Annotated in this window: 49 protein-coding genes, 1 tRNA gene and 1 riboswitch; of the genes, 33 read left to right on the top strand and 17 right to left on the bottom strand. The window is 73.6% G+C overall.

Annotated features, from left to right (window positions below):
* Nucleotides 1-55 precede the first annotated feature (55 nt).
* The 3 genes from rph (at nucleotide 56) to rdgB (ending at nucleotide 1,942) form a co-directional block, all read left to right on the top strand.
* Nucleotides 56-787, top strand: coding sequence for a ribonuclease PH (gene rph / locus ACFWEG_RS11430; protein WP_387212339.1), 732 nt, complete (start codon nucleotides 56-58; stop codon nucleotides 785-787).
* A 122-nt stretch (nucleotides 788-909) separates the two neighbouring features.
* Nucleotides 910-1,317: a hypothetical protein gene (locus ACFWEG_RS11425; RefSeq protein ID WP_387212336.1), complete on the top strand. Its 408-nt coding sequence runs from the start codon at nucleotides 910-912 to the stop codon at nucleotides 1,315-1,317.
* 22 nt (nucleotides 1,318-1,339) lie between these two features.
* Nucleotides 1,340-1,942: an RdgB/HAM1 family non-canonical purine NTP pyrophosphatase gene (gene rdgB / locus ACFWEG_RS11420; protein ID WP_387212333.1), complete on the top strand. Its 603-nt coding sequence runs from the start codon at nucleotides 1,340-1,342 to the stop codon at nucleotides 1,940-1,942.
* 58 nt (nucleotides 1,943-2,000) lie between these two features.
* On the opposite strand, the gene ACFWEG_RS11415 is transcribed toward rdgB, so the two are convergent.
* From ACFWEG_RS11415 to bcp, 5 genes are all read right to left on the bottom strand, one after another.
* A tRNA-Leu gene (locus ACFWEG_RS11415) sits at nucleotides 2,001-2,073 on the bottom strand.
* A gap of 28 nt (nucleotides 2,074-2,101) precedes the next feature.
* The gene (locus ACFWEG_RS11410; RefSeq protein WP_387212330.1) at nucleotides 2,102-2,758 is read right to left on the bottom strand and encodes an HNH endonuclease signature motif containing protein; all 657 of its coding nucleotides are present in this window, start codon (nucleotides 2,756-2,758) and stop codon (nucleotides 2,102-2,104) included.
* The gene (locus ACFWEG_RS11405; protein WP_387212327.1) at nucleotides 2,755-3,378 is read right to left on the bottom strand and encodes an HNH endonuclease; all 624 of its coding nucleotides are present in this window, start codon (nucleotides 3,376-3,378) and stop codon (nucleotides 2,755-2,757) included. Before ACFWEG_RS11405 ends, ACFWEG_RS11410 begins: the two co-directional genes overlap by 4 nt.
* Before the next feature lie 135 nt (nucleotides 3,379-3,513).
* The gene (gene proP / locus ACFWEG_RS11400; protein WP_387212324.1) at nucleotides 3,514-5,022 is read right to left on the bottom strand and encodes a glycine betaine/L-proline transporter ProP; all 1,509 of its coding nucleotides are present in this window, start codon (nucleotides 5,020-5,022) and stop codon (nucleotides 3,514-3,516) included.
* A gap of 118 nt (nucleotides 5,023-5,140) precedes the next feature.
* On the bottom strand, nucleotides 5,141-5,608 hold the full coding sequence (gene bcp, locus ACFWEG_RS11395; protein WP_387212321.1) for a thioredoxin-dependent thiol peroxidase: 468 nt from the start codon (nucleotides 5,606-5,608) through the stop codon (nucleotides 5,141-5,143).
* Between the two features lie 141 nt (nucleotides 5,609-5,749).
* Between bcp and ACFWEG_RS11390 the strand changes: the two genes are divergently transcribed.
* The 3 genes from ACFWEG_RS11390 (at nucleotide 5,750) to ACFWEG_RS11380 (ending at nucleotide 6,969) form a co-directional block, all read left to right on the top strand.
* Nucleotides 5,750-6,067 (top strand): DUF3618 domain-containing protein, encoded by a 318-nt coding sequence (locus ACFWEG_RS11390; protein WP_387212318.1) that lies wholly within the window; start codon nucleotides 5,750-5,752, stop codon nucleotides 6,065-6,067.
* Nucleotides 6,068-6,168: 101 nt separating this feature from the next.
* Nucleotides 6,169-6,501 (top strand): GroES family chaperonin, encoded by a 333-nt coding sequence (locus tag ACFWEG_RS11385; protein WP_387212315.1) that lies wholly within the window; start codon nucleotides 6,169-6,171, stop codon nucleotides 6,499-6,501.
* A 40-nt stretch (nucleotides 6,502-6,541) separates the two neighbouring features.
* Nucleotides 6,542-6,614: riboswitch (guanidine-III (ykkC-III) riboswitch) on the top strand.
* Nucleotides 6,615-6,648: 34 nt separating this feature from the next.
* Nucleotides 6,649-6,969: a DMT family transporter gene (locus ACFWEG_RS11380; protein ID WP_387212312.1), complete on the top strand. Its 321-nt coding sequence runs from the start codon at nucleotides 6,649-6,651 to the stop codon at nucleotides 6,967-6,969.
* Between the two features lie 65 nt (nucleotides 6,970-7,034).
* Here ACFWEG_RS11380 and ACFWEG_RS11375 read toward each other — a convergent pair whose 3' ends face one another.
* Nucleotides 7,035-9,380 (bottom strand): transglycosylase domain-containing protein, encoded by a 2,346-nt coding sequence (locus ACFWEG_RS11375; RefSeq protein WP_387212310.1) that lies wholly within the window; start codon nucleotides 9,378-9,380, stop codon nucleotides 7,035-7,037.
* A gap of 250 nt (nucleotides 9,381-9,630) precedes the next feature.
* Here ACFWEG_RS11375 and ACFWEG_RS11370 point away from each other — a divergent pair, with 250 nt between their 5' ends.
* The 4 genes from ACFWEG_RS11370 (at nucleotide 9,631) to ACFWEG_RS11355 (ending at nucleotide 12,938) form a co-directional block, all read left to right on the top strand.
* Complete coding sequence (locus ACFWEG_RS11370; protein ID WP_387212307.1) at nucleotides 9,631-10,431, top strand: ABC transporter permease; 801 nt, start codon at nucleotides 9,631-9,633, stop codon at nucleotides 10,429-10,431.
* Nucleotides 10,432-10,504: 73 nt separating this feature from the next.
* On the top strand, nucleotides 10,505-11,293 hold the full coding sequence (locus ACFWEG_RS11365) for an ABC transporter permease (RefSeq protein WP_387212345.1): 789 nt from the start codon (nucleotides 10,505-10,507) through the stop codon (nucleotides 11,291-11,293).
* A gap of 7 nt (nucleotides 11,294-11,300) precedes the next feature.
* A complete protein-coding gene (locus tag ACFWEG_RS11360; protein ID WP_387212304.1) occupies nucleotides 11,301-12,293 on the top strand; it encodes an ATP-binding cassette domain-containing protein in 993 nt (330 codons plus the stop codon).
* Nucleotides 12,294-12,302: 9 nt separating this feature from the next.
* Nucleotides 12,303-12,938 carry a DUF1707 domain-containing protein gene (locus ACFWEG_RS11355; protein WP_387212301.1) on the top strand — a complete coding sequence of 212 codons (636 nt, stop codon included), beginning with the start codon at nucleotides 12,303-12,305 and terminating at the stop codon, nucleotides 12,936-12,938.
* 82 nt (nucleotides 12,939-13,020) lie between these two features.
* Here the strand turns inward: ACFWEG_RS11355 and ACFWEG_RS11350 are convergent, their stop codons facing one another.
* The gene (locus ACFWEG_RS11350; RefSeq protein WP_387212298.1) at nucleotides 13,021-14,376 is read right to left on the bottom strand and encodes an SGNH/GDSL hydrolase family protein; all 1,356 of its coding nucleotides are present in this window, start codon (nucleotides 14,374-14,376) and stop codon (nucleotides 13,021-13,023) included.
* 229 nt (nucleotides 14,377-14,605) lie between these two features.
* Between ACFWEG_RS11350 and ACFWEG_RS11345 the strand changes: the two genes are divergently transcribed.
* The 6 genes from ACFWEG_RS11345 to ACFWEG_RS11320 all read left to right on the top strand — a co-directional run bounded on the left by ACFWEG_RS11345 (nucleotide 14,606) and on the right by ACFWEG_RS11320 (nucleotide 22,004).
* On the top strand, nucleotides 14,606-15,934 hold the full coding sequence (locus ACFWEG_RS11345; RefSeq protein ID WP_387212295.1) for a DUF445 domain-containing protein: 1,329 nt from the start codon (nucleotides 14,606-14,608) through the stop codon (nucleotides 15,932-15,934).
* 331 nt (nucleotides 15,935-16,265) lie between these two features.
* Nucleotides 16,266-17,738, top strand: coding sequence for an MFS transporter (locus tag ACFWEG_RS11340; protein WP_387212292.1), 1,473 nt, complete (start codon nucleotides 16,266-16,268; stop codon nucleotides 17,736-17,738).
* Nucleotides 17,739-17,791: 53 nt separating this feature from the next.
* On the top strand, nucleotides 17,792-20,080 hold the full coding sequence (locus ACFWEG_RS11335) for an MFS transporter (protein WP_387212289.1): 2,289 nt from the start codon (nucleotides 17,792-17,794) through the stop codon (nucleotides 20,078-20,080).
* A gap of 105 nt (nucleotides 20,081-20,185) precedes the next feature.
* On the top strand, nucleotides 20,186-20,863 hold the full coding sequence (locus tag ACFWEG_RS11330; RefSeq protein WP_387212286.1) for a DUF998 domain-containing protein: 678 nt from the start codon (nucleotides 20,186-20,188) through the stop codon (nucleotides 20,861-20,863).
* Between the two features lie 47 nt (nucleotides 20,864-20,910).
* Nucleotides 20,911-21,123, top strand: coding sequence for a DUF4287 domain-containing protein (locus ACFWEG_RS11325; protein ID WP_387212283.1), 213 nt, complete (start codon nucleotides 20,911-20,913; stop codon nucleotides 21,121-21,123).
* A 14-nt stretch (nucleotides 21,124-21,137) separates the two neighbouring features.
* Entirely contained in the window at nucleotides 21,138-22,004 is an 867-nt protein-coding gene (locus ACFWEG_RS11320; protein WP_387212342.1) for an alpha/beta fold hydrolase, read from the top strand.
* Nucleotides 22,005-22,157: 153 nt separating this feature from the next.
* Here ACFWEG_RS11320 and ACFWEG_RS11315 read toward each other — a convergent pair whose 3' ends face one another.
* On the bottom strand, nucleotides 22,158-22,712 hold the full coding sequence (locus ACFWEG_RS11315; protein WP_387212280.1) for a GNAT family N-acetyltransferase: 555 nt from the start codon (nucleotides 22,710-22,712) through the stop codon (nucleotides 22,158-22,160).
* Between the two features lie 107 nt (nucleotides 22,713-22,819).
* Between ACFWEG_RS11315 and ACFWEG_RS11310 the strand changes: the two genes are divergently transcribed.
* Together ACFWEG_RS11310 and ACFWEG_RS11305 are read left to right on the top strand one after the other, a co-directional pair.
* Nucleotides 22,820-23,563, top strand: coding sequence for a hypothetical protein (locus tag ACFWEG_RS11310; RefSeq protein WP_387212277.1), 744 nt, complete (start codon nucleotides 22,820-22,822; stop codon nucleotides 23,561-23,563).
* A 725-nt stretch (nucleotides 23,564-24,288) separates the two neighbouring features.
* Nucleotides 24,289-24,594 (top strand): cupin domain-containing protein, encoded by a 306-nt coding sequence (locus tag ACFWEG_RS11305; protein ID WP_387212274.1) that lies wholly within the window; start codon nucleotides 24,289-24,291, stop codon nucleotides 24,592-24,594.
* Between the two features lie 553 nt (nucleotides 24,595-25,147).
* On the opposite strand, the gene ACFWEG_RS11300 is transcribed toward ACFWEG_RS11305, so the two are convergent.
* From ACFWEG_RS11300 to ACFWEG_RS11285, 4 genes are all read right to left on the bottom strand, one after another.
* Nucleotides 25,148-25,888 (bottom strand): HNH endonuclease, encoded by a 741-nt coding sequence (locus ACFWEG_RS11300; protein WP_387212271.1) that lies wholly within the window; start codon nucleotides 25,886-25,888, stop codon nucleotides 25,148-25,150.
* Between the two features lie 364 nt (nucleotides 25,889-26,252).
* Nucleotides 26,253-26,681 (bottom strand): very short patch repair endonuclease, encoded by a 429-nt coding sequence (locus ACFWEG_RS11295; RefSeq protein WP_387212268.1) that lies wholly within the window; start codon nucleotides 26,679-26,681, stop codon nucleotides 26,253-26,255.
* A 290-nt stretch (nucleotides 26,682-26,971) separates the two neighbouring features.
* Entirely contained in the window at nucleotides 26,972-28,204 is a 1,233-nt protein-coding gene (locus tag ACFWEG_RS11290) for a hypothetical protein (protein ID WP_387212265.1), read from the bottom strand.
* 411 nt (nucleotides 28,205-28,615) lie between these two features.
* On the bottom strand, nucleotides 28,616-29,188 hold the full coding sequence (locus ACFWEG_RS11285) for a GNAT family N-acetyltransferase (protein ID WP_387212262.1): 573 nt from the start codon (nucleotides 29,186-29,188) through the stop codon (nucleotides 28,616-28,618).
* Nucleotides 29,189-29,327: 139 nt separating this feature from the next.
* Here ACFWEG_RS11285 and ACFWEG_RS11280 point away from each other — a divergent pair, with 139 nt between their 5' ends.
* Nucleotides 29,328-29,789: a pyridoxamine 5'-phosphate oxidase family protein gene (locus ACFWEG_RS11280; RefSeq protein WP_387212259.1), complete on the top strand. Its 462-nt coding sequence runs from the start codon at nucleotides 29,328-29,330 to the stop codon at nucleotides 29,787-29,789.
* A 117-nt stretch (nucleotides 29,790-29,906) separates the two neighbouring features.
* Here ACFWEG_RS11280 and ACFWEG_RS11275 read toward each other — a convergent pair whose 3' ends face one another.
* The gene (locus ACFWEG_RS11275; RefSeq protein WP_387212256.1) at nucleotides 29,907-31,199 is read right to left on the bottom strand and encodes a GNAT family N-acetyltransferase; all 1,293 of its coding nucleotides are present in this window, start codon (nucleotides 31,197-31,199) and stop codon (nucleotides 29,907-29,909) included.
* A gap of 54 nt (nucleotides 31,200-31,253) precedes the next feature.
* On the bottom strand, nucleotides 31,254-32,249 hold the full coding sequence (locus ACFWEG_RS11270) for an SEC-C metal-binding domain-containing protein (RefSeq protein ID WP_387212253.1): 996 nt from the start codon (nucleotides 32,247-32,249) through the stop codon (nucleotides 31,254-31,256).
* A gap of 163 nt (nucleotides 32,250-32,412) precedes the next feature.
* On the opposite strand from ACFWEG_RS11270, the gene ACFWEG_RS11265 reads away from it, so the two are divergent.
* The 8 genes from ACFWEG_RS11265 (at nucleotide 32,413) to ACFWEG_RS11230 (ending at nucleotide 37,071) form a co-directional block, all read left to right on the top strand.
* Entirely contained in the window at nucleotides 32,413-32,577 is a 165-nt protein-coding gene (locus ACFWEG_RS11265; protein WP_387212250.1) for a hypothetical protein, read from the top strand.
* Nucleotides 32,578-32,636: 59 nt separating this feature from the next.
* Entirely contained in the window at nucleotides 32,637-32,825 is a 189-nt protein-coding gene (locus ACFWEG_RS11260; RefSeq protein ID WP_387212247.1) for a PIN domain-containing protein, read from the top strand.
* Between the two features lie 36 nt (nucleotides 32,826-32,861).
* The gene (locus ACFWEG_RS11255; RefSeq protein WP_387212244.1) at nucleotides 32,862-33,155 is read left to right on the top strand and encodes a hypothetical protein; all 294 of its coding nucleotides are present in this window, start codon (nucleotides 32,862-32,864) and stop codon (nucleotides 33,153-33,155) included.
* A complete protein-coding gene (locus ACFWEG_RS11250) occupies nucleotides 33,152-33,466 on the top strand; it encodes a DUF6412 domain-containing protein (RefSeq protein WP_387212241.1) in 315 nt (104 codons plus the stop codon). Before ACFWEG_RS11255 ends, ACFWEG_RS11250 begins: the two co-directional genes overlap by 4 nt.
* A gap of 246 nt (nucleotides 33,467-33,712) precedes the next feature.
* Nucleotides 33,713-34,459, top strand: a complete 747-nt coding sequence (locus tag ACFWEG_RS11245) for a YidC/Oxa1 family membrane protein insertase (RefSeq protein WP_387212238.1) — start codon at nucleotides 33,713-33,715, stop codon at nucleotides 34,457-34,459.
* Between the two features lie 119 nt (nucleotides 34,460-34,578).
* The gene (locus ACFWEG_RS11240) at nucleotides 34,579-35,085 is read left to right on the top strand and encodes a YfbM family protein (protein ID WP_387212236.1); all 507 of its coding nucleotides are present in this window, start codon (nucleotides 34,579-34,581) and stop codon (nucleotides 35,083-35,085) included.
* A gap of 133 nt (nucleotides 35,086-35,218) precedes the next feature.
* Complete coding sequence (locus ACFWEG_RS11235; RefSeq protein ID WP_387212233.1) at nucleotides 35,219-36,076, top strand: fumarylacetoacetate hydrolase family protein; 858 nt, start codon at nucleotides 35,219-35,221, stop codon at nucleotides 36,074-36,076.
* Between the two features lie 539 nt (nucleotides 36,077-36,615).
* Complete coding sequence (locus ACFWEG_RS11230; RefSeq protein ID WP_387212230.1) at nucleotides 36,616-37,071, top strand: GNAT family N-acetyltransferase; 456 nt, start codon at nucleotides 36,616-36,618, stop codon at nucleotides 37,069-37,071.
* Between the two features lie 81 nt (nucleotides 37,072-37,152).
* Here ACFWEG_RS11230 and ACFWEG_RS11225 read toward each other — a convergent pair whose 3' ends face one another.
* Genes ACFWEG_RS11225 through ACFWEG_RS11215 form a run of 3 tightly spaced genes read right to left on the bottom strand, consistent with a single transcriptional unit; the run spans nucleotide 37,153 to nucleotide 39,200 of the window.
* Nucleotides 37,153-37,599 (bottom strand): GNAT family N-acetyltransferase, encoded by a 447-nt coding sequence (locus ACFWEG_RS11225; RefSeq protein WP_387212227.1) that lies wholly within the window; start codon nucleotides 37,597-37,599, stop codon nucleotides 37,153-37,155.
* Nucleotides 37,600-37,626: 27 nt separating this feature from the next.
* A complete protein-coding gene (locus ACFWEG_RS11220) occupies nucleotides 37,627-38,106 on the bottom strand; it encodes a heme-degrading domain-containing protein (protein ID WP_387212225.1) in 480 nt (159 codons plus the stop codon).
* The gene (locus tag ACFWEG_RS11215) at nucleotides 38,103-39,200 is read right to left on the bottom strand and encodes a Gfo/Idh/MocA family oxidoreductase (RefSeq protein ID WP_387212222.1); all 1,098 of its coding nucleotides are present in this window, start codon (nucleotides 39,198-39,200) and stop codon (nucleotides 38,103-38,105) included. Before ACFWEG_RS11215 ends, ACFWEG_RS11220 begins: the two co-directional genes overlap by 4 nt.
* A gap of 48 nt (nucleotides 39,201-39,248) precedes the next feature.
* Here ACFWEG_RS11215 and ACFWEG_RS11210 point away from each other — a divergent pair, with 48 nt between their 5' ends.
* The 6 genes from ACFWEG_RS11210 to ACFWEG_RS11185 all read left to right on the top strand — a co-directional run bounded on the left by ACFWEG_RS11210 (nucleotide 39,249) and on the right by ACFWEG_RS11185 (nucleotide 45,439).
* Nucleotides 39,249-40,535 carry an ROK family protein gene (locus ACFWEG_RS11210; protein WP_387212219.1) on the top strand — a complete coding sequence of 429 codons (1,287 nt, stop codon included), beginning with the start codon at nucleotides 39,249-39,251 and terminating at the stop codon, nucleotides 40,533-40,535.
* A 140-nt stretch (nucleotides 40,536-40,675) separates the two neighbouring features.
* Nucleotides 40,676-41,512 (top strand): hypothetical protein, encoded by an 837-nt coding sequence (locus ACFWEG_RS11205; protein WP_387212216.1) that lies wholly within the window; start codon nucleotides 40,676-40,678, stop codon nucleotides 41,510-41,512.
* A 288-nt stretch (nucleotides 41,513-41,800) separates the two neighbouring features.
* On the top strand, nucleotides 41,801-42,580 hold the full coding sequence (locus ACFWEG_RS11200; RefSeq protein ID WP_387212213.1) for an HAD-IIA family hydrolase: 780 nt from the start codon (nucleotides 41,801-41,803) through the stop codon (nucleotides 42,578-42,580).
* Nucleotides 42,581-42,682: 102 nt separating this feature from the next.
* Entirely contained in the window at nucleotides 42,683-43,276 is a 594-nt protein-coding gene (locus ACFWEG_RS11195) for a hypothetical protein (protein WP_387212210.1), read from the top strand.
* A 41-nt stretch (nucleotides 43,277-43,317) separates the two neighbouring features.
* Complete coding sequence (locus tag ACFWEG_RS11190) at nucleotides 43,318-43,950, top strand: class F sortase (protein ID WP_387212207.1); 633 nt, start codon at nucleotides 43,318-43,320, stop codon at nucleotides 43,948-43,950.
* 445 nt (nucleotides 43,951-44,395) lie between these two features.
* Nucleotides 44,396-45,439, top strand: a complete 1,044-nt coding sequence (locus ACFWEG_RS11185; RefSeq protein WP_387212204.1) for a glycoside hydrolase family 6 protein — start codon at nucleotides 44,396-44,398, stop codon at nucleotides 45,437-45,439.
* Nucleotides 45,440-45,489: the final 50 nt, after the last annotated feature.

The raw sequence follows: 45,489 nt of genomic DNA, 5'->3' as shown, positions 1-45,489 counted from the left end.
GGGGCGGGCCCTTCGCGTGCGCGGGGCGGCGCGCCCGGGCGCTAGGGTCGTCCCCATGTCACGTATCGACGGCCGCACGCCCGACCAGCTCCGCCCTGTCACCATCGAGCGCGGGTGGAGCAAGCACGCCGAGGGGTCTGTCCTCGTCTCCTTCGGCGACACGAAGGTCTTCTGCACCGCCTCGGTGACGGAGGGCGTCCCGCGCTGGCGAAAGGGCAGCGGGGAGGGGTGGGTGACGGGCGAGTACGCGATGCTGCCGCGCGCCACGAACACCCGCGGGGACCGCGAGTCGGTGCGCGGGAAGATCGGGGGGCGCACGCACGAGATCTCGCGCCTCATCGGCCGCTCGCTGCGCGCCGTCGTCGACACCAAGCAGCTCGGCGAGACCACGATCGTCCTCGACTGCGACGTCCTCCAGGCCGACGGCGGCACCCGCACCGCCGCGATCACCGGCGCCTACGTCGCCCTCGCCGACGCGGTCGCCTGGGGACAGGCCAACAAGCTCATCCGCCCCAACCGCAAGCCGCTCACCGGCACCGTCGGCGCGGTCAGCGTCGGCATCGTCGACGGCGTCCCGCTGCTCGACCTCTGCTACGAGGAGGACGTGCGGGCCGAGACCGACATGAACGTCGTCTGCACCGGCGACGGCCGCTTCGTCGAGGTCCAGGGCACCGCCGAGTCCGAACCGTTCGACCGCAAGGAGCTCAACGCCCTCCTCGACCTCGCCACCGGCGGCTGCGCGGAACTCGCCGCGATCCAGCGGGCGGCGCTCGAGCGGACCCTCTGAGCCGTACGGCGTGACGCGCGGCCCCCGCGCCCGGGCAACCGGGGCGGGGGCCGCCGGCGTCTGTCGGGGTGAGAGGCGGCGCCCCGGGCGCGCGCCCTCGGACCACGGGAGGACTCCGTACCATGCCCACGATCCCCGCGACCGTGACCGTACGCCGCCGCCTCGCGCTCGGCCTCGGTGCGGCCGCGCTGACCGCGACCGCGCTGACCGGGTGCTCCGCCGTCGACACCGCGCTCGACTGCGTGGCCACCGCGGACGCCGTCGCCACCAGCATCTCCGAGCTCCAGCAGGCCGTGGACACCGCCTCCGGCGACCCCACCCAGCTGGAGGAGTCGCTCGCGTCCATCGACCGCAACCTGACCTCGCTGGGGGACAAGACCGACAACGTCGACGTCTCCAAGGCCGTCGACGATCTCGCCGACGCGGTCGCCGGGGTGCGGGAGGCGTCCGAGGGCGGGGACGCGACGCCCGACCTGTCCGGGGTCACCTCCGCGGCCGGCGAGCTGACCAAGGTCTGCACGCCGGGCTGAGCGGGCGCGGGATAATCGGGGGATGACGCGCCTCATCCTCGCCACGCGCAACGCGGGCAAGCTGACCGAACTGCACGCGATCCTCGCCGACGCGGGTCTGTCCTACGACCTCGTCGGCGCGGACGTGTATCCGGAGGTGCCGGACACCAAGGAGACCGGGGTCACCTTCGCGGAGAACGCGCTGCTCAAGGCGCACGCGCTGGCGCAGGCGACGGGGCACCCGGCGATCGCCGACGACTCCGGGCTCTGCGTCGACGTCCTGAACGGCGCGCCCGGCATCTTCTCCGCCCGCTGGGCCGGGCGGCACGGCGACGACCGCGCCAACCTCGACCTGCTGCTCGCCCAGCTCGCCGACATCGCGCCCGAGCACCGCGGTGCGTCCTTCTTCTGCGCCGCCGCCCTCGCCCTGCCCGACGGGCGCGAACACGTCGTCTCCGGCACCCTCCCCGGCGTCCTGCGCTCGGCCCCCTCCGGCACCGGCGGCTTCGGCTACGACCCGATCCTCCAGCCGGACGGCGACTCCCGCACCTGCGCCGAACTCTCCCCCGCCGAGAAGAACGCCATCAGCCACCGCGGCCAGGCCTTCCGCGCCTTGGCCCCGATCCTCCGCGACCTCCTCGGCTGACACGACAACGAAGGTCTGATCGACCCGTTCGGGGATCGATCAGACCTTGTCATTCCTGTACGCCCGGTCGGATTCGAACCGACATACATGACCACCTAAAGATCACGGCTAACCAGGTCGCCTACGGGCGCGAGAAGCACGCCTACTGTACCGGCAGTGTCAACGTGACGGGTGCCGACCGCCGCGGGCGAAGGTGATCGTCTGGCTGTGGCACGACGGGCACAGGTACCGCAGGTTCTCGCGCCGATTGTCCAGCCGATCGCCGTTGACATGGTCGATCTCCAGGATGAGGCGACTGCCTTGCCAGGTCTCGCCGAGACCGCAGGCGGAGCATTCGCGCACGGCGCCGATCTCGTCCAGAGCCCGCCGCAGCAGGAAGGTCCGGGTACGGGAACGGTCCGCGGGAAGCAGTACGAGGATCTCCTCCGCACTCCGCCGGTTCGGCGCCACCGTGCCCGCCCCGTGCGCCTGTCCGGTGAAATGCTCCGTCGACAGCCCGTACTCGTCGATGCTGCGCTTCGCCTGCGCCCGCGCGGAGTCGCTGTAGGGCGGCAGCCCCATGCGCCGAAGCAGGTCGGCCAACCCGTGCGCTGCTGCTACGGCTTCGGTGAGCTCGGCCTCTGGCAGGAGATGCGCACCGTCTCTGTCGCGAGGCTGGTCGAAGTGACCCATGTCGATGCCGTGGTGCGCGAGTCGTTCGGCGAGGCAGCCGCGCGGGCCGCTACCCATGGGAGCGCCGACGTCACGCATCAGGTCGAGCATCCCCGCGGACTTCGCCGCGGCCGGCTCCAAGGCGGCTCGTGGGTACTTGCTCACGACTTCGGCCCCCGATTCCGGCCGCGGTAGGTGTCGGTGATCGAGTGACAGTTGGGGCACAGGAGCCGCAGGTTCTCCGGGCGGTTGTCCCACCAGTCGCCGCTGATGTGGTCGACCTCGTGGCGGAGGACTTTGCCGTTCCATTCGGTACCGATTCCGCACCGCGCGCACTGCTCAGGCACCCCACTCCTCAGGAGGGCGCTGCGCAAGCGTTCGCCGGGCACGCGCCCCCGCGCCGGGTCGCGCATCGTCAGGCAGTCCTCCCCGCGTCGGGTGCGTCCGGCCGACACCTGGCGGAAGTGGGACGTGTCGATGCCGAACGCGGCGATCCGGCGTGCGATGTGCGTCTGGTTGCCGCCGACGTTGCTGATGCCGAGTCGACGCACCACCTCCTTGACGGACAGTGAACTGGCCACGAGTTCCCGCAGTAACGACTCGCTGTGGCGCTCCGACGCGCTCACGAAGTGGGAGGTGTCGATCCCCTCCCGCTTCATCCGCTGGCTCAGGTACCGCTTGCTGTACTGCGTGGGCTCTTTGCCGCACCATCGCACCGCCTCGTCCCAGCTCGTCGTCTCCCTCGCCGCCTGCTCCAGCAGCTCCCGCGTGTACCTCGCCGGCATGCCGACCCCCATCCCTCCGGCCGTGCGTTCGGCCGGTCGTGCGGAGTAACGGGTCCGGTTATCGGATGGTCACGCATGACACGCGGAACGGCCCCTCTCAGTTGCAGCGAGAGGGGCCGTTCAAGGGCGGAGGGTTCAGAACTTGGGGGCCGGGGACTGGGCGTGGACCAGTTCGGCGGCTTCTTCCTTGGTTTCGACGGAGGGCGGGGAGCCGTCGAGGGGCTTTCGGGCGGTCTCCTTCATGAAGGCGACGGAGATGACGCCGACGATCGCGGCGGCGACGGTGTAGTAGGCGGGCATCATCTCGTCGCCGGTCCAACCGATGAGCGCGGTGATGACGAGCGGCGTCGTCCCGCCGAAGAGGGACGCGGAGAGGTTGTAGCCGACGGAGAGCGAGCCGTAGCGGACGTTCGTCGGGAAGAGGGCGGGCAGGGCCGCCGACATCGTGCCGAGGAGGCAGACGAGGGACAGGCCCAGCATCAGCATGCCGCCCATGACGGCGGCCACGCTGCCCTGCTGGACGAGCAGGAAGGCGGGGACCGTCAGGACCAGGAACCCGAGGAAGCCGGTCATGAGCAGCGGCTTCCGCCCGAACCGGTCGCTCCAGCGCCCGACCCGGCTGATGACGAGCATGAGGACCGCCATGGTGGCGAGCAGCAGCAGGAGCCCGTGCGTCTCGTCGTAGCCCATCTCGTCGCTGAGGTACGTCGGCATGTACGACAGCAGCGCGTAGTTGGTGATGTTGTACGCGCCGACGAGGCAGATGCAGAGGATCAGCGTCGGCAGGTGCCTGGTGAAGATCTTCGCGAGGTCGCCCTTCGCGGTGGTCTCCACGCTGTCCGCCGCCTCCGTCGCCGAGGCCGTCGCCGGGGCGTTGTCGTCGGCGAGCTTCTGGAACGCGGGCGTCTCGTCGAGCTTCAGCCGCAGGTAGAGGCCGACGAGGCCGAGCGGTCCGGCGACGAGGAACGGGATCCGCCAGCCCCACGACAGCATCGAGGCGTCGTCGAGGACGGCGTAGAGGATCGTGACGAGGCCGGCCGCGCCGATGTACCCGGCGAGGGTGCCGAACTCCAGGAAGCTGCCGAAGAACCCGCGGCGCTTGTCGGGCGCGTACTCGGCGATGAACGTCGAGGCGCCGCCGTACTCGCCGCCGGTGGAGAAGCCCTGGAGCATCCGGAAGAGGACGAGCAGGGCGGGGGCCCAGAAGCCGATGGCGGCGTAGGACGGGATGAGGCCGATGGCGAAGGTGCTGACCGCCATCAGGATCATCGTGATCGCGAGGACCTTCTTGCGGCCGACCTTGTCACCCATCGGGCCGAAGAACATGCCGCCGAGCGGTCGGACCAGGAAGGCGACCGCGAAGGTGGCGAACGAGGAGAGCAGCTGCGCCGTGTCGTTCCCGGACGGGAAGAAGACCTTGCCGAGGGTGACGGCGAGGTAGGCGAAGACGCCGAAGTCGAACCACTCCATGGCGTTGCCGAGCGACGCGGCCTTCACGGCGCGCCTGACCGCCGCCTCGTCCGTGACGGTGATGTCCGTCCGGCGGAGCGGCGGGTTCCTGCGCCGGTCGATGGTGCGGAAGAGCGCGCGGTGCCTTCTGTAGGCCGCGGGGTCGGGCGCGGGCTGTAGGCCGTTGTCCGCCATGGTGATGTTCCTTTCATCGGACACGTATATCCGAGGGGAACACCTGCACAACCGTCGCGCCCGCAAACATAGGTCCCGGTGAGATGGGACCCAGGTCACCAGGATCGCGGCCCCGGGCTCAGATTCCGAGATCCTTGATGATCTTCGCCACGTGGCCGGTGGCCTTCACGTTGTAGAAGGCGTGCTCGACCTTGCCCTGCTCGTCGACGACGACCGTGGAGCGGATGACGCCCGTCACCGTCTTGCCGTAGAGCTTCTTCTCGCCGAACGCGCCGTACGCCTCCAGGGTCTCCTTCGACGGGTCGCCCACCAGGGTGACCTTCAGGGACTCCTTCTCGCGGAACTTCGCCAGCTTCTCGGGCTTGTCGGGGGAGACGCCGATGACGTCGTACCCGGCGGCGGCGAGCGCGTCGAGGTTGTCGGTGAAGTCGCAGGCCTGCTTGGTGCAGCCGGGGGTGAGGGCGGCCGGGTAGAAGTAGACGATCACCTTGCGGCCGAGGTGGTCGGCGAGGGAGACGTCCTTGCCGTCCGCGTCGGGCAGCGTGAACAGGGGGGCGGTGTCGCCGGCGGTCAGACGCTCGCTCATGGGGTTCTCCTCGCGGAACGGGGGCAGTCGGCACGAGCCTAGTAGGGGGTGCTGACAGGTGGGCGCGACCGCAAGCTGACAGACTGTGCCTGACCACACACCCGCTCGTACGTTGACGACCACGACCACGGAGGCAGCCCGGTGTCGGACGCCAGGACCCCTGCTCAGATCGAGTCGGACATCAAGACGCGCCGCGACAAGCTCGCGGTCACCCTCGACGAGATCGGTGTCCGCGTGCACCCCTCGACGATCAAGGGGAACGCGAAGGCCAAGGTCACCGAGGCCGTGGACAACACGCTCGGCCGGGCGTACGTCTCCGCCAACCGGGCCGTCTCGGGCGTGCGGGCCCAGTTCGTCGGCGAGGACGGCTCGCCCCGCCTGGAGCGGATCGTGCCGGTCGCGCTGGTCGGTGTCGCGGTGATCGGCCTGGTGACCCTGTCGGTGGCGAAGCGCCGCTGAGCGTGCGGCCGCCCGCGTACGGCCCGCTCGGGTACGGCCCGGGGGCGTCGGGTACGCCCCCGCCGGGCCGTGCCGCGCCCGGGCCCCGGTAGGTTCGGACCGTGAGCGAGAACCCGCACGACAAGCTGCCCATCCGGATGCTGCACGACCGCGTGCTCGTGCGGCAGGACGCCGGGGAGGGCGAGCGGCGCAGCGGCGGCGGCATCCTGATCCCGGCGACGGCCGCCGTCGGCAAGCGCCTCACCTGGGCCGACGTGGTCGCGGTCGGCCAGAACGTCCGCTCGGTGGAGGTGGGCGACCGGGTCCTCTACGACCCGGAGGACCGGGCCGAGGTCGAGGTGCGCGGGGTGGCGTACGTCCTCATGCGCGAGCGCGACCTGCACGCGGTCGCCTCGGAGCGGGTGTCGCAGGACGCGACCGGCCTGTACCTCTGAGGCAGGGCCCCTCCTGCGGCGCGGTATCGGAGGTACTGCCGCCCGCCGCCCTTTGTTACGGTGGACCTACCCGACGAGGCGCGCCGTACCGGGATCCGCAAAGACGGCGCACACCGCAAGTTCCGTTCTCGTCGGAGGTGTGCCGTCATGGCCTGGGTCCTGCTCGTCGTCGCCGGTCTGCTCGAAGTGGGCTGGTCGATCGGGATGAAGTACACGGACGGGTTCACCCGTCCCCTGCCGAGCGTCCTGACCGGGCTCGGGATCGTCGCCTCCATGTACCTGCTCTCGCAGGCCTCGAAGACGCTGCCCATCGGGACGGCGTACGGCGTGTGGGTCGGGATCGGGGCGGCGGGCGCGGCGGTGCTCGGCATGGTGCTGCTCGGTGAGCCGGCGACCGCCGCGCGCATCTTCTTCGTCTGCCTGCTGCTGGTCGCCGTCGTCGGGCTGAAGGCGACCAGCGGGCACTGACCTGCGGGCGATCCTGCGCAAGGCACCGCGCCCCCGGAGGACCGCCTCCGGGGGCGCGCGTCCGCCTACCCCTGCTCCTCGCCGCCCGGGTCGTCAGCCGCCTGCGGCTCCTGCTGCCGGAACAGCTCGTCCGTGAGGTCCGGCGGCGATTCGACCGACGGCCCCGACGGGGTGTCCTCGCCGTCGCCCGGTGAGTCCGGCGCGTCGGGGGATTCCGGGGCCTCGGGGGTCGACGGGCTCGTCGGCGGTGACTCGGGCGACTCCGGGGCCGGACTGCTGTCGGTGGCCGAGGCGCTCGGCGACGGCGACTCGCTCTCCGGCTCGGAGCTGGACGGCGCGGCGGACGACTCCGGCGCGCTGGAGCTCGGCTCGTCCAGGGCCCCCGGCTCCAGGTCGAGGTCGAAGGGGACGGGGTCGGTGCCGGCGAGCGCGGCCGTCGTGTAGGCGCTGAAGATCTGCGCGGGCGGCCCGCCGCCGTTGATGCGGGGCTGGCCTAGCGCCCCGTACAGCGGCTTCTGCGCGCCGGAGACGGGGTCCATGCCGATCACGTTGACCACCGTGACCAGCTTCGGCGTGTACCCGGCGAACCAGGCCGCCTTGTCCTCCTCGGCGGTGCCGGTCTTGCCGGCGACCTGCCAGCCGGGGACCGCGGCGGCCGTGCCCGTACCGCCGCGCACGACCGAGCGGAGGATCGAGGTGGTGGTGTCGGCGGACTCCCGCGAGACGGCCTGGCGGGTCTTCGTCTTCGGCAGCCCGACGTTCCGGCCGTCCTTGGTGATCTCCTGGACGATGCGGTACGTGCCGTGCCGGCCGTGGTCGGCGAGCGTCGCGTAGCCCTCGGCCATGTCCAGGACGCTCGCGGTGGCGACGCCGAGCGCGATGGAGGGGTAGGCGTTCAGCTCGGGGGTGTCCTCGGGGAGCCCGAGGTCGATCGCGGTGTCCTTGACCCGCTGGGAGCCGACGTCCTCGGCCATCTGCGCGAAGACGGAGTTGACCGAGCGGTCCATGGCGGTCGTGACGGGGATGTCGCCGTAGGAGCGCTGGTCCTCGTTCTCCGGCGCGTAGCCGATCGGCCCGTCGGGGCCCTGGACGGGGCGCTTGTTGTCGCCGTTGTAGATCGTGTTCGGGGTGATCCGCTGCCCTCCCTGCGTCTTCGAGCGGTTGTCGACGGCCGAGGTGAACAGGTACGGCTTGAAGATCGAGCCGACCTGGTAGTCACGGCGGGTGGCGGTGTTCGTGTACTGCTCGGTGTAGTCCCGGCCGCCGTAGAGGGCGACGACCTTGCCGCTCGCGGGGTCGATGGAGGCGGCGCCGACCCGGACGTAGGCGTCCGGGGCCTTCGTGCCGAGCTTGTCGACGACCGTCTCCTCGGCGGCGTCGGTCAGCGCCCGCTGCTTCTTCCGGTCGATGGTGGTGGTGATGCGGTGGCCGCCGGCGGCGAGTTCGTCCTCGCTGAGGACGTCGTTGCCGAGCAGGTAGTCCTCGACGGCCTTGACGACGTACCCGCGCTGCCCGGACATGCCCGCGGCGGCCTTCACCGGCCCCGGGGTGGGGAAATCCAGCGCGTCGCGTTCGGACTGCCCGAGCCAGTCCTCCTTGACCATGCCGTCCAGGACGTAGTTCCAGCGGGCCTCCGCCCGGCCCTTGTTCTCCGGGTGCACCACGACGTCGTACGCGCTCGGCGCGTTGAGCAGCGAGGCGAGGTACGCGCCGCGGGAGACGTCGACGGCCTCGATGTCGCGGCTGTAGTAGGCCTGGGAGGCGGCCTGGATGCCGTAGGCGTTGCGGCCGAAGTAGCTGGTGTTGAGGTAGCCCTCCAGGATCTCGTTCTTCGACTTCTCCTGGCCGAGCTTGACCGAGATGATCAGCTCCTTCAGCTTGCGGAGCAGCGTCTGGTCCTGGTCGAGGTAGTAGTTCTTGACGTACTGCTGGGTGATCGTCGAGCCGCCCTGCTTGCCCTTGCCGGTGAGGGTGTTCCAGGTGGCGCGGACCAGGGCCTGCGGGTCGACGGCGCTCTCGTCGTAGAAGTCGCGGTCCTCGGCGGCGAGCACGGCGCGCTGGACGTCGAGCGGGACCTGGTCGAGGGTGATGTTCTGCCGGTTGACGTTCTCCTTGCCGCCGTCGCGGGCGAGCTGGGTGCCGTCGGAGTACAGGTAGACGTTGCTCTGGGCGACGGCCTGCTGGTTGGGCTCGGGGATGTCGACGAGGAAGTACGCGGTGACCAGCACGGCGGCGCCGGCGAGGAACAGCGCGAGCAGGATGCCGAGGGCCCAGCGCAGGGCCCGCCGCAGGGGGGACCGTTTCTTCTTCCCGCCCCCCTCGGGCCCGGCGGCCCCGGCGTCGCCCTCGGGCCGGCCGCGCGGCGCCCACCCCTGCGGCCCCTCGGTCCCCTGCTGCGACTCGTCACTCATGGTGGTGCACCACTCCCCGGTTTCACGGCGTACGCCCGATTTCGGCCAAGTCACCCACTGTCCCGTGATGCGTTCCGTACACACGGGGCACGATGTGCTCCGCACGGGGTCCGGAACGGCCGGACGGCCCAGCCCTGTCACTCGGACGGCGGATCCGCAATCCAGTGGCGGCCCGCCGCGCGCCCGGACTAGGCTCGCGATCTTTGGTCGATACGGGTTCGGTTGGTGAACGAGGGAGGGAGGGTCCGGGGTGCGGCTGTACGCGTCCGTCGCGGCGGGCGGCTTCCGCCGCTACTCGACGTACCGCGTCGCGACGGCGGCGGGGGTGTTCACCAACACCGTCTTCGGCTTCATCCTCGCCTACACCTACCAGGCGCTGTGGGACGAGCGCCCGAGCCTCGGCGGCTACGACCTCTCGCAGGCGCTGACCTACGCGTGGCTGGGGCAGGCGCTGCTCGCGGCGGTGGGGCTGATGGGCGGCACGATCGAGGAGGAGCTGGTCGAGCGGGTCAAGAACGGGGACATCGCGATCGACCTGTGCCGGCCGGTGGACCTCCAGCTGTGGTGGATGGCGGCCAACTACGGGCGGGCCGCGTTCCAGCTCCTGGGCCGGGGGGTCGTCCCGATGGCGGTCGGCGCACTCGCCTTCGACCTCGCGCTGCCGAAGTCCCCGCTGACCTGGGCCGCCTTCCTGGTCTCCGTCGTCCTCGCCGTCACCGTCTCCTTCGCGCTGTGGTACCTGGTCGGGCTGAGCGCGTTCTGGCTGATGGACGGGACGGGTACGGCCCAACTCGCCTGGATCCTCGGCCTGTTCTTCTCCGGGATGATGCTGCCGCTGAACGTCTTCCCCGGCGCGTTCGGCGAGGTGGCGCGGGCGCTGCCCTGGTCGTCGATGCTGCAGGTCCCGGCGGACGTCTTCCTGGAGCAGGCCACCGGCTGGGGCCTGCTGCGCGCCTACGCCTTCCAGGCCGGCTGGGCGCTCGCCCTCCTGCTGGCCGGCCGCGTGCTGCAGGCGGCGGCGACGCGGAGGGTGGTGGTGCAGGGTGGCTGAACGGGAGACGGGGCGGGGGAGCGCGCTCGCCCGTTGGACGCGCACCGCGCGCGAGGGATGGCGGGCGTACCGGATGGTGGCCGCGATGTGGATCCGGTCGACGATGACGTACCGGTTCGGGTTCGTCGTCACCCTGGTCAGCAGCTTCGTGATCACGTTCCTGGACTTCGTCGTGGTGCTGCTGATGTTCGGTCAGGTCGACGGGCTCGGCGGGTTCGACTTCGCGGAGGTCGCGTTCCTGTACGGGACCACCGGGACCGCGTTCGGGATCGCCGACCTCACCCTCGGCCAGCTCAACCGGCTCGGCCGCCGCGTCCGCGACGGCACCCTGGACACCCTCCTGGTCCGCCCCGCCCCGGTGCTCGCGCAGGTCGCCGCGGACCGGTTCGCGCTGCGCCGGCTCGGGCGGCTGACGCAGGGCCTGATGGTGCTCGTGTGGTCGCTCGTGCTGCTCGTGGGCGACGGCCGTGTCGACTGGAGCCCGGGCAAGGTCCTCGCGGTGCCGATGATGGTGCTGTGCGGGGCGGTCATCTTCGGCGCGGTGTTCGTGCTCGGCGCGAGCCTGCAGTTCCTCGCCCAGGACGGCGCCGAGTTCGCCAACTCCGTGACGTTCGGCGGCAACACGCTCCTGCAGTACCCGCCGACGGTCTTCGCCCAGGACCTGGTGCGCGGGGTGACCTTCGTCGTCCCGCTCGCCTTCGTCAACTGGATCCCCGCGCTGTGGGTCCTCGGCCGCGACAACCCGCTCGGTCTGCCCGACGCGCTCGCCCTGCTGCCCCCGCTCGTCGCCGTCGCCTTCTGCGCGGTCGCCGCGCTGGCGTGGCGGGCGGGGCTCCGTTCCTACCGCTCCACGGGAAGCTGAGGCCGCCGTGACCTTGGACGACAGCACGACCCCGGACGACTTCATCCTGCTCGACGGCGTCGAGAAGACCTTCGACGTCCGCCGCAGGACGGGGTTCATGCGGCGCGAGACCCGGCAGGTCAGGGCGGTCGACGGCATGTCCTTCCGGGTCGCCCGCGGCGAGATGGTCGGCTACATCGGCCCCAACGGGGCGGGCAAGTCGACCACCGTCAAGATGCTCACCGGCATCCTCACCCCCACCGCCGGCCGGCTGCGGGTGGCCGGGATCGAGCCGTCGCGGGAACGCACCCGCCTCGCGCAGCGGATCGGCGTCGTCTTCGGCCAGCGCACCACCCTGTGGTGGGACCTGCCGCTGATCGACTCCTACCGGCTCGCCCACCGCATGTACCGCATCCCCGACGCGCGCTTCCGCGAGAACCTCGACCGCTGCGTCGAACAGCTGGAGCTGGCCGAGCTGTTGGACGTGCCCGTCCGCCAGCTCTCCCTGGGCCAGCGGATGCGCGGCGACATCGCGGCGGCCCTCCTCCACGATCCCGACGTGCTGTACCTCGACGAGCCGACGATCGGCCTCGACATCGTCTCCAAGGCCAAAGTGCGCGCGTTCCTGCGGCAGTTGAACGAAGAGTCAGGCACCACCGTGCTGCTCACCACCCACGACCTCACCGACATCGAGCAGCTCTGCAAGCGGGTGATGGTCATCGACCACGGCCGGCTGATGTACGACGGGGCGCTGGGCGGGCTGCACGAAGTCGGCGAATCGGAAAGGACGTTGGTCGTCGACCTGGAGCGCGAGCTGCCCCCGGTCGCGGTCGCCGGTGCGCGGGTGACCCGCACCGAGGGGCCGCGGCAGTGGCTCGCCTTCCCGGCCGCGGCCTCCGCGGCGCCGCTCGTCGCCCAACTGGCCGCGGACTACCCGGTGATGGATCTGTCGATCCGCGAGCCGGACATCGAGGACGTCATCGCACGCATGTACGCCGACAGGGGCCCGCGGCCCGCCTAGGATGCGGTCATGAGCGAAGAGCTGCCCGAGCTGCGGGCGTCGGACGCCGACCGGGAGCGGGTGGCCGACCGCCTCCGCGACGCCCTCGCCGAGGGCCGGCTCGACATGGAGGAGTTCGGCCACCGCCTCGACGCGGCGTACGGGGCGCGCACCTACGGCGAGCTCGAACCCCTCACCGCGGACCTGCCCTCCCACTCCCTCGCCAAGCCCGCGACCGGCTCCGGCCCCGCGCCCGTCCGCTGGTCCGACCGCATCGGCGGCCCGCCGACCTCCCGCTGGGCCCTGGCCTTCTGGGGCGGCTTCTCGCGCCGCGGCCGCTGGACGGCTCCGCGCGCCTTCACCTCGGTCGCCGTCATGGGCGGCGGCGAGATCGACCTGCGCGAGGCGCGCTTCGAGTCCGACGTCGTCGAGATCCGCTGCGTCGCCGTCATGGGCGGCATCGTCGTGACCGTGCCCCCCGACCTCCACGTCGAGGTCGTCGGCATCGGCCTCATGGGCGGCTTCGACCACAACTCCAAACACGCGGAGGAACCCGCGCCGGGCTCCCCGCGGGTGCGGATTACGGGGCTCGCCCTGATGGGCGGGGTGGCGGTGGAGACGAAGCGACCGAAGAAGGCACCACCCATCAGCCCGGCCGGCGACTGAGGCCGCGCGGGCGCAGCCCGTGCATCCGCGGCGGAGCCGCGAACGGGGGTCTGGGGGCGGAGCCTCCAGCGGGGTCCGGGGCCTAGAGACGTGTCGCGCGGCTGCCGACGAGGGTGGTCAGGTCGACCGCCTCGGCCATCCTGCGGAAGCCGAGGTCGCTGGGGTGGAGGTGGTCGCCCGAGTCGTACTCCTCGCGGAGCCGGCGCGGCGCCCACGGGTCCCGCAGCGCCTTGTCGAAGTCGACGACCTCGTCGAAGACCCCGCCCGCGCGGATCTCGCGGTTGACGTCCTCCCGGATCGCCTCCAGCCGAGGCGTGTACCCGCGGTGCCCCTGGAACGGCATGAGCGTCGCCCCGACCACCCGCACGCCCCGCTCGTGCGCCCGCGCCGTCAGCTCCTTAAGGCCCCGCACGATCCGGTCCGCGTCGGCGTCCGCCGGCACCCGGATGATGTCGTTGATCCCGAGGTCGACGACGACGGTCCGCACCCCGCTCTTCGACAGTACGTCCCGCTGGAAGCGCGAGAGCCCGCTCGGGTTCACGCCCGGCGCCGCGTCCACGAGGACCCGGTTGCCGCTGATGCCCGCGTTCAGCACGCCCAGCCGCAGCGACGGGTCGTCGGACGCCGCCAGCCGGTCCGCGAGCACGTCCGGCCAGCGCCGGTTCGCGTTCGTGGTCGAGCTGACCCCGTCCGTCAGCGAGTCGCCGAACGCGACGACCGACCCCCGCGCCTCCCGGCTCAGCACGTCGACGCCGGTGACGTAGCGCCAGTACGGCGTCTGCGTGCGGTACGCGGCCCCGGCCACCTCGGAGGTGCGCTCGCCGTCGGCCACGTAGGAGGTCTGCCGTGCCTGCGGGTGGTACGTCACCGGGCCCGACGCGTCCGGCGTGTACGTGGTGACGAGCAGGTCCGAGTCGGCCGGCACCTCGATCCGCGCCGGGTCGCTGACGACCGCCTGACCGGCGGGCACGACGACCCACGGCCGTCCGCCGAACGTCAGCGGCCGCATCGTGCCCGCGACCGCCGCCGGGCCGTCACCCGCGGCCCGGGCGACCGTCGCGTTCGTGATCCGCAGGGGGGAGGCGCCGTAGAGGTTGGAGAGGTGGACGCGCGCGTTCGTGCCGCCGATGCTGACGTGCACGACGTTGCGCAGCGAACGGCCGGGGAAGCCGTTCGGCGCGCCCGGCTCGGCGGCGGCGGGGGAGGTGGACCACGTGCCGACCCACGCGCCGGCCGCGGCGGGCGCCACGTTGCCGTGCACGGTGCGCGCCGCCGGTCCGGGCTCGGTGCCGCGGTCGGCGAAGGGCCGGGACGTGCCGCCGACGCCCAGGTAGATGGCGACCGAGACGGCCGTCACCAGGGTCGCGAGGGAGGCCAGCAGGAGGCCGCTCCGGGCGCCGGGGCGGGCCCCGGACTCCCCTTCATGACGCTTCGCCATGCGGTGTCGTGCCTCCTCGAACAGAGGGAGCCGAGTGCTCCGAAAGTGGGATGAACCCATGATGCGTCATGGTCGGAAGCGGTGTGGAACGCCCCCGCCCGGACAGACGCCGGGAACTCCGCGTCCGTTCCGGGAGTAGGTCCCGTAGGAGAACGCGTACGGTGCGCGGAGCGGTGTCAGCGGGGTGCGGAATGGGATGTTTCGGGTGGACGGCGAACCAACGGACCGGATGGGACGTATGAAAACGGACGAACGACCGCGGTTCCGCCGCCCGGGCGGTTCCGCCCCGGTGACCGGATTCACATACAGCGCCGCCGACGAGGAGAAGCAGCGCGGCGTGCGCCGGATGAAGGCGTTCGCCACCGGCATGCTCGTCGCCGTCGCGATCGTCTACGCGCTCGCCACCTGGGCCGAGCGCTCCGGCGCCGGCGCCTGGGCGGGGTACGTCGCGGCCGCCGCCGAGGCCGGCATGGTCGGCGCGCTCGCCGACTGGTTCGCCGTCACCGCGCTCTTCCGGCACCCGCTCGGCCTGCCCATCCCGCACACCGCGATCATCCCGAAGAAGAAGGACCAGTTCGGCGCGTCCCTCGGCGAGTTCGTCGGCGAGAACTTCCTCTCCTCCGAGGTCGTCCGCGGCCGGCTGCGCGCCGTCGGCATCGGCGGCCGGCTCGGTGCGTGGCTCGCCGCGCCCGAGCACGCCGACCGCGTCACCGCCGAGCTCTCCACCGCCCTGCGCGGCGCGCTCACCGTCCTGCGCGACTCCGACGTGCAGGCCGTCGTCGGCGAGGCCGTCACCCGCCGCGCCGACGCCGCCGAGATCGCCCCCGGCATCGGCAAGACCCTGGAGCGCGTCGTCGACGACGGCGGCCACCGCAAGGTCGTCGACCTGATCTGCGTCAAGGCGCACGACTGGCTCGTCCTGCACTCCGACTCCGTCATGGACGCCGTCCAGGGCGGCGCGCCCGGCTGGACCCCCCGCTTCGTCGACAAGCGCGTCGGCGAGCGCGTCTACAAGGAGCTCCTGCGCTTCCTCACCGAGATGCGCGACAGCCCCGAGCACCCCGCCCGCGGCGCGCTCGACCGCTTCCTCCGCGACTTCGCCCTCGACCTCCAGTCCGACACCGACACCCGCGCCCGCGTCGAACGCCTCAAGTCCGAGGTCGTCGGCCGCGGCGAGGTCCAGGACCTCATCGCCTCCGCCTGGACCTCCGTCCGCACCATGATCGTCTCCGCGGCCGAGGACGAACGCAGCGAGCTCCGCCTCCGCGTCCGCGCCTCCCTCCTCTCCCTCGGCGCGCGCATGTCCGGCGACGCGGGCCTCCAGCGCAAGGTGGACGGCTGGGTCGAGGACGCGGCGGTCTACGTCGTCACCACCTACCGCGACGAGATCACCTCCCTCATCACCGACACCGTCGCCGGCTGGGACGCCGAGCACACCACCCGCAAGATCGAAGCCCACATCGGGCGCGACCTGCAGTTCATCCGCATCAACGGGACGGTGGTGGGCGCGTTGGCGGGGCTGGCGATCTACTCGGTGTCGCACGTGTTCGGGGGGTGAGCGCGGGGCGGTGCCTTCCCAGCCCGAGGCGGGCGGGACGTTCTGTGGCCCGAGCCGGCAAAAAACTCAGCCCGGCCGGCGTTTGAGGCCACCGGGCGGAGCCCGGTATCCGCGGCGCAGCCGCGAGACCGCGAGCGCGCCCGGGCCGGAAAATGCCAGCCCGGCCGGCGCTTGAGGCCGGAGGGGCGCAGCCCCGACGTGGGGGCCGGGGGGCGGAGCCCCCGGGGCAGGGGCCCATCCGGCCGAGCGGGTGCCATACCGGCCAGGGGCGTGGGCATACGTATGCCCACGCCGCCCGCACCGCCGCGCGCGGCCCCGCCGAGGAGGCCCGATGTCCGCAACATCACCGAGCGCCGGCCGCGAAGGCCCCCGCGCGGTCACCACCGCCGTGCCCGCCCGCCTCGACCGCCTACCCTGGTCCCGCTGGCACTGGACCATCGTCATCGGCCTCGGCACCGTCTGGATCCTCGACGGCCTGGAGGTGACCGTCGTCGGGAACATCGCCGGCCGCCTCAGCGAGGAGGGCAGCGGACTTCCGATCACCTCCGCCCAGGTCACCGGCGTCGCCGCCGCCGTCTACGTCGCCGGCGCCTGCCTCGGCGCCCTCGTCTTCGGCTGGATGACCGAACGCTTCGGCCGGAAGAAGCTCTTCATCATCACCCTCGGCGTCTACCTCGGCGCGACGGCCATGACCGCGTTCTCCTTCGAGACCTGGTGGTTCTTCCTCTTCCGCTTCCTCACCGGCTTCGGCATCGGCGGCGAGTACGCGGCGATCAACTCCGCGATCGACGAGCTGATCCCGTCGAAGTACCGCGGCCGCGTCGACCTGATCATCAACGGCAGCTTCTGGCTCGGCGCGATCGGCGGCTCGCTGCTCTCGATCGTCATGCTCGACACCGACATCTTCCCCGTCAACATCGGCTGGCGCCTGACCTTCGGCTTCGGCGTCGTCCTCGGCCTCGTCATCCTGCTGGTACGCCGCAACGTCCCCGAGTCGCCCCGCTGGCTGATCATCCACGGCCGCCAGGACGAGGCGGAGGAACTCGTCGACGAGGCCGAACGGCAGGTCCGCGACCAGCACGGCGGCGGGGAACTCGAAGCGCCCGCGGGGGAGATCACCATCCACCAGCGCGGCATGGTCACCTTCGGCGAGGTCGGCCGGACCGTCTTCTCCACCTACCGCAAGCGCGCCGCCCTCGGCCTCGCCCTCTTCGTCGGCCAGGCGTTCCTCTACAACGCGATCACCTTCGGCTTCGGCGCGATCCTGACCACGTTCTTCGACGTCCCCACCGGCTCGACCGGCTACTACTTCGCCGTCATCGCCGCCGGCAACTTCCTCGGCCCGCTGCTGCTCGGCCACCTCTTCGACTCCGTCGGCCGCCGCGTGATGATCACCACCACCTACGTCGGCTCCGGCCTGCTGCTCTTCGGCACCGCGTACCTGTTCGACCAGGGCCACCTGAACGCGACGACGATGACCGCCTGCTGGTGCGTGGTCCTCTTCCTAGCCTCCGCCGGCGCCTCCAGCGCGTACCTGACCGTCTCCGAGATCTTCCCCATGGAGACCCGCGCGATGGCCATCGCCTTCTTCTACGCCATCGGCACCGCCGCCGGCGGCATCTCCGGCCCGCTGATCTTCGCGAAGCTCACCGAGTCCGGGGTCGTCGGCGACACCGTCCTCGCCTTCCAGATCGGTGCGGGCCTCATGTGCGCCGCCGGCCTGGTCGCCGCGGCCTTCGCCGTCAAGGCCGAACGCCGTTCGCTGGAGGACATCGCCGCCCCGCTCTCCACGGCGAAGCGGTAGGCCCCCGGGAGTCGTTCCGCGCCACGCCGCCGGGCGTGCGTGAAGATCCACGGGTGAGTACAACGAGCGACGCGCCGACCGTCCGCCCCGGCCCGCTGGAGCCGCGGAGACGGCGGCTGCTCGCCGCCGGTCTCGCGCTCGGGGTGCTGGCGCCGACCCTGCACGTCTCCACCCTGGTCCGGGCGGGCGCCGACCTGGGGATGGACGGCGCGGCGCGCGGCTGGACGCAGGTCCTGGTGGTCTGCGCGTCGCTGGCGGGTGTGCTCGGGGCGGGTCCGGTCGCCGACCGCCTCGGCGCTCGGCGCACGGTGGTGGCGTCGCTGCTCGCCGCCTGCACGGGCGGTGTCCTGGTGGTCGCGGCATGGACCCCGTGGGCCTACCAGGCGGGGCTGTTCCTGGAGAGTGCCGGGATCATGGGGGCGGCCGCCGGGTACCTGGCGTCGGTACCGGTGGTGCACCTGACGGGACGGCTCGGCCAGGCCGTGGGAGCGGCGTTCGCCGTCATCGCCGCGGCCCTGGCGGCGGGCGTGACGCTCGCCCTGGTCGCCGAGGGGGCCGGGGGCTGGCGGGCGGTGGAGGCCGTGCCTCCCGCGGCCACGGCGGCCCTGATCCCGGCCGCGCTGCGGTTCCTGCCCGGCCCGCCACCCGTCGCACCCGCCCCGCCCTCGCCGCATTTCTGGGCGGGCGGCGTCGTGGTGGTCGTGCTCGGCGGCGTGCTCCAGGCGAACCCGTTGCGCTACTGGCAGGACATCGAGGTGGTGGCGCTGCTGGTCGCGGCCCTGGCCGTCCTCGTCCTGTGCTCCCTGTCGGCGCTGCCCTCCCGGCGGGATCTGCGAGGGCGGCCGGCCGCGGCCGGGCCGGACGGAGGGACCGGGGTCGGTGCCGTCGTCGTGGTGGGCGGGGTATGGGGGTTCGGGCAGTCGGCCCTGGCGACGGTCATGCTCGTGCTGCTGACCGAGCGGGGCCTGGGGCAGGACGCGAGCCTGGCGGCGTGGGCGGGCTTCGGCGCCGGGTTCGTCGCCGCCGGGCTGTTCACCGCGCGGTACGTCGTCGGAGCGCGCGACGCCTGTGCGCTCGGCCTCACCACCGCGGCGGTCGGCGTCGCGCTCCTGTCGACCCTGCCCCACGGCCACGGCGTGGCGACGGTGGGGCCGGCGGCGCTGCTCGCCGCGGTGGCGGGGTTCGGGATCGTCCTGCCGCAGGTGCCCTGCGCGACCCGCTTCCTCGCCGGCCTGCCCGCGCGCGGCCGGGGCGCGGTGGCGTCCGTCTACCCGGCCTCGGTCGTCCTCGGCGGCGCGGCCGTCACCGGCATCCCGTACGAGTCGGTGATCTCGCAGGCGACCCGGGCCGCGACCGTCCGCGAACTGCTGTGGATCACCGTCACCGTCCTGGCGCTCGCCGCGCTCGCGACGAGCCGCTCGGTGGTCCCGCTCGCGGTCGCGGGGGCCGCGGTGGCGCAGTACCTGCTGGTCGCGGCGCTGAGCGACGACTTCGACGCGCGGCGGCCGCAGGCGATGGCGGCGTACCTGCTGGTCGGCGCGGCGGTCGGGGCCGCGGTGTGGGCGCGCGGGCGCCAGAGCGAGCGGCTGACCCGCTCGCTCGCGGACGCCTCGGCGCTGCAGGAGGCGGTCCTGCGGCCGCTGCCCGCCCGCGCCGGCGACCTCGACGTCTCCGGCCTCTACCGGCCCGCGACCGCCGGCACCGGCATCGGCGGAGACTTCTACGACGTCGCCACCACGTCGTTCGGCACCCGGGTCCTCATCGGCGACGTACGGGGCAAGGGGCTGCAGGCCGTCAGGACGGTCGCCGACATCCTCGGCTGCTTCCGCAGCCAGGCCCACGAGACCGCCGAACTGTGCGAGTTGGCCGCCCGACTCGACCGGCACCTCGCGCGGATCGCGCAGGCCAGGAACGACGGCGAGCTCTTCGCGACGGCGCTGCTCCTGGAGCACCGCGACGGCGGGAGGGACCTGCGGGTGCTCAACTGCGGCCACCTGCCGCCCGTCGCCGTCGGACCCGGCCACCGGGTCCACGAGGTCGACCTCCCGGCCGTGCTGCCGCTCGGCCTCGGCGTCCTCGACCTGGCCGACCACCGACCCGCCGCCGTCCCCCTGCCGCTCGGCACCGTCCTCCTGCTGTACACCGACGGCCTCACCGAGGCCCGGGACGCCTCCGACGTCTTCTACCCCCTCGCCGACCGCCTTCCCGCCCTCCCCGCCACCTCCCTTCCCGAGCTCCTCCACCACCTCGCCGCCGATGTCGAGCAGTGGACCCTGCGCCTCACCGACGACATCGCCCTCCTCGCCCTGCGACGCACCGGACCGTCGCCGGACGGCAGTTGAGCCCCCGCGCGTGTGGCGCGGGTCACACGGGCGGCCGCGATCAGTCCGGGGTTCGGCGTCGGTCTACCTCCCGACACGACCGCACCGTACGGAAGAAGGCCTCCGATGACCCAGACGCTGAGCTCCGCAGCCGTTCCGACCCCCGCTGCTCCGAACGCCGTTCCGCCGGTGGCCCCGAGCCGGCGGACGCGGTTGCTGCTCGCCGCGGGGATCGCGGCGGGACCGGTGTTCCTGGTGTCCGGGCTGGTGCAGGCGTCGGTGCGGGACGGGTTCGACATCACACGGCACGCGTTGAGTCAGCTGAGCCTCGGGGATGCGGGGTGGGTGCAGACGGGGACGTTCCTCCTGGCGGGGGTGCTGGCGCTGCTGGGGGCGGCCGGGTTGCGGAGAGCGGAGGTGTCGCGGTGGGTGCCGCTGCTGGTGGCGGTGTTCGGGGCCGGGTTCGTGCTCAGCGGGATCTTCGAGGCGGACCCGGGGCGGGGGTTCCCGGTCGGCACGCCCGACACCCCGGAGGTGACGATGTCCACGGAGGGCGGCCTGCACATGGCCGCCGCGATGCTCGCCTTCGTCTCCTTGAGCGCCTCGTTCCTCGTCCTCGGCCGGCACTTCGCCGCGCGCGGCGAGCGCGGACGGGCGATCGTCTGCCGGGTCGCCCCGTTGGTCGTCCTGGGCGGATCCGCCGCGTCGGCCGCGTCCGTCCTCACGTTCCTCGTCGGCGCCGCGTTCGGAATGCTGTGGCTGAGCGCGATCACCGCCCGCATACTCCGGACGGCCGTCCGCTGACCAACCGCCCCTGACCGCAGTGCACTTCACGGACCGGAGGTCCCCCCATGCCCGAACCCGTCAAGGGTCCCGCCAGCTACTTCCCCTCCATCGAGCAGAAGTACGGCCGGCCGATCGCCGAGTGGAAGGACCTGATCCGGGCCTCGCCGCTGACCAAGCACATGGAGCTGGTGGGTTGGCTGAAGACGGAGCACGGACTCGGCCACGGCCACGCCAACGCGCTCGTCGCCCACACCCTCGCGGAGGACAGGACCAAGTGACACGTGGCGATTTCATGCTCCGTGTGCCGGCATCGGTGGGGGCGCGGGGCTCCGGTGCGCCCGCGTCGGCGGGGGCGCGGGGCTCCGGCGTGCCCGACGAGATCACCCTCGCCGTCCGTGACCACGGCGCGCCCGCGGCGGGCCCCGCCGTCCCCGTCCTGCTCCTGCACGGCCTCGCCGGCCACGTCGGCGAGTGGGACGACCTCGCCGCCCGGCTGACGGCCACCGGCCGCTACCACGTCCTCGCGTACGACGCCCGCGGCCACGGGGCCAGCACGCGGCGGCCGCCCGAGGTGACGCGGTCGGCCCACGTCCAGGACGCCGCCGCCGTGGTCCGACTCCTCGGCCTGCGGCAGCCCGTCGTCCTCGGGCAGTCCCTCGGCGGGCACACCGCGATGCTGGCGGCCGCCGCGCACCCCGATCTCTTCCGCGCGCTCGTCCTCGTCGACGCGGGCCCCGGCGGGCCGCAACCCGATCTGCCCGCGCGGATCGACGCGTGGATGGCCGGGTGGCCGGACCCGTTCCCGTCGCGGGAGGCGGCCACCGACCTCCTGGGGTCACCGGTGTGGGCGGACGGGTTGGAGCCCCAGCCGGACGGCACCCTCCGCGCCCGCGTCGACCGCGACGTGATGGTCGCCTGCGTGGCCGAGCACGCCACCCGCGCCTTCTGGCCCGAGTGGCGCGCCGTCACCTGCCCCACCCTCCTCGTGCGCGGCGGGGCGGGCCCCATGCCGGAGTCGGAGGCCGCCGAGATGCGCGCCCTGCGCCCCGGCCTCCGCGCCGTCACCGTCCCCGACGCCGGCCACGACGTCCATCTCGACGCCCCGGCCGCCCTGTTCACGGCGGTCACCGAGTTCCTCGAAGACCTCCCGCCGCGGTGACCGCCGGCCGGCCGGTCATCCGGCGGTCACCCCGACGTGGGTCCGGCGCCTCGTCCCGCTCACGGCCTCGTCCAGGAGCGCGAGCTCCTCGACGCACGCGAGACGAACGGGGCGGCGGGCCGGCCGCGAGCCCTCCGCGGCCGGCCGCGGGGGTCACCGGGCCGGGGCGTCGTCGTGCAGCACGCGTTGGAACGTGTGGTGGTCGCGCCACGCGCCGTTGATGTGGAGGTAGCGCGGCGCGCGACCGATCAGGGTGAAGTCGCATTTGGAGAGCACGCGTTGGGAGGCGGTGTTCTCGGGGAGCGTGGCCGCCTCGATGCGGTGCAGGCCGAGCCCGTCGCGGGCGGCCCGGCACACGGCGTGCACGGCGGCCGTCGCGAGGCCGCGGCCCTGCTGGTCCGCGGCCAGCCAGTACCCGAGGTAGGCGCTGCAGAAGGGGCCCAGCGCGATCCCGTTCAGGGTGAGGCCGCCCACGATCCGCCCGTCGGCCTCCAGCAGCCACGGTGCGACCCGGCCCTCCGCGTGGTGCCGCAGCTGGTCCGCCAGCCGCCGCGCCTGGACGGGCACGGTGAAGTACGACTCCGGGCGGTGCGGCTCCCACGGCTCGAGATGCTTCCGGTTCTCGACGAACGCGGCACACAGCGCCTCCGCGTCCTCCGTCCGGGCGAGCCGCAGGACGACACCCGCCATGATCTCCTCGCTCTCCATCCGCGCACCCTACTGGGCCGGCGGTCCACGGGGCAGGTACCCGTGCGCGCCCGCCCTGGGTACGCGTACTCATGCCGGGCGCCCCACCCGCGCCCACCATGGCGCGCATGAAGACCTTCTGGAGGCTGCTGTTCGCGGCCGTCGTGGTGACCCTGGTCCTGCTCCTGCTGTACGTCGCCGACTTCCCGTTCGCGTTCCTGCTGTCGGCGGGTGCGGGGGCGTTGTGCCTGCTCTGGCTGATCGTGCTGCTCGCGTGGCCGTGGAACCTGTACTTCAGGGCGCGGACGGTGATCCACGAGAGCCGGGCGAGCCGGGAGAAGGGGCTCGACGTGCCGGCGGAGCGCGACGCGGAGGCGGGGCGGATCGCGCGGGTGATGCTGGTCGCGGCGGTCGGCGGGCACGTGGTGTCGGCGGTGGTGACCGCGGCGATCGGCTGGTTCGCGGGCTCCGGAATCGGCTACTGGTTCGCCGGGTTCTACCTGCTCAGCACGGTCTTCCGCCCCTCCGGCGCCTACTTCGGCCACCTGCGAACCCGCCTCGTCGCGCTCGACAAGGACGTCCGCTACCCGCGCGACGACGTCCTCACCGCGCTCTCCCGCCTCGACGCCGTCGAGCAGGGCGTCAAGCGCCTGGAGGAGCGCGCCGAGGAGCAGTATAACGCGCTCGCCGAGACCCGCCGCGAGCTGGAGGCGCTCAGCGCCGGCCAGTTCCGCGCGGAGCGGTCGACCGACGCCAAACTGGCCGCCGTCGCCCGGCAGTTCGACGACACGGTGACCCGAATGACCGACAACCAGGAGGTCATCACCGGGGTCAAGGCGTTCCTCCGACTGCTGCGGGAGGAGCCGGTGTGACGGGGCCGGGAAGACCGCTCGGAGCGGGGCGTCGGCAGTCGCCTGCAGACCGGTGAGACCGCGAAGGCCGGCGGGGTGAGCGCGCGTGCGCGCACCACGAGGACGAGGGGCTGATCGTCCCGGGCCGACTGGCAAACGGGTTCCGGGACTGCGGGTCGACGCTGGAGCAAGTCCTTCTCATTGGCGCGCTGTTGGCACCCGGGCTGCTGCTGCGGCTTGTGCGGGAGGCTCTCCCGGACGGGCCCGGTGCGCTGCCGGATGAGCGGCCTTCGCGGGGTGCGGCTGCAGCCGGCCCTCACCCCCGGGCCGCTGCACCGGCGTCTGCGTCCGCCGTGCGGTGGTCGTCGCTGTGAGCGTCACCGGGCGAGCCGCCCGCGCGGGGTGAGGCGGCTGCGGGCACCCCTCCCCCCCCCGGTCCGGGCGACCGGCATGTGCGTCCCCGGGCGGCTCGCTTCAGCTGTGCGCGCCGCCCGGGCAGTCCGCCCGCGGCGGGATGACGCGGTTGCGGTCGCCCCCTACCCGGCCAAACCCGCCGGCGTCCGCATAGGACGCCCGGCTCTCCGCCGCCGAGGCCCGCGTCCCCCCCCGCGACCCACCCCCGTCTCCGTCCCGCGCGAGCCTTTGCCGTACGGTCGACCACACTGCTCGGCCGCTCCGGTAGCTTTCCTGGCGACCACCGATCGTGACGCGCGGCCCTGTCCGGGGCCGTGGAAAGGGGTGCGCCCATGGAGCCCGTCCACCTCGCGGAGACCGCCGCGGACCTGCCGTCCGCCTGGGCCTCCCGCACCCTCGGGGAGGTCGGCCCCGCCCGCGTCAAGCTCCTCCGCATGGACGAGCTCCCCGTCGCCGAGGAGCGACACGCGGTCGCCGAGACGCTGCTGGTCCTCGACGGCGTCCTCGAACTGTCGCTGGACGGCGAGCCGCTCACCGTCCGCTCCGGCGAGCTGATCACCATCGACGCGGGCCTCCCGCACGCGGTCCGGCCCGGGAGCCGGGGAACACTGCTGATCGTGGACTCGCAGGACGCCTGACGACCGCACGGCGACGGCTCGCCCCGGCGCGGGGCCGGCGATCACCGACCGCGCGGCGATCCGTAGGCTCGTCCGCCCGACGATCCCGACCACAGGACAGCCCACCGTGCGCACCGCCACCGTGACGCCCGAAGGCGACCGCATCCACTGGGTCGAGCTCCCCGGTCCTGAGTCGGCCCTCCTGCGGCGGCTGCAACAACAGTGGTGAGGGCTCTCGAACCGCAATCGCCTACGAGTTGGTGGCAGATGCCTGGAACCACGGTCGGATGGCCAACAAACGCATCGAGGCGTGGATTTGCCCCGCTTGCCCCTTCGGGGTTTCCATCGGCACCGCAACCTCGCTGGCCAACGATGTGTTGGCGAACCAGGTCTGCGTGCCAGTGATGCCGTGTGAGGTCATGCATCGCAATGTTCGAACAGCGTGCTATCGGCAGTTCTGGTCGACTGATGATCGTTGCTGCGTCGTACGGGGCGGCTCTTCCGGCTCCTGATCGACATCATCGCGGGTCCAGTCCACGACAGATGCTGGGTAACTCTGGCAGTCGTGCAATGCTCACGTCGGGCGGTCTGAACCGAGGGTGTTCATTTCTGCGCGGAGTTCCGCTGGCGTGCGCCACGAAGCCCCACGGTGGCTGCGATGGCACATGCGGTGGCAGTTGCTGCAAAGCAGTGCCAAATCCTCAGGTTTCGTCTCGCGAGGCCCTGAGATGTGCAGGGGAAGTGTGTGATGGACCTCGATGTAGTCCGCCCCGATTCGTCCGTAGACCTCACGGAAGTCGAAGCCGCACACTTCGCACCGGATCTCCTGCCCACGCCTCCGCACCTGGTCGATCTTCCGTTGGCGAAGGCCGGGCGAACGTTCGCGATAGGTGGCCCAGCGAGCGAGAAGCCGGCCTTCCGAGGCTCCGACCTCGGTCTCCTCGTCGTGAGGAACGGGGACGATTTGGAGTTGGCCCGTGCCGATCCCTGTGCGGATGGCCTCCGCCTCCGCGAGAAGCACGGCTGGTTGTGCCAAGAAGTCCGCCACGATCTGTCGGGTGCCTCGACCGCCCTTGGTCGCCGCCCTTGGATAATCCGGATGGATCGTCGCGATGTCAGTGGTCTTGCGACTCACGCTGTTGGGTGAACGGAACCGCGGATCAGTGGCGGCATGCCTGTGGAGAGGGAGCGCTCGCAGCAGTTCGGACAGCTCAGTGACCCTGATGTCTGCCTGGCGGAGTTCGGCCCAGTCGTTCTCGGCGACCAGCGCGCACGCGAGCAGCAACTCGTCTCGACTCCAGGGGATTCGCGGCATGAAGGCATAGTACAGATGTTCGCAACATTGCTGATCTTGTGGACGCCTTTTCTCTCGTTGGCGACAGTGAGCGATGCAGGCAGAACCAGAAGCAGATGAGGCCGGTCTGCACGTGACGGGCGGGGCCGCCGGTGCGGGACGCGGAACGCCGGTCGACGCAATTGCACCCCGCCACCGGACGCATCAGCGTGCCACCTACGCATCCCGTCAGCCCCAGGTTGCCCTCGCTGAAGTAAGGCCAGACGGGCGCTGAATGCGGCGGTGGACCTTCGCTTCCGTGCCGAAGTAAAGCGTTGCCTCAGCGGCCGCGCCTCCTGAGTTCGGCCGCGTCGGCTCAGGCAGGGCGGGGAAAGCCGTTGTATTGTCACGCCCTCTGCGAGCGCTTGTGCTCGACCTCTGCCGCGACCCGTGCGGCCACCTCCGTCGCGGCCTGGTGTTCCCAGAACCGGAGGACCGTCCAGCCGTCCTCGACGAGGCGAGCTGTCGTGTCGGCGTCCCGGGCCACGTTCTTGCCGAGCTTCTCGTGCCACCAGTCCGCGTTCGCCTTCGGCTTCGTGGCGTGCTGCGGGCAGCCGTGCCAGAAGCACCCGTCGAGGAAGACGGCCACGCGCGCCTTGGTGAAGGCGATGTCGACGGAGCGCCGAGGCAGCTTCGGGATCTTCCACGCGACCCGGTAGCGGAGGCCGGAGGCGTGCAGCAGCCTGCGAACGGCCAGCTCCTGCGCTGTGTCGCGACGGCCCTGGAGCTTCATGCGGGCCGAGACGGCAGGCGACGACGGTTCGACGGAGCTCATGAGGCGATTGTGCTACGAGGCACTGACAGTGGTCGTACCTTCAGCGATCTTGGTCCCTCCCGGTCCCCGCGATCGGACTCTGCTCGATCGACGGCGTCGGCACGGAGCCCGCGACCGTGACGCGGGGACGGAGCGGAGGGTTCGTGCCGGGAAACGGGAGGTGGGCGCGGCTGATCGAGCTCCTCGGCGGGACGGCGACGGCGATGGGGGGAGGGCCTGGCGCTACCCGGTGGGAGAGCGGGCGGTTCTGGGGGGTCTCGTCGAGTCGGCCGGGGCCGGTGTGTGAGCGGCTAGCGGCTCGAGGCGTGGGCGTAGCTCTGCGAGATGGCCACGCCGTCCGCGCCGTCGCTGCCGGTCTGGCCGTCCACGCCGTCGCGCGCGTTCGCGCCGTTCGCGCCGTTCGCGTCGGTCCGGCCGTCGGGGCGATCGGGGGGCTCGGGGGCGTACCCGGAGGTGACGGGTCGGCTGCCGTCGGAGGTGCAGCTGCTCTCCGCCGAGACGGCGTCGCCGTTGGTGGAGGTGACGGAGACGGACACCTCGCACGACGTGGGGTCGACGGCCCGGCTCGGGGCGGGACGGGGACGGTCGGGACGGGGCGGGGCGGCCGAGGGCTGGGGCGCGGCGGCGGCGTCGGCGCCCGACGGGGGCGGCGGCTGGGGGGAGGGCGGCGGAGGGGACGGCGACGGGGTGCGGGAGGGGGACGGGGCGGTCCTCGACGAGGTCGACGCCTCCGGTGCGGCCAGGTTCGCCTGGCCGCTCGTGTTCCGGCTCACCAGCGTGGCGCCGCCCGCGACGAGGACCGCGACCGCCAGGCCGACCGCGACCGCGCCGGCGACCCGCCGGTGCGACCGACGGGTCTGACGGGCCCGATGTCGCCGGTCGGTCCGAGCGGACGGGTGCGCGTTCGCCGCTCGGTGGCGTCGGGTCTCCCTCGGGAGGGAGCAGGTCTCCGCGTAGGCGGTCCCGAAGGAGCGGAGGGTCGCGCGCGCCAGGGCGAGCGCGGGGTCGGTCGCGAAGGCCCTGAGTTCGACGAGAAGGGACGCGCAGTCGTCGCAGGTGGCGACGTGCTGCTCCAGGTCGGTGCTGCGCCGCGGGTCCGCGGGGTCGGCCGCCACTTCGAGCAGGCGCGAGAAGCCCCGGCACAGCGGGTCGGTCGCGTTCCTGTTCCGCGCGATCACCCTGCGGCGGAGAGCGGCTCGCGCGTCCGCTATCGCCTCGTCGACCTGGCTCGCGGCGATGCCGGTGAAAAGGGAGACGGCGTCCTGGGGTTCCTTCTCGACGAGATGCAGCCACAGGACGTCCTGGGCCTGTCTCGGCAGACTGGCGAATCCTTCGGAAAGCCTGGGAAGCCGGGATCCGTCCAGGGGAAAACCGGCGGGGGTGCGGACGGCGCCTCCGCCGTGTCGGTCCGCCCGGCCGCCGCCCGCGAACAGGCCCCTTTCGGTGGTCAGGGATTCGAGGGTCAGCCGCAGCAGATGGTGCCGGCACCCCACGGTCGGAATGCGTCCCTGCGTGACGGCCATGATGAATCGTGACAGTGCGACGTCGGCCACGTACTGGCTCGTCGGCCCGTCCTGTATGCAGATACGGGCGAAAGACATGACGGCGGGAAGGTGGCGGCGCCGTATTTCGGCCGTCACCCGTTCCGTGGCCTTGAAATCGATGACCGCAAGCCATAAGAGCTGGGCGTCGGACAACGATGCCATGCGGCTCGGCGGGATTTCACTCACTCGACTGCCCCTGCTCCGTGAATGGGAGATGCGCCATCGTGCGGCAGGTGCGGCAGTTCCCACCGCTCGATGGACTTGGTCCGTACCATGACCGGTCGATGGTGCGTTTTCCGGGGAGCGAGACGATATCCCATCGGGTCGGCGAGAACAGCCCTACCGGCCGGTAATAAACGCTGGCCGAGAACCCGCCGCCCGCCTCGGCCGTCAGCGCAGGTCGAGGCGCATGAGGACCCGGGGGAAGCCCGCCAGCTTCGACGTCGTGTCCGCGGCCCAAGTGAAGCCCGCGCGTTCGAAGTTGGCGCGGAGGCCGACGTAGGCCATCGTCTGGTCGACGGGGGCGCCGGCGTTGTCGAGGGGGTAGGCCTCGACGGCGGGCGCGCCGTGGGTGCGGGCGAAGTCGACCGCGCCGGCGATGAGGGTGTGGGAGACGCCCTTGCCGCGGTGGCCGGGCCGGACGCGGACGCACCACAGCGACCAGACGGGCAGGTCGTCCACGCGGGGGATGACGCGGCTGCGGGCGAAGGACGTGTCCGCGCGCGGGGCGACGGCGGCCCAGCCGACGGGCTCGTCCCCGTCGTACGCGAGCACGCCGGGCGCGACGTCCGCGCGGCACAGCTCGGCGACGTACTCGCCGCGGGCCGGGCCCTGCAGCTCGTTGTTGAGCTTCGACGGGATCCGGTAGCTCAGGCACCAGCAGACGCTGGCCTTGGGGGACTTGGGGCCGACGAGGGCGCGGACGTCGTCGAAGACCGCGGCGGGGCGGACGGTGAGAGCCATGGGCGTCACGATGCCATGACGCCCCGCCGTACGGTGCGCACCCGGCCGCTCCGGCCGGACGGCCGCGGGCCGGTCCGCCGCCGGACCTACGCCCCGCGCCCCATGCGCCCCGCCCCGGGGCCGACTAGCGTCTCGCCCCATGCAGAGCACCGACCCCACGCCCCGCGACACCGCCGCCCGCCGGCGCGACATTCTCGAACGGCTCGACGCCGAGCGCGATATCTGGGTGGCGACGTCGCATCCCGAACACGGGCCGCACCAGGTGCCGTTGTGGTTCCTGTGGGACGGCCGCGCGGTGTGGGTGTGCACGGCGGCGTCGTCCGCGACGGTGCGGAACGTGCGGCGGGAGCCGCGCGTACGCCTCGCCCTGCCGGACACGTTCGACGTCGTCACGCTGCAGGGCGACGCGGAGCTCCACCCCGCCCCCGACGTGCCCGCGCACGCGGCGGACGCCTTCGCGGCGAAGTTCGGCTGGGACCCGCGGACGGAGGAGCGGCCGTACGCGTACGTACGCGTCGCGCCGCGGGTGGTACGGGCCTGGCGCGGGGAGCGCGAGCTGCGGGGGCGGGTCGTCATGCGCGACGGGGCGTGGGCGGAGTAGCCGCCTGTACGGCCCGCCGGAAGACGGCACACCCCGCTGGGAGACGGCACACCCCGCTGGAGGACACCGCGCCCCGCCGGGAGACGACCCGCGCCACGTCCCGCGCGCCCCGCCCCCTCAGAACGCGAAGGAGTTGTGCGGCTCCGGGTCCGTGCGGAACATCCGGTCCAGCCGGGCGACCGCCCCCTCCGCGTGCGGCGTGATCCGCCCCGCGTACGCCAGGTGGTGGGCCGACATCCCGCCGAGGTAGAGCGAACCGAGCGCCGCGGGCGAGACCGTGAGGTCCGCCGGACCCTCGACGGCCGCGCACGAGGACGAGACGCCGTCCGACCGCAGCCGCCACGTGCCGTTGTTGGCCGGACACATCCGGTCGCCGTCCACGGCGATCGTCAACTCGCCTGCCGAATAGGCCCGCTGGGACAGTGAGCCGGGCACGTCGAGGAGTCGCGCCCACAGGTTGTCCGACTGCCGGGTGACCCGCATCGCCCGCGGGTTCGCGAGCATCCACCGCAGGGGCTCGTCGCGCGGCCGGGTGTGCGCGACGACCTTCCGGGTGAGGTCGAAGTCGAGGAGCAGCGTCCACAGGGCGCGGTACGCCGCCGGGTCCGCGGCCTCCAGCGCCTCGACGACCAGTGTTCCCGCCTCGGCGGTCGTCGAGCCCCACGGCAGACGAAAGTTGGCGATCCCGTCCGCCTCACCGGACGGCGATCGGTGCAGGAGGTAGCGCAACGGCCCGTTCGTGCCGTCCGGTTGGTCCGTCAGGCGGTCCCATCGGCCACGTATCGCGCTGAGTTCACCGACCCGAGCCGCGCGCACCCGCGCGTGCACCACGGGCCAGCACTCCCGCGCGCGGGCCGCGTCGACCAGTTCCAGCGACCCCGGATCGGGCGGCGCGGGCAGGAACGCGGCCTCCCCGCGGTCGATCTCCCACCGGGTGCGGTAGGTCGCCGGGCCGTACCCGTACCGGCCGTAGATGCCGCCCTCGCTCGCGCTGAGCATGGCCAGCGGCTCGCCGCGGTCCAGGGCCGCGTCGAACATCGCCTGCATCATGCGGCGCAGGTGGCCGCGGCGGCGGTGGGTGGCGAGCACGGCCGTGGAGGTGACCCCGGCCATCGGGACGGCGCCGCCGCCCGGGACCGTCACCTCGAAGGAGAGGGCCGCCGAGGCGCCGACGCACGCACCGGAGTCGAAGGCCGCGACCGGGTGGAAGCGCGGGTCGTCGAAGTCCTCCTCCACCCACCGGTCGAGCTGCTCGGCCGTCGCCGGGGCGCGCTGCGGCGGCCACGGCTCGGGGCCGCCGTGCCAGGCCGCGTCGGCCGGCTCCCACTGGGGCAGTCCGTTCGCGTACGGCAGGACCCGGTAGTACGCGTGCATCTCGTCCCGGCGCGGCGGGCGTACGTCAGCGGCCATGGTGACCATGGAGTCACGACCGGCCGCCGCCGTTCAACCGGATAAGCCACCGGGTCAGGCCGCCCCGTGGCACTCCCGGTACTGCTCCCCCGAGCCGCACCAGCACGCTGCGTTGCGTTCCGGGGGCCAGGGGAGGGCACGGCCGCGGGCGGCGAGGACGGTGGCGTACTGGGGGAGCAGGGCGGGGTCGTCGGGGGACGCGGACTCCGAGGCGGCGAAGGCCTCGTAGGAGGGGAGCGAGCCGGCGACGGTGCCGACGTTCGTCGTGCCCGTCGCGACCAGCTCGCGCAACGCCTGCTCGACGGCGGCGAGATGGATCGCGTGGTCGGTGTACTCCTCGCCGAGCGCCGGGTACGCGGCCAGCAGCTCGGTGAACTCGGCCGCGGGCCAGTGGAGTACGGCGACGGGGAACGGGCGGGAGAGCGCGGCGCGGTACGTGCCGAGCTCCGCGCGGAGCCGGCTGATCTCGGCGCGCAGGTCGGCGGGGTCGGAGGAGCCGAGGGCCCACAGCCGCTTGGGGTCGTGCAGCTCGTCGAGGGAGACGGGGGAGCGGTGCAGCCGGTCGGCGAGCACGTCCCAGTCGTCGTGGCCCTCGCCCTGCAGGCGGCGCACGCGGTGCCGGCCGACGAGCAGCGAGACGGCCTCGTAGGGGACGTTCTCCTCGTCGATCAGCAGCTCGGCGCCGCGGGTGAAGCACTCCTGCGCGAGCGTGAGCTCGTCGTGCGACTCCAGCGTCTCGGCGACGATCTCCCACGGCGCCGCCTCGCGCGGCTCCGCGCCGCGGATGCCGTCGATGATCGCGCGGGCCTCGGCGGCGTGGCCGTACTCCCACAGGTTCGCGGCCTTCAACGCCTTGATCAGGTGCGGGCGTTGGGGTCCGCCGGCCAGCAGGCCGTCGTAGAGCGCGGTCGCGCGCTCGCGGTCGCCGGACAGCTCGCGGTGGGCCGCGGCCTGGAGCAGCAACTGCTCCCTGTCCTCCGGGTACTGCTCGGCGGCGCGCTCCAGGCGCTCCGCGTCGGCGGTGTGGGTGGCAGGCGTGTCGGGGCGCATGACCCATACGGTACTGCGGCGGGGGGCGAGTTCGGAGGGGTGGGACGCGGGGGCGGTCGAGGTGGGGAGTCCGCGGGGACCGAGGGCCGGTCGGCGGTGGCGGTGGCACCATGACGCGGGGTGTGGACCGTCCGCCGGACACGCTGAACCCGGCACCGGCGGGGTGACCTCGTACCTCGTCGACAAGAGCGCGCTGGCCCGGCTGCACCTGCCCGCAGTGCGCGACGTCATGGTGCCGCGCAGGGAGCGGGGGCTGATCGCGCTGTGCGGGGCGACGCGGGCCGAGATGCTGTTCTCGGCCCGCAATGCCGAGGGCCGCGCCGCCTGAAGGGGCAACTCGACTCGGCCCTGGCGAGGGCGGACACCCCCGACGATCTCTGGCGACGGGTGGAGGAGCTGCAGGAAGCGCTGACCGAGAAGGGACTTCACCGGTCGGCCTCCATCGCTGATCTGATCGTCGCGGTGACTGCGGACGCCCACGGGCTGACGGTGCTGCACTACGACGATGACTTCGAGACCATCGCGAAGGTCACCGGCCAGCCGGTTCGACGGGTGGTTCCGCCGGGGACGGTGTGAGTCCTGATCGTCGGCGGGCGACAGGCCGATCGGTCGATGCCGGTGGTCGCATCGGCCGAGCAGGTCGTCGGGCCGCTGGTCGACGAGGGGGACCGGCCGCTGTACTTCGGTGCGCTGCTCGCGGTGAAGAACGTCACGATCATCCCGTACACCATGATCCTTCTGGTCGGGGTGGCGCGGAAGCCGCTGGTCAGTGGGTACCCGGGGCGACGGGGCGGCCGGTCGCCGAGGAGGCGGCCGAAGCGGCCCGCCCGATTGTCAGTGGGGGCCGGTAGTGTTTTGGCAGTGAGTTCGATCGACTGGGACAGCGGGGAGCGGAGGGGACGATGAGCGGGTTCAACGCGTACCGGCAGTTGCGGCTGCTCGGGCTGCTCGCGTTCCTGCTGGTCAACCAGCTGCTCGTCGCCGAGACGGGGATCGCCGCGGCCGTGACGGTCGCGGCGACGGCTGCCGCGGGGGCGGCCATCGCCGCGTGCGCGGTCGGCGCTGTGCTGTGCGCGCCGCGCGTGCCGCCCCATCGCATACGGACCGCGATCCGCGATCGCGAGCTGCGCACCGCGTTCCTGCCGCAGCGGGACCCGGACGCCCGAGGCCGCCGCCGGCCGCGCGCGCCGGGCGGGCCCCTCCTGACGGCCGGGTAGGGGCGCGTACCCCTCGCGCGCCGCGGACGCACGATTCCGCGAGCGCGCCTCCCGACGCACGGCACGGCACCGCATGCCCTGTGCACCGCATGCCCTGTGCACCGCACGCCTTGTGCACCGCACGCCTTGTGCACCGCACGGTTCCGCCGCCACGCGCCGCGACCCACGCAGCGCCCCTCACGGCTCGTCACGCCGAGTTGGTTCCACCACGTCTCCGGCACGACGGGACCCCAGGAGGGCTCACCCATGACCGTATTCGCCGACCTCGTCGAGCACCTCGCCGACCTGCTCGAACCCCTCTTCGCGGCCTCCGCCGCGGCCGCCGCGATTGTGCTGTTCACGATGTGCGTGCGGCTCGCGATCCACCCGCTGTCCCGGGCCGCCGCCCGCGGGCAGAAGGCGAAGGCGCGACTCGCCCCGCAGATCGCCGCGCTGCGCAAGAAGCACGGCAAGGACCCGCAGAAGCTGCAGAAGGCGATCATGGCTCTGCACGCCGAGGAGAAGGTCTCCCCGGCCGCCGGCTGCCTGCCGAGCCTCCTCCAGGCGCCCGCGTTCCTGCTGATGTACCACCTGTTCTCCAACCGGCAGATCGGCGGCGAGCCGAACACCCTCCTCGGGCACGAGCTCCTCGCCGCACCCCTCGGCGGCCGCTGGCACGACGCGCTCGCCGACGGCGGCCCCTTCGGGCCGGCCGGCCTCGTCTACCTCGCGCTGTTCGCGATCGTCCTCGCGGTCGCCACGTTCAACTACCGGCGGACGAAGACCCAGCTCGCCACCGTCCCCTCCGGTGCGGCGCCCGCCGCCCCCGGGATGGCGTCGATGACCCGCATCATGCCGTTCATGTCCTTCCTCACCCTGCTCACGGTCGTCGCCGTCCCGCTCGCCGCGGCGCTCTACGTCGTCACCAGCGCGGCGTGGTCGGCGGCCGAGCGGTACTTCCTGTACCGCGACATGCCGTCGGCGAGCGCGACGGCGGCGGGGGCGTTGGCTTAGAGGCGCGGGGCGCGGGGCGCGGGGCGCGGGGCGTGTGGCGCGGGGCGTGGCGCGGGCTGGGGCCGGACGCCCGGCGGCCGTCGAAGGGCGGTGTCAGTGGCGGGGCCTAGCATCCGCCCATGAGCATGATCGGAGAGTACGCCCGCCTCACCCCCGCCGAGCTGGACCGTGCGACGGCCGACCCCGAGTGGGCCGAGGAGCTCGTGCAGGGGATGGTCGACGCCGAGGAGGAGGCGGGGCCCGGCGGGGCGGCGGATCCCCGCTGCCACAGCACCTACAAGACGTGGCACGCGCTCGAGTTCCTGCTGAAGCGCGCCGGTTTCCCCGTCGACGTCGTCTTCGGTGAGGAGGCCGTACCCGGAGCCGAGGACTGGGGTTATGGACCGCCCCGTTTCCTCGGCCCGGAGCGGGTGCGCGTCGCGGCCGAGGCCCTCGCCGCGACGCCGCCCGCCGCTCTGGTCGAGGGCGTCGGGCCGAAGGACCTCGCCGCGGCCGAGGTCTACCCCGCCGGGGTGTGGGAACGCGGTGAGTCCCTCGACTGGGTGACCAGCCACTACGAGGTGCTCGTCGCCTACTTCCAGTCCGCGGCGAAGGCCGGCGACGCGGTCGTCATGTGGCTCGACTGACGGCGGCCGCGCCCGTCCAGCGCGTGAACGGGGGGTTGTGGCCGCGGCGCGTCTCTTGGAGGATCGGCCGAGTCCGCCGGCGGCCGCTACCCGCCCGGCGGGCGCTCGGCCCTACACAGGGGAGTGCACGGACGTGAAGCTGCTGCGAGTGGGAGAGGCGGGCCGGGAGCGCCCGGCGGCGCTGGACGCGGAGGGAGTGCTGCGGGATCTGTCGGGGGTGGTCGGCGACGTCGACGGCGCGCTGCTCGCGGACGACGCGGCGCTGGCGCGGGTACGGGAGGCCGTCGCCGCAGGTGCGCTGCCCGTCCTGCCGGCCGAGGGGCTGCGGATCGGGCCGCCGGTCGGGCGGATCGGGAAGATCGTGTGCGTGGGGCTGAACTACCACGACCACGCGGCCGAGACGGGCGCGGCGATCCCCGAGGAGCCGATCCTCTTCATGAAGGCGCCGGACACGGTCGTCGGCCCCGACGACGTCGTCCTGATCCCCCGCGACTCCGTCAAGACGGACTGGGAGGTCGAGCTGGCCGTCGTCATCGGCCGCACGGCCCGCTACCTCGACTCCGCCGCGGACGGTCTCGCCGCCGTCGCCGGGTACGCCGTCGCGCACGACGTCTCCGAGCGCGCGTTCCAGATCGAGCGCGGCGGCCAGTGGGACAAGGGCAAGAACTGCGAGACGTTCAACCCGCTCGGGCCGTGGCTCGTCACGGCCGACGAGATCCCCGACCCCCAGGCCCTCGGCCTGCGCCTGTGGGTCAACGGCGAGCTCAAGCAGGACGGTCACACGTCGCAGCAGATCTTTCCCGTCGGCGAGGTCGTCCGCTACGTCAGCCGGTTCATGACGCTGTACCCCGGCGACGTCGTCAACACCGGCACCCCCGCCGGCGTCGCGATGGGCGCGCCGGAACCCAAGCCGTACCTGCGGGCCGGTGACGTCGTCGAGCTGGAGGTCGACGGCCTCGGCCGGCAGCGGCAGCAGCTGAAACAGGCGTAGCCGACGGGGCGGGGCGCCGAACGGGTGCCCCGCCCCACACCGGCCGCCCCGACGGCCTTGCGCCGCATCAGCCGCCCACGCATTCGGGCCCCAGCGCGGCCGGCCTCCACCGGACCCCCCGCCCGAACCGAACCCCCCGGCCCGAACCGCCCCCCCGCCCGGACCGGACCCCCGCCCGAACTGGACGCCGCCCGGCCGAGGTGCCGCCCCGAAGCCGGGGCCTGCGCCGCCTCTCGCGGGCCCTCGCCGAACCCCGGAGCTTGCCCCGAATCCGGGATCGCGCCGCGTTCCACGGGCCCGCCCCGAATCCGGGATCGCGCCGCGTTCCACGGGCCCGCCCCGAACCCGGGGTTTCCCCCGAGCCCGGGACCCGCGCCGAGCCCCGTGGGCCGTTCCGAGACCGGGGCCGGCTTGGCCCCCGCCCCGCCTGCCCCGCCCCGGACCCGGATTCGAACCCGGGCCCCGCCCCGAACCCCTGCGCGCCGAGCTCGCGCCCCCGCGTAGAGTCCTCGCAACCCAGCTCCCGGAGGGACCCGCACATGCGAATCGTCGTGGACGACCTGTCCGGGCCGCGGATCGCCGCGTTCCTCGCGGACCACGTCCGGCAGATGCGGGAGATCACCCCGCCGGAGAGCAAGCACGCGCTGGACATGGACGGGCTGCGCGCGCCCGACGTCACCTTCTGGTCCGTCCTCGACGGCGACGAGGTGATCGGCTGCGGCGCGCTCAAGCGGCTCTCCGCGGACCACGCCGAGCTGAAGTCCATGCGCACATCCCCCGCCCGCACCCGCGGCGGCGTCGCCTCCGCCCTCCTCGCCCACATCCTCGACGAGGCCGCCCGCCGCTCCTACCGCCGCCTCAGCCTCGAAACCGGCTCCGCCCCCTTCTTCCTCCCCGCCCGCCGCCTCTACACCAAGTTCGGCTTCACCCCCTGCGCCCCCTTCGCGGACTACCGCCCGGACCCGAGCAGCACGTTCATGACGCGCGAGCTGTGACGGGGCACCGCGGCCGGTCCGCACGACCAGGGGGCGATGTCAGTGGCCCCTGAGATGCTGACCCGGTCCGGATGACCGAGGTCAGGGGTGGCACATGGGGACATGGGGGACGGGGCCGTCGTAGTCGTCGATGTGCACGGCGTCGAAGCCGAGGCGGCGGTGGAAGGCGACGGAGCCGGTGTTCGCCGGCGAGGTCACCGCGCGCAGGCGGCGTGCTCCCTGGCGCCGCGCGGCCTCGGCGAAGGCTGCGTGGAGGCGGCGGCCGAGGCCGGTGGAGCGGGCGTCGTCACGGACGGCGACCAGGTGGACGTAGCCGGTGCCGGCGGGGGTGACGAAGCCGAGGAGGTAGCCGCGGATGCCGTCGGGGGCGCGGGCGACCAGGCAGGTCTCGGGGAACTCGTGGACCAGGGTGGAGAGATGGAGCGGGCGCAGGTCGCGCCCGCCCCAGTAGCGCGGGTGGTCGGCGAGGACCTGGTGAAGGTCGGTGATCCCGGCCGGGGTGATCTGGATGCCCATGGAGGCGATCATGGCACCCGGCCGGGGCCGCCGACCCGCTCAGCCCCGCGTGAGGTACGTGCGCAGGGCCTGCACCACCAGGGCGTGGTCGTCGAGTTGGGGGAGGCCGGAGACGGTTGCCACGCCGACGACGCCGGTGTCGCGGACGGTGAGGGGGAACGCGCCGCCGTGCGCGGCGAAGACGGCCGGGTCCAGGCGGGAGGACTCCTCGAAGGACGAGCCGCGCTCGCGGAAGCGGGTCCCCACGAGCAGCGAGCTGGCGCCGTAGCGCTCGACGACGCGGCGTTTGCGGTCGATCCAGTCGTCGTTGTCCGCGGAGGAGCCGGGCAGGGCGGTGTGGAAGAGGAGCCGGGAGCCGCGGTGGACGGCGATCGCGACGGGGGCGTCCTGGGCGACGGCGAGCTCGCGCAGGAGCGAGCCGAGGTCCCAGGCGTCCTCGAAGGTGAGGCGCGGGAGGACCAACTCCCGCTCCTGGGCCTCGATCTCGGCGACCGACGGCGCGGGCGCGGACGCGGTCACAGCGTCACCGTCACGTTCTCGCGCGCCGAACGGCGGGCGGCTTCGAGGACGTCGAGCGCGGCGGCGGCCTGCGACGCCGGGACGGGGTTGCCGCCCGTCCCGCGCACCGCCGCCGCGACGGCCGCGTAGTACGCCGGGTAGTCGCCCGGACGGGTCGGGACGGGCTCGCCGCCCCCGGTCGCCGGGGACTCGCCCGCACCGAGCCGGCCCCAGGCCTCCGCGGGCTCCTCGCCCCAGCCGGAACCGTCCTGACCGGGGCGCGCGCCCTCGCGCAGCGCGGCCTCCTGCGGGTCGAGCCCGTACTTCACGTAGCCGGCGCGCGAGCCCAGGACCCGGAAGCGCGGGCCGAGTTGGGGCGTGACGGCCGAGACGTAGAGGTGCGAGCGCACACCGGACGCGTGCGTCACCGCGATGAACGTGTCGTCGTCCGCCTCCGCGCCCGCGCGGCGGACGTCGGACTCGGCGTAGACGGCGGTCGCCGGGCCGAAGAGGACCAGCGCCTGGTCGACGACGTGGCTGCCGAGGTCGTAGAGCAGGCCGCCGATCTCGTCCGGGTCGCCGGACTCGCGCCAGCCGCCCTTCGGCTGCGGACGCCAGCGCTCGAAGCGCGACTCGAAGCGGGTGACGTCGCCGAGCGAGCCGTCGGCGATCAGCGCCTGGAGCGTCAGGAAGTCGTTGTCCCAGCGGCGGTTCTGGAAGACGGAGAGCAGCAGCCCGCGCTCCTCGGCCAGCGCGGCGAGCTCGCGCGCCTCGGCGGCGGTGCCGGCGACCGGCTTGTCGACGACGACCGGCAGCCCGGCCTTCAGTGCGGCGGTGGCGAGCGGCACGTGCGTCTTGTTCGGCGAGGCGATCACGACGAGGTCCAGCTCGTCGGCGCGCGCCCACAGCTCGTCGGGCGACGCCGCGAACCTGACGTCCGGGAAGGCGTCGCGGGCCTGAGCCTGCCGCTCCGGGTTCGAGGTGACGACCGTGTCGAGCACGAGTCCTTCGGTGGCGCTGATCAGCGGGGCGTGGAAGACGGACCCGGCGAGCCCGTAGCCGATGAGGGCCACGCGGAGAGGGGCGCCGGCCCCGTTCTGTGCGTCATTCGTCATGCCCGCCACTTAAGCAACGCGGTTGCCAAAGTGCAAGCGACGACCACAATGGGGCGTGTGAACAGGCGAGACGCACACCCGACGGGTGCAGACGAGGCCGGGGACCGCGCGGGGCGGAGCAGGACCGACGCGGCGGGCCCCGGCGGCGGGCCCGATCGCGCGGTGCCCGCGCGTCCCCCCGGCGCCCCCGTCGCGCGCGGACGCGGCGCCGCCGTCGTGCTCGACCTGCTGCGCGGCGCGGGCGCGGACGGGATCAGCCGGCTGGAGCTGGCCGAGCGGGCCGGGCTCACCCCGCAGGCGGTCAGCAAGATCACCGCGCGGCTGCGGGCGGAGGGCCTCGCCCGCGAGGCCGGCCGGCGCGCGTCGACCGGCGGCAAGCCCCGCACCGTGCTGCGCCTGGTCCCGGACGCCGCGCACGCCGTCGGCGTCCACCTCGACCGCGACGAGCTGCGCGCCGTCCTCGTCGACCTCGCCGGCGCCACCGTCGCCGCGCACCGCACCCCGCTCGACTTCGCCGCGGGACCCGAGGCCGCCGTCGAGGCGGCGGCGGCCGCGACGGAGCACCTTCTACGGGAACGGGCGCGTCCGGACAGCCCCGCACCGGCCGTGGCCGCCGTCACCGCACCCGCCGTCCACCGACCCGCCGCCGGCCCCCGCGGGCCGCTGGGGGTCGGGGTCGCGCTGCCGGGCCCCCTCGACCACCGCACCGGCGTGCTGCACCGCGTCACCGGCCACCCCGAATGGGACGGCTTCCCGCTGCGCGACACCCTCGCGCGGCGGCTCGGCGGGACGCCCGTCGTCGTGGACAAGGACACCAACGCCGCCGCGCTCGGCCCGGCGCTGCGCCGCGCGGCCGGCGAGTCGTTCGCGTACCTGCACCTGGGGACGGGGCTCGGGGCCGGGCTCGTGCTCGGCGGCGCGGTGTACCGGGGGAGCCGGACGGGGGCGGGGGAGTTCGGGCACCAGGTGGTGCAGCTCGACGGTCCGGTCTGCGGGTGCGGGCAGCGCGGGTGCGTCGAGGCGCTGTGCCTTGCGGCCGTCGAGCGCGGGGACGTCGCCGGGGCGGCGCGCGTGCTCGGGATCGGCGCGGCGAACCTGGTGAGCCTGCTCGACATCGACCTCGTCCTCCTCGGCGGGCGGACCGTCGCCGCCGACGAGACGGCGTTCGTCGACGGCGTCGCCGCGGTGCTCGGCGAGCGGGCGCGGCGCGAGGGCGGGCCCGCTGTGCCGGTGCGGGCGGCGGGCGGCGGGGTGCGGGGGGTGGCCGAGGGGGCGGCGCAGGCGGTGCTCGCGCCGCTGTTCGGGCGGACGGACCGGGCGGACGGGGCGGGGTGAGCCGGGCGGGGTCATCGCGGAGGCCCCGCCCGCTCGGCCGATGGAGGGGTTCGCGGTCGGCGCACGGTCGTGTCATGAGCTGTTGATCATCCCGGTGTGGGACGGTCGCGGTCCGTTCCGCGACCAGGAGGGGGCCTCCCGTGCGCCTGAGCCCGCGTCATGCCTGCGCCGTCGCCTCCGCGCTCGTCGCCGTCGGGCTCGGCGGGTCCGCGGACGCCTCGCCCGCCCCCTCGTGCGGCACCGCGGACAGCGCGGCGTTCGCCGTCGGGAGCGAGATCCACGACGGGCCCGCTCGCTACACCGCGGGCGGCGCGCCCGGGCACTGGTCCGTCGAGCTGACCAACACCTCCTCGCGGGTCTGCCGGGACGTGCACCCCGTGCTCGTCCTGCTCGACGAGCGGCGGTCGCTGCGGCCGGAGCAGATCCGGATGGGGTTCCGGGAGCCGGCGGACCCGGCGGGGCGGTGGCGTCCGGTGCGGTTCTCCGAGACGGACGCGGACGAGAACGTGGGGGTCTTCGACGCGGGATTCCGGGGGCTGACGCTCGCCCCCGGCGAGACCGGCACCCTCGACGTGCGGCTCGCCTTCACGGCGGGGACGGCGCCGGACCGCGTGGTCGTGCGGGCGGCGCTGGTGCAGCGGCGGGGGGACGACGGGGAGTGGGTGGGGGAGTCGCCCGCGTACCGGTTCGACGTGGGGGTGGGGGCGGGTCGTCCGCCGCGGCGCGACGGGGTGCCCCCGCAGGACGCGGGTGCCGGGGTCGGCCCCGGGGCGGGCAAGGAGCCCGGGGCGGCGGCCCCGGCCCCCGGCGGCGACGGGGCCGTCCCCGAGAGGGCGGACGGCTCCGCGGCCGGGGCGGCGGGAGCGGAACTGGCCGCGACCGGGCCGCGAGCCCTGGCCCGACTCGGCCTGGCGGCCGGGGGGCTCGTCCTCGCCGGAACGGTGCTCGTGCTGGCTGCTCGGCGGGTCCGCCCCTGACCGGGGTTCCGCCCCGGTCGTTCCCCCCACCCGCCCCTTCCCGCGCCATCGATGCGCAGCTCCGCTGCGTGGCCCTCGGGCGGGCGCCGTTCCGCCTGCCGGCGGGTACCGGGCTCCGCCCGGCGGCCTCGAACCTCCCCGAGCTCTCGACTTCGCTCGAGCAGGGGAGACCCCATCGCCGGGCTGAGGTCTCCTGCGCCCCCGGCGCGAGCGACCGCCCCCACCGGGGCGAAATGTAGGCTGGCCGCGCAGGCCACAGGGCGTGCGGGGAGCGGAGGGTGAGGGCCGATGAGCGAGCGCAGGCCGATCGAGGCGTGGCTGACGGACATGGACGGCGTGCTCGTTCAGGAGGGCGTGCCGATCCCGGGCGCGGACGCGTTCCTGAAGCGGCTGCAGGACTCGGGCAGGCCGTTCCTCGTGCTGACGAACAACTCGATCTACACCCCGCGCGACCTCAAGCGCCGCCTGGACCTGATGGGGCTCGACGTGCCCGTCGACAACATCTGGACGTCCGCGCTGGCGACCGCCCAGTTCGTGGACTCGCAGCGGCCCGGCGGGACGGCGTACGTGATCGGGGAGGCGGGGCTGACGACCGCGCTGCACGAGGTCGGGTACACGATGTCGGACATCGAGCCCGACTACGTGATCCTCGGCGAGACGCGGGTGTACTCGTTCGAGGCGATGACGAAGGCCGTGCGCCTGATCAACGCCGGCGCGAAGTTCATCTGCACGAACCCCGACGAGACGGGCCCCTCCGCCGAGGGCCCGCTGCCCGCGACGGGCTCGGTCGCCGCGCTGATCGCGAAGGCGACCGGCAAGGAGCCGTACTACATCGGCAAGCCGAACCCGTTGATGATGCGGCACGGGCTGAACAAGATCGGCGCCCACTCCGAGGCCGCGGCGATGATCGGCGACCGGATGGACACCGACGTCCTCGCGGGTCTGGAGTCCGGCATGGAGACGTTCCTGGTGCTGACCGGGCTCAGCAGCCGGCAGAGCATCGGCAGGTACCCCTACCGCCCCACGCACGTGGTCGACTCGATCGCGGATCTCGTCGAGCTCATCTGAGACCGGCTCCGACCTGCGACGACGCCGGAGCGCCGGCTTCCGGAGCGGCTCGGGATGCGGAATCGCGCGACCCGGAGGAATCTTCTCAGCAGGAGGTTCACCATGCGTCCGCATCTGCTCACCATCCGTGCCGTCGGGGCGGCGGCCTGCATCCTCACCCTGGCCGGAGCGCAGACCGCGCTCCTCGCCCCCGCCGCCCACGCCGAGGGCGACGCCGGCACGATCACGGTCACCCCGTCGAGCGCCCACCCGGGCCAGGCGGTCGACCTGCGGGTCTTCGGCTGCACCGGGACGACCGGCCAGGCGGTCTCCGAGGTCTTCGTCTCCGACGCGCACCTCGGCCCGTCCGCCGACCAGGACAGCCTGTTCGCCGAGGCGACGGTCAAGGCCACGGCGACGCCGGGCGAGTACCGGGTCTTCGCGAACTGCGGCGGTGAGGAGGCCGCGGCGCAGGGCACCCTGCACGTGCTCGACGCCCCGCCGTCGCCCGACCCGTACGCGAGCCCGGTCTCGGCCGTCCACGCGGGCGGCGGGGGCACGGCGACGATGCTGGCGGCCGGCCCCCTCGCGCAGACGGACGAGGACGAGGGCAACGGCCCCGGCGCCCGGCACGCCGTGATCGGCCTCGCGCTCGCCGGGGTCGCCGCGGTGGCCGTGGCCGCCCGCAGCGTCCGGCGGCGGCGCGGGCAGGGCTGACCGTGTCCGAGGAGGCCCCCGCGCCCGGGCGCGGGGGGTGGATGACCGCCCTCGCCTGGGCGCTGCTGCTGTGCGGGCTGTGGCTGTGGGGCCGCGACGTCGCCGACGTCCCGCGGCCCGTCTCGGGCCCGACGACCGGCGACATGGCGGCCGTCGGCCGCCCGTTCACCGCCGCCCTGCCCGCGGCCCACGAGCCGCTGGCCGGGCGGCCGGCGCCCCGCCGGGTGCTCGTCCCCGCGCTCGGCGTGGACGCGCCGGTCGCCGCCCGCGGCCTGGACGCGTCCGGGGCCGTCGAGCCGCCCCCGTTCGACCGGCCGTCGCAGGTCGGCTGGTACGGGGCCGGTACGGCGCCCGGCGCCGCCGGGCCCGCGATCCTCGTCGGCCACGTCGACACCGCGAGCCGGCCGGCCGTCTTCCACGACCTGAGCGCGGCGGAGCCCGGGCACGAGATCCGCGTGGAGCGGGCCGACGGGACGGTGGCGGAGTTCACCGTCGACGACGTCGCCGTGGTCGAGCGCGACGGCTTCGACGCGCACGCGGTCTACGGCCCCCACCGCGCGGGCCGCGCCGAGCTGCGGCTGATCACCTGCGGGGGGACGTACGACCGCGCGGCGGGGACATACAGCGCGAACGTGGTGGTCTCGGCGTACCTGACGGGCACCCACCGCAGCTGAACCGCGGCCGGCGCCGGTCGCAGACCCGCATCCGCGGGGGGACCTGACGCGCACTCACCCGGTACGACCCGGCCCGGCCGGCGGTCCGCTCCCCCCGGGGGCACCGCCGGCCGGGCGGTCCTCGACCGCCTCGGGCGCCGGGGTCGCGGGAGAGCCCCGGGCCGGGCAGGAGGTCGCGTTCCGCGGGGCCGGGACGCGGTCCCGGCCGGGCGGCCCTCGCAGGGTAAACCCACCGGGGCCGCCCGGCCCAGGGGGATTCCGGCACCTTCCGTCCGGCGTCCGGTGTCTGGCGAACCGAGCGCCGGGTAGCAGCCGTCCTGAGAAGAGTGAAGCGAGATCCGCCCGCCCGCCCCGTCGTCCGGCTGTGTCAGGATTGCCGGGCGGGGGACGCGCAGGGTCCGGCACGGCAGAGCGGCACACAAATGCGGCCGCGAGGGGGAGTGGGATGTACGGCAGGCACGGTCGCAGGGGTACCCGGTGGCGGGCGGGAATGGCGGCGGCGGGCGCGGCTGCGCTGCTGCTCACCGCGTGCTCCTCGGACGGCGACGGCGGCAACGGCAAGAGCGGCGGCGAAACGTCCGGCGGCAGCGGCGGGATCGGCCAACGCCCCGCGGACGTCTCCTCGTTCTGGGTCAACCCCGACAGCACCGCGGCGCGGCAGCTCGCCGACTACGGCGACGGCGAGAAGGAGAACGCCGAGCTCATCCGGAAGATCGCCGAGCAGCCCGCCGCGGAGTGGATCAGGCCGGAGGACCCCGAGGAGCAGGCCCGCGGCTACACCGAGGCGGCCGGCGAGGCCGAGCGGGACGCCGTCCTCGTCCTCTACAACATCCCGCACCGCGACTGCGGTCTGCACTCCGCGGGCGGCGCCGCCGACGGCGACGAGTACCGGGCGTTCGTCGACGGTGTCGCCAAGGGCATCGGCGACCGGCCCGCGACCGTGGTCCTGGAGCCCGACGCCGTCCTGCACATGGTCGACCGGTGCACCGACCAGAAGTACCACGAGGAGCGGTACGCGCTGCTCGGCGAGGCGGTCGACAAGCTGGGCGCGCTGAAGAACACCAAGGTCTACCTGGACGCGGGCAACGCGGGCTGGGGCGACACGGAGCAGATCTTCGAGCCGCTGAAGCGGGCCGGGGTCGAGCGCGCGGACGGCTTCTCCGTCAACGTGTCGAACTTCTACACGACCGAGGAGTCGATCCGCTACGGCAAGGAGCTGTCGGCGAAGGTGGGGAACAAGCCCTTCGTGATCGACACCAGCCGCAACGGCAACGGCCCCTACGACGGCGGCGACCCGGCCCAGAAGTGGTGCAACCCGCCCGGCCGCGCGCTCGGCGAGACCCCCACCACCGACACCGGCGACGAGCAGGTCGACGCGTTCCTGTGGATCAAGCGGCCCGGCGAGTCCGACGGCGAGTGCCGCGGCGGCCCGCCGGCCGGCCAGTGGTGGCCGGACTACGCGCTGAAGCTCGCGAAGGCGGCCGCGTAGCGCGGGACCGGACGTACGGCGAAGGCCGCCCCCTCCGAGGAGGGAGCGGC

The sequence above is a fragment of the Streptomyces sp. NPDC060194 genome, from assembly GCF_042728285.1.
Taxonomy (GTDB): domain Bacteria; phylum Actinomycetota; class Actinomycetes; order Streptomycetales; family Streptomycetaceae; genus Streptomyces.
This window is presented reverse-complemented; position numbering and strand designations above follow the sequence as displayed.

Coding starts and splice junctions, on each gene's coding strand:
- rph (WP_387212339.1), top strand. CDS start 56: ATGTCACGTATCGACGGCCGCACGCCCGACCAGCTCCGCCCTGTCACC.
- ACFWEG_RS11425 (WP_387212336.1), top strand. CDS start 910: ATGCCCACGATCCCCGCGACCGTGACCGTACGCCGCCGCCTCGCGCTC.
- rdgB (WP_387212333.1), top strand. CDS start 1,340: ATGACGCGCCTCATCCTCGCCACGCGCAACGCGGGCAAGCTGACCGAA.
- ACFWEG_RS11405 (WP_387212327.1), bottom strand. CDS start 3,378: ATGCCGGCGAGGTACACGCGGGAGCTGCTGGAGCAGGCGGCGAGGGAG.
- proP (WP_387212324.1), bottom strand. CDS start 5,022: ATGGCGGACAACGGCCTACAGCCCGCGCCCGACCCCGCGGCCTACAGA.
- bcp (WP_387212321.1), bottom strand. CDS start 5,608: ATGAGCGAGCGTCTGACCGCCGGCGACACCGCCCCCCTGTTCACGCTG.
- ACFWEG_RS11380 (WP_387212312.1), top strand. CDS start 6,649: ATGGCCTGGGTCCTGCTCGTCGTCGCCGGTCTGCTCGAAGTGGGCTGG.
- ACFWEG_RS11375 (WP_387212310.1), bottom strand. CDS start 9,380: ATGAGTGACGAGTCGCAGCAGGGGACCGAGGGGCCGCAGGGGTGGGCG.
- ACFWEG_RS11365 (WP_387212345.1), top strand. CDS start 10,505: ATGGTGGCCGCGATGTGGATCCGGTCGACGATGACGTACCGGTTCGGG.
- ACFWEG_RS11355 (WP_387212301.1), top strand. CDS start 12,303: ATGAGCGAAGAGCTGCCCGAGCTGCGGGCGTCGGACGCCGACCGGGAG.
- ACFWEG_RS11350 (WP_387212298.1), bottom strand. CDS start 14,376: ATGGCGAAGCGTCATGAAGGGGAGTCCGGGGCCCGCCCCGGCGCCCGG.
- ACFWEG_RS11345 (WP_387212295.1), top strand. CDS start 14,606: ATGGGACGTATGAAAACGGACGAACGACCGCGGTTCCGCCGCCCGGGC.
- ACFWEG_RS11340 (WP_387212292.1), top strand. CDS start 16,266: ATGTCCGCAACATCACCGAGCGCCGGCCGCGAAGGCCCCCGCGCGGTC.
- ACFWEG_RS11330 (WP_387212286.1), top strand. CDS start 20,186: ATGACCCAGACGCTGAGCTCCGCAGCCGTTCCGACCCCCGCTGCTCCG.
- ACFWEG_RS11325 (WP_387212283.1), top strand. CDS start 20,911: ATGCCCGAACCCGTCAAGGGTCCCGCCAGCTACTTCCCCTCCATCGAG.
- ACFWEG_RS11320 (WP_387212342.1), top strand. CDS start 21,138: ATGCTCCGTGTGCCGGCATCGGTGGGGGCGCGGGGCTCCGGTGCGCCC.
- ACFWEG_RS11315 (WP_387212280.1), bottom strand. CDS start 22,712: ATGGAGAGCGAGGAGATCATGGCGGGTGTCGTCCTGCGGCTCGCCCGG.
- ACFWEG_RS11310 (WP_387212277.1), top strand. CDS start 22,820: ATGAAGACCTTCTGGAGGCTGCTGTTCGCGGCCGTCGTGGTGACCCTG.
- ACFWEG_RS11305 (WP_387212274.1), top strand. CDS start 24,289: ATGGAGCCCGTCCACCTCGCGGAGACCGCCGCGGACCTGCCGTCCGCC.
- ACFWEG_RS11300 (WP_387212271.1), bottom strand. CDS start 25,888: ATGCCGCGAATCCCCTGGAGTCGAGACGAGTTGCTGCTCGCGTGCGCG.
- ACFWEG_RS11295 (WP_387212268.1), bottom strand. CDS start 26,681: ATGAGCTCCGTCGAACCGTCGTCGCCTGCCGTCTCGGCCCGCATGAAG.
- ACFWEG_RS11290 (WP_387212265.1), bottom strand. CDS start 28,204: ATGGCCGTCACGCAGGGACGCATTCCGACCGTGGGGTGCCGGCACCAT.
- ACFWEG_RS11285 (WP_387212262.1), bottom strand. CDS start 29,188: ATGGCTCTCACCGTCCGCCCCGCCGCGGTCTTCGACGACGTCCGCGCC.
- ACFWEG_RS11280 (WP_387212259.1), top strand. CDS start 29,328: ATGCAGAGCACCGACCCCACGCCCCGCGACACCGCCGCCCGCCGGCGC.
- ACFWEG_RS11275 (WP_387212256.1), bottom strand. CDS start 31,199: ATGGCCGCTGACGTACGCCCGCCGCGCCGGGACGAGATGCACGCGTAC.
- ACFWEG_RS11270 (WP_387212253.1), bottom strand. CDS start 32,249: ATGCGCCCCGACACGCCTGCCACCCACACCGCCGACGCGGAGCGCCTG.
- ACFWEG_RS11255 (WP_387212244.1), top strand. CDS start 32,862: ATGCCGGTGGTCGCATCGGCCGAGCAGGTCGTCGGGCCGCTGGTCGAC.
- ACFWEG_RS11250 (WP_387212241.1), top strand. CDS start 33,152: ATGAGCGGGTTCAACGCGTACCGGCAGTTGCGGCTGCTCGGGCTGCTC.
- ACFWEG_RS11245 (WP_387212238.1), top strand. CDS start 33,713: ATGACCGTATTCGCCGACCTCGTCGAGCACCTCGCCGACCTGCTCGAA.
- ACFWEG_RS11240 (WP_387212236.1), top strand. CDS start 34,579: ATGAGCATGATCGGAGAGTACGCCCGCCTCACCCCCGCCGAGCTGGAC.
- ACFWEG_RS11230 (WP_387212230.1), top strand. CDS start 36,616: ATGCGAATCGTCGTGGACGACCTGTCCGGGCCGCGGATCGCCGCGTTC.
- ACFWEG_RS11225 (WP_387212227.1), bottom strand. CDS start 37,599: ATGATCGCCTCCATGGGCATCCAGATCACCCCGGCCGGGATCACCGAC.
- ACFWEG_RS11215 (WP_387212222.1), bottom strand. CDS start 39,200: ATGACGAATGACGCACAGAACGGGGCCGGCGCCCCTCTCCGCGTGGCC.
- ACFWEG_RS11210 (WP_387212219.1), top strand. CDS start 39,249: ATGGGGCGTGTGAACAGGCGAGACGCACACCCGACGGGTGCAGACGAG.
- ACFWEG_RS11200 (WP_387212213.1), top strand. CDS start 41,801: ATGAGCGAGCGCAGGCCGATCGAGGCGTGGCTGACGGACATGGACGGC.
- ACFWEG_RS11195 (WP_387212210.1), top strand. CDS start 42,683: ATGCGTCCGCATCTGCTCACCATCCGTGCCGTCGGGGCGGCGGCCTGC.
- ACFWEG_RS11190 (WP_387212207.1), top strand. CDS start 43,318: ATGACCGCCCTCGCCTGGGCGCTGCTGCTGTGCGGGCTGTGGCTGTGG.
- ACFWEG_RS11185 (WP_387212204.1), top strand. CDS start 44,396: ATGTACGGCAGGCACGGTCGCAGGGGTACCCGGTGGCGGGCGGGAATG.